Here is a 56,385-nt window from a genome sequence, read left to right on the forward strand (position 1 = left end):
TCGAAAGACGAGTGACCACGGAGCAAGTCTAGTGAGCCGTGGTCACCCGTCTTCGACCGCGTCAGTTGAGAGCGGGAAGGTTCGCCGGGACGACGCCACCCGCGTAGAGGTCGGCCGCCAGCTCCTGCAGGGCCGTCAGAGCCACCCGCTGCGGAAGCGGGCCGTACGAGATGCGTGCGACGCCGAGCTTCTCGTACTCGGACGCGGCGAGGGCGCCGGGGATCCCGATGACGCTCACCTTGCGCTCGCCGATGCCCTCGACGAGCTGGCGGGTCACGTTCATGTCGAGGATGCCGGGGACGAAGACCGCCGTCGCGCCGGCATCGAGGTAGGCGCGACCACGCTGGATCGCATCGGCGATGCTCTCCTGCACGGGGCGACCACCGGCGCGGACGAACGCATCGGTGCGGGCGTTGAGAGCGAAGGAGACGCCCTCCGACTGTGCGGCCTTCACGATCGCCTCCACCGCTGCGACGGACTCGTCGAGCGGCTTGAGGCGATCCTCGACGTTCGCACCGACGACGCCGACTCCGATCGCGAGGCGGGTGGTCTCTCCCGCATCCCCGTACCCGTCGTCGAGGTCTGCCGTGACGGGCACCTGGACGGCGGCCGCGATGCGACCCACCATGTCGATCATGATGTCGCGAGGCGTCGAGCCGTCCTCGTAGCCGAACGATGCGGCGATCCCGTGTCCGGCCGTCGCGATCGCCTTCGTCTCGGGCAGAGCGGCGACCGCTCGTGCGGAGACGACGTCCCACACGTTGACGACACGGAGGATCTCCGGTGCGTCGTAGAGTCCGACGAGGGTCTGGGCTTTGGCTGCAGTGATCATGACTCCACGCTAACGCGGGATGGCTTCGGCAGGGCCGGTTCGCCCGCACCCGCGCCTAGGCTGGAACCATGCCTCAGCGCCGATCGCACGTCGCCCCGTCCGCCGCGCAGACCGAATTGGCATCGGCGCTCGCTGCTCTGCGCGAGTCGATGGATGCGCCCCTCGACTTCCCCGACGACGTCATCGCCGAGGCGGAGGCCGCGACCGCCGTGGTCCCGGAGCTCGATCTTCGCGAGATCCCCTTCGCCACGCTCGATCCGGAGGGCTCCCGAGACCTCGACCAGGCCTTCCACCTCGAGCGCGCCGGAACGGGGTACACCGTCCGGTATGCGATCGCCGACGTCCCGGGGTTCGTCGTCCCCGGTGGAGCCGTGGACGTCGAGGCGCGCCGGCGAGGACAGACCCTGTACGCCGCCGACGGCACGATCCCGCTCCACCCGCGCGTGTTGAGCGAGGATCGCGCCTCGCTGCTCCCCGACGTCGACCGTCCGGCGCTCGTCTGGATCTTCGAGCTCGACTCCGCGGGCATCGTCTCGGACTTCCGTCTGCAACGCGCCCTGATCCGCTCGCGCGCGCAGCTCGACTACGGGACCACCCAGGATGCGCTCGACCGCGGAGAGGACGGGCCCGCCGCGCTGCTGCCCGAGATCGGTGCTCTGCGGCTCGAGCAGGAGCGACTGCGCGGCGGGGCGAGCCTGAACCTGCCGGACGAGGAGGTGGTGCGCGGAGACGACGGCACCTACGCGATCGAACGTCGACGCCCGCTTCCCGTCGAGGAATGGAACGCCCAGCTCTCGCTCATGACGGGGATGGCCGCTGCCACGCTGATGCTCGACGCCGGAGTGGGCATCCTGCGGACGATGCCGGAACCGGATGGAGCGGCCTTCGACACGTTCCGACACCAGACCGAAGCTCTCGGCCGCCCGTGGACCTCCGGCGCGTACGGGGACTATCTCCGGGCCCTGGACCGTACCGACCCGTTGACCCTCCCGGTGCTGGAAGCCGCGTCATCGCTGTTCCGTGGCGCCGGGTATCTGGTGTTCGACGGCCAGGCGCCGGACGATGCCGTGCAGGCGGCGATCGGCGCCCCTTACGCGCACGCGACCGCTCCCCTGCGCCGCCTGGTCGATCGCTGGGTCCTCGCGCTCTGCCTCGCGGTGTCGAACGGCGAGCCGATACCCGCGTGGATCCGTTCCTCGCTCGCACAGCTTCCCGCACTGATGCAGGAGTCGGGACAACGGGCGTCGCGGCTGAACGCGGCGACGATCAACAGCGTGGAAGCCGCGCTCCTCACGCCTCTGATCGGCTCGACGGTCGATGCCACCGTGATCGAGCTGCGCGGAGAGCGCGCTGCCGTCCAACTCACCGAGCCGGTGGTCACGGCGACCGCGCCGATTCCCTCAGAGGCACGACCGGGCGACGTCGTCCGGCTTCGCATCATCAGTGCCGATATCGGCACGGGAGAGGTCGAGTTCGCTCTCTGAGCACCCCGGCGACGAGGCCGCGGAGTCTCGCTTTCGTCGTTACATGATCACCGACCTGCTCGACGACCTGCGCGACGCGACAGACGCACTCGAGCGACAGATCGTGGCGGGTCTGCTCTTCGAGCGGATCGCAGAGCTGATGCTCGTGGATGCCGGTCGGTGGACTGCCACCGGCAAATGGCTGCCCCGACGGCTGCGTGATCTGAGCGACAGTCGCGCCGAGAGGTTGAGCGCTCCGCTGCTCGCCGGTGATCTCACTGCCTTCGCCGATCGCGTCGAAGACGAACTGAGGCGAGCGGGCGGCCGCGTGCAGGCGGGGTTCGTCCGCTGACGTCAGCGCCCGGGAGCCGCCACGGTCGTCATGACCAGCAGCTGAGGATCGCTCAGGTCCAGGCTCACGACGATGGAGGCGAACTCCGAGAGCGACTCCGCGTGCGTGCCCCCGCAGAGGATCACGGCCTCTCCTTCCGGGAGATCGCAGTGCCAGCGCCGCCGATCGACGATCGTGGGCCCTTCCGTCACGATGCTGCTCACAGCACCTGAGGCGACCCATGCCGCGAGCTGCTCATTGATCCGTCGCTCGCGCTCGGACAGGGTCGTGGCGAAGGTCTCGGTATCGAAGCCGGCCCGGCGCAGGCTCTTCCCGAGCCGGTACTCGTCGACAGCGCCATCTTCGTGGATGCGGCTGGACTGGTTGGCGCGACCCTCGAAGTCGGGGTTGCCGAGAGCGTCCTCCCCCGGTTCCTTGCGCCAGAGATCGGCGAGGGCCAGATCGAGCGCCAGCGAGGCGACATGGCATGCGGTGTGCCCGCGGCTGAGTCCGGCACGACGAGCGGCGTCGACGGTAAGGTCGGCTCGAGCGCCCTCCGTGAAGGATGCCGGGGCGGCCCCCTCGATCAGGTGACCGACGAGCCAGGTCCAGCCCTCAGCACCGCGCTTGACGGGGATCGCGCTTCCCACCGCGAACTCCCCCTCGTCCGAGATCGCGGCCATGACGGCTTCGACCACTCGGACGGTGTCGTCGCCGACGGCGATACTCCCTGTGTCACCCGGCTGGTCGGGCCAGGTGTGGTCGACCGGGTGGAAGGGCGTCTCGTCGACCACGACGATCGTGCCCTCGGGCGTCTGCTCCACGCGGGCGATGACCCCGTCTCCGGTCACGGTCCCTGTCGGGAAGGTCACGATGGTGGGCGTCGACATGGTTCTCCTCGGATACGACGTCGGGGTCTCGAGATGGCGGCGCGTTCGACGCCCGCGGACCTCGGTCAGATCGGTCAGTGGGACGGCGGAATGGTGAAGCTGGCGAGCTTGTCGCCGTCGACCACGAAGATGCCGTCGGACTCGCCGTTGAAGACCCGACTCGCCCAGCCGAAGCGGATGCGCGTGGTGTCTCCCTCGGTCGTGGCCGTGAGCACGGTCATACGCGCGCCGGCACCGATCGCATCGCTGCCCGCCCATGCGCGGACCCCGTCGGAACCGGCCTTGACCGTGCCCCAGTCGCTGACGAACCCGTCGGCCGTGAAAACGGCGACGAACGCATCCGTGTCCGCGGCGTTGATCGCGTCGATCATCGCCCTGACGGGAACAGGGAGGGTGGAATCCGACATCTCGTGCTCCTCGCCGCTCAGACCGTGACGACCTGGGCGGTGCCGAGCGGCGCCTCTGGGCCCATCTCGGCGGCGATCCGGTTGGCCTCTTCGATGAGAGTGGCGACGATGTCCGCCTCCGGCACGGTCTTGATGACCTCGCCCTTCACGAAGATCTGGCCCTTGCCGTTGCCCGAAGCCACGCCGAGATCGGCCTCGCGAGCCTCACCTGGACCGTTGACGACGCAGCCCATCACCGCGACCCGCAGGGGAACGGTCATGTCCTTGAGGCCTTCGGTGACGTTCTCGGCGAGCGTGTACACGTCGACCTGTGCGCGACCGCACGAGGGGCATGAGACGATCTCGAGCTTGCGCTCGCGGAGGTTGAGCGACTGCAGGATCTGGTGGCCGACCTTGACCTCTTCCGCCGGCGGTGCGGAGAGAGATACCCGGATCGTGTCGCCGATCCCCTCGCCGAGGAGGATGCCGAAGGCGGTGGCGCTCTTGATCGTTCCCTGGAAAGCGGGTCCGGCCTCGGTCACTCCGAGGTGCAGCGGCCAGTCGCCCCGCTCCGCCAGCTGACGGTACGCCTTCACCATCACGATGGGGTCGTTGTGCTTGACCGAGATCTTGAAGTCGTGGAAGTCGTGCTCCTCGAACAGCGATGCCTCCCAGACGGCACTCTCCACGAGTGCCTCAGCGGTGGCCTTGCCGTACTTCGCCAGGATCCTGCGGTCCAGCGAGCCGGCGTTAACACCGATTCGCAGGGAGACACCGGCGGCCTTGGCGGCCTCCGCGATCTTCCCGACATTGCCGTCGAACTCGCGGATGTTGCCGGGGTTCACTCGCACCGCACCGCACCCGGCATCGATGGCCGTGTAGATGTAGCGCGGCTGGAAGTGGATGTCAGCGATCACCGGGATCTGGCTCTTCATCGCGATGATCTTCAGCGCATCGGCGTCATCCTGGTGCGGTACCGCGACACGCACGATCTCGCAACCCGACGCGGTGAGCTCGGCGATCTGCTGGAGCGTCCCGTTGATGTCCGTCGTCTTCGTGGTGGTCATCGACTGCACGCTGACGGGAGCGTCGCCGCCCACGAGAACCTTGCCCACCTTGATCTGCCGTGACTTACGGCGCGGGGCGAGGACTTCGGGGATCTTCGGCATTCCGAGGTTCACTGCTGGCACCCCTCAAGACTACGCCGCCAGGATGCATGTGGGCTGGACGGACGCACCTACCCTGGAGCCATGGCAGTCATCCTCCTCACCGGCTTCGAACCGTTCGACGGCGCAGAGCGCAATCCGTCGGCGGATGCGGTGAACGCGGTGGCGGTCGACTACGAGGGACCGCACGAGCTCGTCATCGCGACTCTTCCTGTCGCATTCGAGTCATCCGCCCAGCGGCTTCGCGCCCTCATCGCCCGACACGCACCGGACGTCGTCATCTGCACCGGGCTCGCCGGCGGAAGCGCCCACGTCGCGGTGGAGCGCATCGGCGTGAATCTGATGGACGCGCGCATCCCCGACAACGACGGCGCCCAGCCGATCGACGTTCCCAGCGAGGCGGGCGGTCCCGAAGCGCGGTTCTCGACACTTCCCGTCAAGCATCTGGTGCAGGTCATCGACGCGGCGGGCATCCCTGCCCGGTCCTCGCTGTCCGCCGGCAGCTACGTCTGCAATCACGTGTTGTACACCGTGCTGGGGGCGGTGCGCCCCGACGCCGTCGCCGGGTTCGTGCATCTTCCCTGGTCGACGGCGACCGCGCCGTCCGTCTCTCCTCATCTGAGCGAGGAGCAGCTGGCTCGCGCCGTGCGCCTGGTCGTCGATCACGCCCTCGATGCCGAGACGAAGGAGCCGGGCGGCAGCATCTGGTGACGTCATGCCGCGCGGGTCATCGCGGCCGATGTGGTAGTTTCGGCCCCATGCTCGCGAACTTCACCTGGTGGCCCGCCTTCTAGGCGGTGTGTTCGCGTTCCCACGAATTCAGACCGCCCCCGGGGCGGTCTTTTCGTTGCGCCGAGCCGGAGCACAGCACAGGAGATACTCATGACCCTCTCGCGACTCGCCGAGCTCCGCGCCGATCCGACCGCGTCCTTCGTCCTCATCGCCCGCGATGGAGCCGACACCGTCGAGCTGCTCAGCGGCGACGTGCGGGATGTCGACCTGCTCGCCGATATCCCCCTCGCCGTCGACGGCACGCCTCGTGAGGTGTTCGCGATGGTCCCCTACCGCCAGGTTCGCGAGCGCGGCTTCGTCGCCCAGGACGACGCCGCACCGCTGCGGTGCGTGGTCGTCGACGAGCACCTGCACCTTCCGACCGCCGAGCTCCTCTCCGCGCTGCCGAGTGAGCCGGTCGCCTTGCACGACGAGGGCTTCGACATCGCCGACGCAGAGTATGCGGCGATCGTCGAGAACGTCATCGCGGACGAGATCGGCCGCGGAGAGGGCGCGAACTTCGTCATCCGCAGGGACTTCACCGCGAATGTCGACGTCGATGACCGGACGGCGGCCCTGACCTGGTTCCGTGCGCTGCTCACACACGAGCGCGGTGCGTACTGGACCTTCGCGGTCTTCACCCCCGGTCACATCGCCGTCGGCGCCAGTCCCGAAGCGCATGTGGTCGCCCAGGGCGGCATCGTCACCATGAACCCGATCTCCGGAACCTTCCGTCACCCGGCGGGTGGGGCGACGAAGGAGACGCTGGTCGACTTCCTCGCCTCCACGAAGGAGACCGAGGAGCTGTTCATGGTCGTGGACGAGGAGCTCAAGATGATGAGCGCCGTCTGCTCCGACGGAGGACGGATCACCGGTCCGCACCTCAAGGAGATGTCGCGGCTCACGCACACGGAGTACATGCTCCGCGGACGCAGCACGCTCGACCCCCGCGACATCCTGCGCGAGACCATGTTCGCTCCCACGGTCACCGGCTCGCCCATGCAGAACGCCTGCGCTGTGATCCGTCGTCACGAGCAGAAGCCGCGAGGCTACTACTCGGGTGTCGCGGCGCTGTTCTCCCCGAACGCGGACGGCGGCCATGACCTGGACGCCCCCATCCTCATCCGCACCGTGTATCTCCAGGACGGCGCGCTCAGCGTGCCTGTCGGAGCCACGCTGGTCCGACACTCGGACCCCATGGGCGAGGTGTCCGAGACGCACGGTAAGGCCGCGGGTGTGCTCGGTGCCATCGGGGCGATCGACCGCGATCATGTGGCCGAGGCTCGCAGCGATGCGGACGCTCCCGGTGACGCGCACGCCCTCGCCGACGACCCGACCGTTGCCGAGCTGTTGGAATCACGAAACGCGCGCCTGGCCGAGTTCTGGCTCAACCCGCAGGGCGAGGAATTCACCGGTCCGTTCGCCGGACGCTCCGCCGTCGTCGTCGACGCGGAGGACCGCTTCACCACCATGCTCGCGCACCAGCTCCGTCATCTCGGACTCGCCGTGAAGATCGTGCCCTGGAATGACGCACAGGATGCCGACCTGGATGCCGCCGACCTGGTCGTCGCGGGCCCCGGCCCCGGTGACCCGCGGGATGCGCAGAGCGCCCGCATCGCCAGGATGCGCGACGTCGTCACCCGTCGCCTCGACTCCGGCATGCCGCTGCTCGCCGTGTGCTTGAGCCACCAGATCCTCGCCGACCGCCTCGGCATCGCCCTGACTCCTCTCGACGCACCGCACCAGGGGCTGCAGAAGTCGGTCCCGGTGTTCGGCGAAGACGCATCGATCGGCTTCTACAACACCTTCACCGCGCGTGTCGCCCCGGGCACGAGCGCGGTCGGCGACGCCGAAGTGTCCGCAGACGCGGATTCGGGCGATGTCTACGCGCTCCGAGGAGACCGTTTCGCCTCCGTGCAGGGGCATCTCGAGTCGATCCTCTCGCGAGACGGCATCCGGACGCTCGAACGCCTCGTGACCCACGCCCTCGCCTGAGGCTGACGGTCGCGGGCTGTCCGCTGCCAGCGTGTCGGCACTGTCGGCATGTCCGCCGCGGCAAGGCCGAGGTCCAACGCGCCGGGAAGAGACACCCCGAAGGAATCAGCCGAGCAGGTTCACCGGGTTGAAGAGGTCGGCGACCAGGAGCAGGGCACCCATCGCGATCAGGGCCACGGCGACCACCACGGTGAGCGGTACGAGCTTGGTCGCGTCGACGGGTGCCGGCGGGGGCCGACGGAAGAGCTTGGCCCATGCGCGCTTGATCCCGTCCCACAGCGCGACCACGATGTGGCCGCCGTCGAGCGGGAGCAGCGGGATCAGGTTGAACACGAACAGCGCGATGTTCAGCGAGCCCAGCAGCCCGAGCAGGAACGCGAAGCGGTTGAGGATCGGCGCATCGGTCGCGGCGACCTCGCCGGCGAGGCGACCGACGCCGACCACGCTCAGCGGGCCGTTCGGATCGCGTTCACCGCCGGTCACGAGGGACACGCCGACATCCCAGAGACGCACAGGGAGCGTGACGATCATCGATGCGACGCGCGCCGTGCTGTCCGCAGCCATCTCCGGCCCCGCGGTCAACGGCTGCTGCACGTATCCCATCTGCGCGCCCATGCCGACGTAGCCGACCTCCTTGACCACGGGCTTGCCTGCGTCGTCCAGGATCGGCTGGCCACTCGCATCCGTGATCGTGCGTTCCGCGGCGATCGGCGTGAGATTCAGCGACTTCTCGGCTCCGTCGCGCCGCACGACCATGTCGATCGTCTCACCCGGGGACGCCTGCACGATCGCGGTGGCCTCGGCGAAGGTCGACACCGGCTTCCCGTCGACCGACACGATCACGTCGCCCGGTCTGATGCCGGCTTCCGCTGCCGGAGACGCGGGATCATCCGGCGTGCACTCGGTCGCTGTGGAACCCGCCGGGACCACGCACTCGGTCACCGAAGCGATCGTGGTCGTCCCCTGCTGCACACCGATGCCGGACAGCAGCACGGTGAAGATCACCGTCGCGAGCACGAGATTCATGGCGGGCCCGCCGAGCATGACGACGACACGCTTCCACACCGGCAGCCGGTAGAAGACGCGGTCTTCGGCGCCTTCTGCGATGGTCTCGTCGTTGGCACTGCGAGCATCTTGGATCAAAGAGCGGAAGACGCCCGACGCCGGACCGGAGTTCTTCGATGCCGGATACATGCCCGACATCGAGATGAAGCCCCCCAGAGGCAGCAGCTTGAAACCGTACTCGGTCTCACCGATGCGCTTGGACCACAGCCGCGGGCCGAAGCCGATCATGTACTGGCCGACGCGCACGCCGAAGAGCTTCGCGGGGACGAGGTGCCCGACCTCATGCAGGCCGATCGACAGCCCGAGGCCGATCAGCATGAAGAGGATGCCGGCCAGATAGAGCAGGAATTCCACGTGCCAACGTTAGTGCCCCCAGCTAGGAATCCGCCCGGCGCTGCGGCACGACTAGGCTGTCAGCGTGAATGCCCGGCATCTGCGACTCGTGCGTGCTGCCGCCGTCTCCTCCGTGGCGACACTGCTCGCGGCGCTGTCCCACACGCTCGGGGGCGGTGCGGCTCCGCATGTGCTGCTGATCGTCGCGGTCACGAGCCTGATCACCCCGCTCGCGGCTCTCCTGGTCGGAGTCCGACAGTCACGCGCCAGGGTGGCCCTCGCCGTGTTCCTCGGGCAGGCCGCCTTCCACGTCGTGTTCCAGGTGCTGGGGTCGCCCACCGTGGCGGCGCCGATCGCCGGCGGTGGACACGCCCATCACCTCGACCTCTCCCTCCTCGCATCGCCGTCCCCTGCTGCGGCCCCCGGCGCGCTCATGCTCTCGGCGCACCTCGTCGCGGCTGTGCTGACCACGCTGCTGGTGTGGCACGGCGAGGCGATCGTCCGGGTGGTCGCGCGCTGGGTCGATGCCCTCCTCCGACGTGCGTCCGCAGTGGTGCCCGCGCTGCACCGCCGTCCGGCGCGTCTGCGCTCGATGGTCTTCTCGCCGTTCGACGCCGCGGTCTCGTCCGCTCTGCCGCGACGCGGACCCCCTGCTCTCCTGCGCGACTGATCCGTCGCACTCGAACACGCCACCCGGACACGCGTGGCATCCCTTTCGCGGAGACGCGCCATCGGCGTGCCCGCACATCGATCAGGAGATCTCATGACCCGCAACACCCGTACCCACCGTCTGCGCCTCGCCACCACCGGCCTCGTCGGCGGCCTTGCCCTTGCCGTCACCGCACCCCTCATGGCCGGAGCGCACGTCGGGGTCAGCCCCGACGAGCTCGCCGCCGGGGACCACGGCGTCCTCACGTTCTCGTTCTCGCACGGCTGTGAGAACTCGCCGACGACCGCGCTGCGCATCACGATGCCAGAGGGTCTCGCGTCCGTCTCACCGACCATGGACTCCGACTGGGACATCCAGGTCGAACGGGGCGACGACGGTCTCGTCAGCGCTGTCACCTACACCGCGGTCGCGCCCGTTCCCACGGATCTCCGCGGCGCAGTGAGCATGGGCGTCGGACTGGATGAGGACACACCGGACACTCTGGCGTTCCCCGTCGTGCAGACGTGCGTCGAGGGTGCCACCGAGTGGACGCAGCTCGCCGAGAACGGCGAAGATCCGCACAGCCTCGATGCGCCGGCGCCGGTCGTCTCGGTGACCGCTGCCGCAGCGGACGGACACGGTGAGCACGCCGGATCCGATGCCGCGGCGGAGGCCTCGAGCCCGGCCACGGCGTCCGACCCCCTGGGCGTGGCGCTCGGAGCCGGAGGGCTGCTTGCCGGCTTCGCCGGACTGGTCGTCGCGATCGTCGCCTACCGCCGTCGCGCCTGACCGTGGGAGCGGCCTCTCGTGCTCCGGGATCCGGCGCGCGAGAGGCCGCTCGCGAGGGGTTCTCACCCCGGTCATGAGATCATTGATGCGCCATGTCGATTGAACAACAACCGAGCCTGCCTCCCGTGCTCCGCCCCGCGAACCCGCCCCGGCGTGAGCTGTCCGAACTCGCCTCCCGCTTCGCCCGCACCGTCCGCGGCGATGTCGACGGCGTGGCCCTCACCGGCATCACCCTCGCCACCGCGGACCTGCGCCCCGGCGAGGCGTTCGTCGCGATCCAGGGCGTCAACCGGCACGGCGCGGACTTCGCCGCGACCGCCGCCGAGAAGGGCGCCGTCGCCGTCATCACCGACGAGGCCGGAGCGGTCATCGCGGAGTCCGCCGGCCTCCCGATCCTCGTGGTCGACGATCCTCGCGCGGTCCTCGGCGACCTCAGCGCCTGGGTCTACGGCACCGGCGCGGACGATCCGCTTCCTCTGCTGTTCGCGACGACCGGGACCAACGGGAAGACCAGCGTGTCCCACCTGCTCGAGGGCATCCTCGACCAGATCGGCGTCGTCACCGGACTCTCCTCCACTGCGGAGCGCCACATCGCCGGCGAGGTCATCGTGTCGCGCCTGACCACCCCCGAGGCCTCCGAGATGCATGCACTGCTCGCTCTCATGCGGGAGCGAGCGGTCGAGGCCGTCGCCGTCGAGGTCAGCGCGCAGGCTCTCTCCCGTCACCGCGTCGACGGCATCCTGTTCGATGTCGCCGGATTCACCAACCTCAGCCACGACCATCTCGACGACTACGCGGACATGGAGGAGTACTTCGAGGCGAAGCTGCCGCTCTTCCGTCCCGACCGCGCCAAGCGGGGCGTCATCTGCCTCGACTCGCCGTCGGGAGCGATCGTCGTCGAACGTTCCGAGATCCCCGTCGTCACGGTGGGCACTCCGTCGATCGCCGCCGACCCCGAGGCCGCCCGCGCCGCGGACTGGGTCGTCGTCATCGACGACGAGCGTGCGGCCGGAACCACGTTCACGATGACCGGTCCGGCCGGCTCCCTCACGACGACGGTCCCGGTGATCGGTCCGCACATGGCCGCCAATGCGGCTCTGGCGATCGTGATGCTCCTCGAGGGCGGCTATGCCTGGGATCGCATCACCGAGGCCCTGACCCGCGACGGCGGCATCCGCGCCTATCTGCCAGGACGCACGCAACTGGTCTCCGGCGACACGGGCCCCGCGGTCTTCGTCGACTTCGGCCACTCCCCCGACGCGTTCGAGAAGACACTCGCCGCCGTCCGCCGCGTGACTCCCGGCAAGGTGCTGATGCTGTTCGGCGCCGATGGCGACCGGGACGCGAGCAAGCGGTTCGACATGGCGCGCACAGCCGTGGAGGGCAGCGACATCCTCGTCGTCACCGACCACCACCCCCGCTTCGAGGACCCCGCATCCATCCGGGCCACTCTCATCGACGGTGCACGCCGCGCGCGACCGGACGCTGAGATCCATGAGGCCTCACCGCCGGAGAACGCCATCGTCACCGCCGTCGGCCTGGTCGGCGACGGCGACGCCATACTCTGGGCGGGACCGGGTCATCAGGACTACCGCGACATCCGCGGTGTCCGCACTCCCTACTCCGCACGCGAGCTCGCCCGTCGTGCGCTCCGCGCGGCCGGGTGGCCCGTTCCCGACTCCCGCTGGCCCGTCCCCTACCCCGACGAAGACTGATCGGGATCACCGGGGCGCACCCGCGCTCCGGTGCCGACGTGCAGGACGATGCGACGAGGATGCCCCCCGCGGTCAGGCCGCAGCGATCATCCGGTCCGCCGTCGCGCGCGCCCAGGCCTCCGCCTCGGCGAGCGTCTCGACGGTGAGCACATCGGGCGCGTCATGCGCGTCGACGACGCGGGCGATGGTGTCGACGATCCCGAGGAACGAGAGCCTGCCCTCGTGGAAGGCGTCGACAGCCTGTTCGTTCGCCGCGTTGTAGACCGCGGGGAACGTGCCGCCGGCGCGTCCGACCGACTTCGCGAGAGCGACGGACGGGAAGGCCTCGCCGTCGAGCGGTTCGAACGTCCATGAGGTCGCAGCGGACCAGTCGAGCGGTCGCCCTACGCCTCCGACGCGGTGCGGCCAGTCCAGACCGAGCGAGATGGGCAGGCGCATGTCGGGCGGTGAGGCCTGTGCGATGGTGGACCCGTCGATGAACTCCACCATCGAGTGCACGATCGACTGCGGGTGGACCACGACCTCGATGTCGTCGTAGGCGATGTCGAAGAGCAGATGCGCCTCGATCACCTCGAGCCCCTTGTTCACCAGGGTCGCGGAGTTCGTCGTGACCATGCGTCCCATGTCCCATGTCGGATGCGCGAGCGCCTCCGACGGAGTCACCTGGGTCAGCTCGCCACGGCTGCGTCCTCGGAACGGGCCGCCGGACGCGGTGACGACGAGACGGCGCACTTCGGCATGAGTGCCCGCGAGCAGAGACTGCGCGAGGGCCGAGTGCTCGGAGTCCACCGGGACGATCTGTCCGGGGGCAGCGGCGGCGAGCACCAGGTCGCCACCGACGATGAGGGATTCCTTGTTCGCGAGGGCGAGAGTGCGGCCCGCCTTCAAGGCGGCGAGCGTCGGCCCGAGTCCGATCGAGCCCGTGATGGCGTTGAGCACCACATCGGCTTCGACGTCACGGACGAGCTGCTCCGCCTCGACAGCACCGAGAGCGGTGGATTCGACCTGGAACTGCGCGGCCTGCTCCTCCAGCAACTCGGCGTTGGAACCAGCGGCGAGACCGACCAGCTCGAAGCGACGAGGATTGGCACGGATCACATCCAGTGCCTGGGTGCCGATGGAGCCGGTGGAGCCGAGGACGATGACGCGACGCATACCGCCAGCCTAGGTCACGCCCGCGGCTCCGCAGCGGCTACTGCTGAGCCTGAACCGGTGTCGTCGCGAGGATGTCGACGACGAACACAAGGCTCTCCTTCTGCAGTTCGTGTCCCTCGCTCGCGCCGTACCCGTCGGAGGGCGGCATGACGACGACGACCTGCGAGCCGACCTTCTGACCCTCGAGCGCCTTCTGGAAGCCCGCGACGACGCCCGTGGTCTGGAACTGCGTCGGAGCGGCATCGCGGCTCCAGCTGGAGTCGAACTCCTTGCCGTCGGACCACTTCACGCCCAGGTACTGCACGACCACGAGGTCGCCCGTGCCCACGGTCGCACCATCGCCCTGCTTGAGGACGGCGACCTTCGTCTCGGTCGGCGCGTCGCCGTCCGGGATCGTGACGGTCGGAGCGCCCTTGTCGTCGAGCTTCACCGTCGGCATGCCGGGCGTCGGGTCGACCGGGGTGCCCGTGGCCACCTCCGGCAGCTTCTCGACCGCCTCCGCATAGACGACCTTGTTCGTGCCGCCGTCACCGAAGACCTTGCCGGGCAGCGCGAGCACCACCTGTGTGCCGAGCGGCTGGCACTCGAGCGCGGCGATGAAGAGCGACGCACTGTTCTGGTCGAGGAGGACGGAGGCCTCGCCGCCTTCGTTCCGGGCGGAGGAGTCGACCACCTCGCCGGTCGCGGCATCCACGATCTGGAACTTCACGCCGACGAGATCGTTCGCGAGCACCTCATCGCCATCGCCCTTGGCCACGATGGTCCGTTCCACGTCAGCGAAGGCGGCATCGGCGGGGACGGTGATCTTCGCGTCGTCACCTTCGCCATCGACCGTCACCGCATCCGACGTCTCTCCGGGCTGCGCGTTCAGCAGACACCCGCTCGACGCGGACGGCGAAGGGGTGCCCGAGCTCTCGGGCGCACCGCCACCGGCACAGCCGGCCAGCAGGAGGGTCGCCGCAGCGACAGTGGACAGGACGAGGAGCGGACGCTTGCGCACAGTGAGACCTCAGGATCGCGGGCGGGAACCTCCATCCTGCCTCATACCCCTTTGCCCGCGCTGGGAGGCGCGGCGCAAGTCTTCATTCCCACGCCGGCATGGATCCGGGAGTAATCTGCTCTGATGACCTCTGAGCAGTCCGTCGAGCCCGAAGCCTCGTCAGAAGAGGAATCCTCACCCGAGACGACTGCGAAGCCCCGTCACGCCGGGTTCGCCTACACCCTGGGGCGGAGCCTCATCACCCCGCTCGCTCGTCTGGTCTATCGGCCGCGGATCGAGGGGCGAGAGAACGTGCCGCTCGAAGGCCCCGTGATCTTCGCGAGCAACCACCTCTCGTTCATCGACTCGATAGCGATCCCGGTGGCCGCGCCCCGCCCCGTGCACTTCCTGGCGAAGTCGGCGTACTTCGAGGGCACCGGCTTCAAGGGCTGGATGAGCAAGACCTTCTTCGAGTCGATCGGCGCGATCCCCGTGCGCCGGGGAGCGGGACAGGCCGCGCTCGATGCCCTCGACCTCCAGCGCCAGCTCCTCGATGAGGGCCTGGCCGTCGCCCTGTACCCCGAGGGCACCCGCTCCACCGACGGTCGTCTGTACAAGGGCCGCACGGGAGTCGCGTTCCTCGCGTTGCAGACGGGCGCTCCGGTGGTCCCGGTCGGACTCATCGGCACCGACAAGGTGATGCCGGTCGGAGCGAAGATGCCGACGCTCAAGGAGCGCATCACGGTGCGCTTCGGCGAGCCGCTCGACCTCTCGCCGCACGGCCCGGCCACCAGCGGGCGCGCTCGGCGCCTCGCGACCGACCAGATCATGGCCGCGATCCACGGCCTCTCCGGCCAGGAGCTCGCGGGTGCGTACAACGAGGCTCCCGCGCAGGGAACCATCGAGAAGATCAAGCAGGCTCTTCCGCACGAGCGTCGCTGACCGTCCCGTCGTCGCGATCGCGGCGCGGCTCAGGAGAGAGCGCTGACCCTCGCCTCGTGACGCACGGGGAAGTTCATCGAGTTCGCGATGAAACACCATTCGTTCGCCTGGGTGTGGGCGCGTTCCGCAGCCTCGATCATCGACTCCTCGGCGACGACGACCTCAGGATGCAGCATCACCTCGACGAACGATCCTCCGCCCGCTCCGTCCTCGCGCATCATTCCTGTCGCCCGGTCGCGATAGGACACCACCACGACGCCGGCCGTGACACACGCGTGGAGGTAAGACAGCAGGTGACACTCGGAGAGCGACGCGAGCAGCAGGTCCTCCGGATTCCAGCGTGACGCGTCGCCGCGGAAGGGCTTGTCCGCGGAGGCGAGGAGATCGGGCTTGCCCTCGATCTCGATCGTCACATCGCGTCGGTAGTCGCGGTATCCCGTTGTCCCGGTACCGGTGTTGCCGGTCCAGGTCGATGTGAGCGCATAGCGGTGTTCGCCGAGAGTGCGAGGACTGGTCTCTGCCATGCGACCAGTCTGTCAGGCTCGTCCGACGCGACGCGAGCAGCCTCGCACGCCGAGCTAGAGTTGACGGGTGCTGGAGACTCTCACCGTTCAGGATTCCGTGGAACTCGCCGTCGTCGAGCGGAGCGGATTCGTCGAATCCCGCCACGCCGGCGCGGCCGTCGTCCTCTCCCCCGACGGAGACATCGTCGCCCTCCACGGCAACGCCGACGCCCTGATCCTGCCGCGTTCGAGCCTCAAGCCGCTGCAGGCGATCGCCTGCGTCACGGCGGGCGCCGTCCTCGAGGGCGAACAGCTCGCGCTCTCGACGGCGAGCCATGTCGGCACCGATCGGCATGCGTCCGTGGTGCGCGACATCCTCACAGAGGGCGGACTGACAGAGGACGACCTGGGTTGCCCCGCGTCGTGGCCGAGCGACTCCTCGACGCGCGATGAGCTCGTGCGCGAGCACGGTGAGCCCACGCGCGTGCGCATGAACTGCTCGGGCAAGCACGCCGCGATGCTCCGCGCCTGTGTCGCGACCGGCTGGCCCACCGACGGCTACCTCGACCCCGCCCACCCGTTGCAGCAGCACATCAGGGACGTCGTCGAGCGCCTCACGGGTGAGAAGATCGCGCACACCGCGATCGACGGGTGCGGCGCGCCCGTACATGCGACGACCCTGACCGGTCTCGCACGCGCGATCCATCGGATCGGAACGGCGTCCGACCGCTCGCCGTTCGCCCTGCATCGCGTCGCCGGTTCCCTGGTTCGCGCTGTACGGGAGAACCCGTGGACGATCGAGGGCCCGGGTCGCCCTGACACGATCGCGACGGAGAAGCTGGGCGTGTTCACGAAGCACGGCGCCGAGGGCGTCATGGTCATGGTCTCCCCGAACGGGACGACGGTGGCTCTGAAGATGCTCGACGGCGCGACTCGTGCCTCGACGATCGTGGCCGCCACCCTCCTGGCGCGCGCGGGCGGTCTGACCGATGCGGATGTGGCCGCCCTCGGCGAGGCTCTCCCCCTCACTGTGCTCGGCGGCGGCGCCGACGTCGGTGCCATCCGCCCTGGCGCGGGCATCTGACCGGGAGCCCCACCTCCGACCTCCCAGAGCTCCTCACGGCGACAGCTCGGCCACGTGCACTCTTCGTGGCAGCTCAGCCCCGATCACGGACCACGCTCGACCCGCATGCGGACGGGCGTACGGGGGCAACTCGCGGGCGCCGATCAACTGGCGGAGATCAGCCGGACGCTCGCAGCGGATGAGGACCTCGCCCAGGGATCGCACCCGTTGCCATAGTGTCCAGTTCCGCTGCCAAGCCTCCGCATCGCCCACCACGACGCACGGCCGATCCGTCTCCGCCGGCTCCGCCCCCGGTTCCCTCACCTCGCAGTCCGGATGCGCGCGACGCAGACGGGCGATGACCTCCTGGGCCCCGGCGGTGACGATCGCTGTGAGCGCGGACGTCGGCCGCCACACCGCTGCCGTCTGGTCCGCGGGCCGATGGGACTCCGTTTCGTCGGCCCACGCCAGCTGAACCTCCTGATCGCCGATCCTCGCGCGCCCCGGAGCACGATCACGAAGGAATCCGGACGGCTCGCCTCCTGCCGCCAGATGCTCCAGCTTCGTCGACATACGCAGCAGCGCGCGACGCGGCAGGAGATCGAGCATACGTCCCCAGGCGCCGCTCGCCCTGGCCGCGGTCACCACGAAGGTCGTGCCGTGGGCCGTGCGAAGCACCTGCTCCCAGCGCTGGACGAGCTGATGGCCGTACTCCGGCGGCAGGCTCCCCACCAGCACATCGACATCGTCGCAGAGAACCACGGTCGGAGGTCGCCGGCTGCCGTCCGCCCATGCGGAGAGCAGATCCCACGCCTCCTCGGCATCGCCGGACATCCATGAGGTGTCATCGCACTGGGCTGCCACAGTCCTCAGCAGTGTGGTTCGGCCGGAACCGGGCCCGCCCAGAACCGCGATCCCCCGTTCGCGCCCGCATTGCAGGAGAACCGGAGGTTGCGCCTGCCGGTCGGGGTCGTCAGCGCGTCCGATGACCACGGTGTCGGACCCCACGCCGGCCTCGCCGAGGAGCTCACCGAGTGGGAGAAGCGAGGGCAACGACGGCAGCCAGGGACTGGACGGCTGACCTCCTGCCGCCCATCGCTTCGCCACCTCTCGGAGGTCGGATGCCTCCGTCAGGGCGACCCGCAGAGCGAGGGCCTCCTGGTCCGTCGGTCTCCGCACCAGAGCGAGCCCCCGTGATCCCGGGTCCCCGGGGAGCGCTGCTGCCGCCTCGCTGCCGAGCATCAGCCGGCTGTCGGCAGCGTCGCTCACGCGGAGGCTGATGCGAAGGGGGCAGTTCGCCGCCAGGGCATCTCTGACCACACCGGAAGCTCGCTGCGTGCCGAGGATCAGATGCATGCCGAGCGCACGGCCACGGGCGGCGATATCGGTGAAGACCGCGCCCAGGTCGGCGTGCTCCGCGAGCAGCGCTGCGAACTCGTCGACGACGATCACCAGCCTCGGTATCGAGACCTCCCGCACATCGCGAGCCCCCGCCGCCGCGAGCAGTGCCTCCCGTCGGCGGAGCTCCGCCGTGAGGCTGGAGACGCCACGTCGTGCCCCCGCGTCATCGAGATCCGTGATGACGGCGACGACATGCCGAAGTGCACGCAGCGGCTCGAACGCGGTGCCGCCCTTGAAGTCCGCGAGGACGAAGGTCACCCGGTCCGGCCCGTGTACCGAGGCCATCGCGGCGACCCAGCTCACGAGCAGTTCACTCTTCCCCGTCCCCGTCATGCCGGTCACGAGCGCGTGAGGACCGTCGTCGACGATGTCGACCACGATGCTCCCCCGCTCGCCCCGGCCGATCGCCGCCGCCAGCCCTTCCACCTCGTGCGGTTGTTCGAGTTCGCGAAGCGCCACCGAATCGGGAGGCGCGCCTGCCTCGTCACCCCGGTGCGCGATCTCGCTGGACAGCACTTCGGCCTGCCTCGAAGAGAGGAACTCGACGGCGACGGCTGTCATCCCGCTCGCCGTACGCAGCGTTGCGAGCCCCGGCTCCACGATGTCGATCACCGCCGTGACACCCTCCGGCACCTCCTCACCGGGAGCGGCTGTGCAGATCAGCGCGTCCGCGTCCGGTCTCTCCCCGGCGCAGGGCCCGACCCCCAGCCGGAACGCCCTGCGACGAGTCCGTCGTGCATGGGGCAGGCCGCCGAGTCCCCAGCCGACGAGATCGACCTCGAGGAGGTCGACGCCACCTGTCGGAACGAGCGAGAACTGCGCGGACCCGAAGCGTAGACACAGCTGCAGGATCAGAGCTCGCGCGGCGGCGGCCGTCAGCGGACCCGCTCCTCTGAGACAGATCCCTCCCCCCAGCGGCACGACGACGGGCGCGGCGTCGATGACACGGCATCGTTCGCGGAAGGCTCGTCCGCGCTCATCTTCGCCCCGGTGCAACGGACCTCGCTCGTTGTCGGGCCCGAGCCGACGACGACCCAGGTCTCCTCATCGACGGGTTGCGTTCCTCGAAGCGGGGATCGCACGATGCAGGTCGCGGTGTCAGGGCGGCGCTGCCACAGCGCCCTGCGCTCCTCGCTGTGACGGCGGACCAGCTCGGCCTCCGCCGTGCCCCACCCCTCCTCGATCTTCTGCTCTCCGCGTCGCCGCTCCCGACGCCGGAGGCGAGCCGCGTCCACCAGCGATGCCCCGATCATCAGGGGCCCCAGTGCCGCGAAGCACAGAGCCAGGAGCGAGCCCGAGATCGACCACAGCACCACGCCGGCGGCGATCGGCACGATAGCGGCCAGGAACGGCACAGGAGCGCGGTGATGTGGTGCCTGCGCGGACGGCAAGGCGATCGGGAGGGAATCCATGCCCTCGAGTCGATCGCATCGCAGGCCGTGGGCGAGCAGTCTCCACAGCCTCAGGACACTATTGAGCGGTGTCCTCGATCGGGGAGGAGGAGTCGTCCTCAGACGTTACCTGGACGATGATGAGCGTCACGTTGTCGCGACCGCCGTTCTCCAGGGCCGCCGCGAGCATCGCATCGACGGCCGCCCCCGGGTCGTCGTGCTCGCGGAGGAAGTGCTGGATCCCGTAGTCGGTGAGCTCCTTGGTGAGCCCGTCGGAGCAGACGACGAACCGGTCACCGGGTCGCACGTCGATGGAGACGTAGTCCGGCGCCGTGAGTTCGCTCGCTCCCACCGCGCGGGTGATGACGTTGCTGTAGGGGTGCCCTTCGGCTTCCTCCGGGCTGAGCTTGCCTGCCGTGATCAGTTCCTGCACGACCGAGTGATCCGTCGTGATCTGCACCAGCTTGTCATCCCGAAGGAGGTAGACGCGGGAATCGCCGATGTTCAAGGCGATCCACTGGGCCTCGTCGCCCTCGGTATCGAGGTAGACGCCCGTGAGCGTGGTGCCCGTGCCCTCGTCGGTGGTCTCGGGGTGGTCGGCGATGTCGCCGACAGCCAGCTCGAGTGCGCTCTCGATCGACGGGCGATCGACCTTCCCCGACGAGACGATGGCCTGGAGGCGCGACACCGTGCTCTGACTCGCGATCTCGCCACCGGCATGGCCGCCCATGCCGTCTGCGACGATGAACAGCGGATAGTCGGCCAAGAAGGCGTCCTGGTTCGTCTCGCGACGGCGCCCCTGATCGGTGATACCGGACCAGGAGAGCAGCAGCGTGCGCTGCGCAACCGTGATCCGTTGCGTCTTCGTCTCAGCCACGTGCTGCCTCCGATGGGCCTGCGGCGGGTCGGACGGTCGCAGGATACTCACAACACATCGTAGTAGAAGTCACGTACACCGCGATCACGCTCGTGCGTCCGGAGCCGCCGACGAAGGCAGCGAGCCCGCGAGAACTGAGCCGAGAAGCAAGATGTGACCGGGCGTGCCTGCGCGGTACGGGGACGAAAGCATATCGTCCACGTTAGCGGGCGCTGCGGGTGGAGAACCAGCCGGAACAGCACAGAGCCCCCGACAGGAGTCGAGGGCTCTGTGCCAGACGATGCCATCTCGTCAGATGATCACGCCGGCGGCTGTGTGGGATCCGTGGGCGGAGTGGTGGGCGAAGCCGGCGGTGCGGCGGGCGGAGCCGTCGGGGGCGCAGGCGGCGCGGGCGGGGTGGACGGTGCCGCGGGCGGAGCCGACGGTGCCGCGGGCGGAGCCGACGGTGCCGCGGGCGGAGTGGCCGGAGGGACCGGTGCGCCGGTTGCCGGTGCAGCAGGCGGCGCGTAACCGGGCTGTGCAGGCGGCGCGTAACCGGGCTGTGCAGGCGGCGCGTAACCGGGCTGTGCCGGCGGGGCGTAGCCCTGCGGGCCGGGCTGAGCGTAGCCCTGGGGCGAACCGTAACCAGCGTTGGGAGCTGCAGCCGATGCCTGAGCGGGGATGCCGTCCCAGACCGTCCGGTCTCCGAGCAGGCCGTTCGCTGCCCAGGACGCGGGCTGGATGGCCGGGTTCCACCGCGACTTGTCGAAGGCGTTGATACCGAGCCACACCGGCGGCAGGAAGAAGTAGAGCACGACCCAGACGGCGTCCTTCTGCAACTTCAGACCGACGCGCCATGCGGCGATCAGGTCGATGACGCGACCGGCGATGCCGACGAGCGGGAGGATCAGGAACCAGCCGAGGAACGGGATGATCGCCCCGACGATGCCGGCGCCCATGAGGTACAGGACGAGCCAGGGGCTCAGATCACCGAGCTTGTAGAAGATCATGGTGCTGTAGACCGGCACCCAGGCGCGCCACTTGCCCTGCACGCCTGCCTTCTCGAAGATCGTCATGTAGAACCACGAGTAGAGCGCGTAGATGGCGAGTGGCAGGATCGTGTAGACCAGGATCAACGCGACGACCGCGCCGCCTGACAGGCCGTCATAGCCGTAGTAGTCGTTCATGGTTCCCTCCAGAAGTTCATGATGGGTCATCATGCGCTGAACACACTAGCGCTTCCCGGGGTTTCCGCGCATGTCCCTTACGCCGTCGGGCGCGTTCGGGGGAATCTCTCCCGCGGAACGCGATCGCCCACGGTGAGCCGGTCACTCCTCGACGACCAGCTCCCAGACACCGTCGTCCTCACCGTCCCGGAAGACCAGCCCCCGCCTGTCCGCCCACGCACGGAAGCCCCGAGCGGACGTGACGCGCGGTCGCTCCTCGGCGATCGCACGCACGAGCAAGCCCTTGGACTTCTTGTTGAAGTGATTGAGGGCTCTCCCCTGTTCCGTCACGACACGGACGTACGCAGAAGCGACCGAATCGGGCACGGGGCCCAACGCGGCATAGGCCTCGCTCCGCAAGTCGAGGATGAACGCGGGTGCGGCTTCCGCCACAGCAGCGGATGTCGCGGTGGCCCAGTGGCGTCGAAGGGCAGGAAGCCCGGGAACCGACGTCCCCGCCGCGAGCCGGTACATGGGCACCTGATCCAGAGCACCGACAGGACCGAAGGGCGCACTGTGGATCAAGACATGCTCACCGAGCCATCTGCGGGAGGCTGATGACAAGGATCGGGGATCGAGAGCATCGAACAGCACCCCCGTATAGCGATCGATCGCCGGCATCGTGGGCGCTGAGCGCAGCATCCGATTGTGCGCGATGTCGCCGCTCTGACGCTCACTCAACTTGAGCACCCGACGGGCAGTCTCCTCATCGGAGGCGAGCTCGATCAGCGCATCGATGACGGCTGTGCGATGCGCCGACAGAGACGGCAGCTCGAGCGACTCGAGATCGAGTGGCGAACCGTCGCCACCCTCGCGCTTGGTCTCGGACGGCGGGAGCAGGATCTTCATGAAACCTCGGTGGATACAGACGCGTCCGCCTCGGGACCCTTGAGGGTGCCGAGGCGGACGCGTGGAACAGATGCGGCTAGGCGATGAGAGCCGCGTTGCCGGCGACGATCGTCAGGGTCTCGCCCTCCATGGAGAGGAACCCGTCCTGAGCGTTGGCCAGCACCTTGGTGCCATCCGACTGGGTGATGCGAACCTGGCCCTCGGCGAGGATGGCCAGCACCGGCTCGTGGCCGGACATGAAGCCGATCTCACCCTCGACGGTCTTGGCGACCACGAGGCTCGCCTCTCCCGTCCAGACCTCCGCATCAGCGGAGACGAGGCTGACATGCAGCGCCATGGTCAGCCGTTCTCCTTCTGGATCTTCGCCCACTGCTCTTCCACGTCGGAGATGCCACCGACGTTGAAGAAGGCCTGCTCGGCCACGTGGTCGAAGTCACCGCGGGTGATCGCGTCGAACGACTCGATGGTCTCCTTCAGCGGGACGGTCGAACCCTCGACGCCCGTGAACTTCTTGGCCATGTAGGTGTTCTGCGAGAGGAACTGCTGGATGCGGCGCGCACGCGACACGACGATCTTGTCTTCCTCGGAGAGCTCGTCGACACCGAGGATGGCGATGATCTCCTGCAGCTCCTTGTTCTTCTGGAGGATCTGCTTGACGGTCGTCGCGACGCGGTAGTGGTCCTCGCCCAAGTAGCGGGGGTCCATGATGCGCGACGTCGAGGTCAGCGGGTCGATGGCCGGGTACAGACCCTTCGAGGCGATCTCACGAGAGAGCTCGGTCGTCGCGTCGAGGTGGGCGAACGTGGTCGCCGGAGCCGGGTCGGTGTAGTCATCGGCGGGCACGTAGATCGCCTGCAGCGAGGTGATCGAGTGGCCGCGCGTCGAGGTGATGCGCTCCTGGAGCACACCCATCTCGTCGGCGAGGTTCGGCTGGTAACCCACGGCGGAGGGCATGCGGCCCAGCAGCGTGGAGACCTCGGAACCGGCCTGCGTGAAGCGGAAGATGTTGTCGATGAAGAGCAGCACGTCCTGCTTCTGCACGTCACGGAAGTACTCCGCCATCGTCAGAGCCGACAGGGCGACGCGCAGACGCGTCCCCGGCGGCTCGTCCATCTGGCCGAAGACGAGGGCGGTCTTGTCGAAGACACCCGCCTCTTCCATCTCGTGGATCAGGTCGTTGCCCTCACGGGTACGCTCACCGACACCGGCGAACACCGACACACCACCGTGGTCCTGCGCGACGCGCTGGATCATCTCCTGGATCAGGACGGTCTTGCCGACACCGGCACCACCGAACAGACCGATCTTTCCACCCAGCACGTACGGGGTCAGGAGGTCGATCGACTTGATGCCGGTCTCGAACATCTGAGTCTTGGACTCGAGCTGGTCGAAGTTCGGCGCCTTGCGGTGGATGGGCCAGCGCTCGGTGACCTCGATCGTCTCACCGGGCTCGAGGTTCAGCACCTCGCCGATGACGTTGAACACCTTGCCCTTGGTGACGTCGCCGACGGGGACCGAGATGGCCTCGCCGGTGTCGCTGACTTCCTGTCCGCGGACGATGCCGTCGGTGGGGTTCAGCGCGATGGCGCGGACGAGGTCGTCGCCCAGGTGCTGAGCGACCTCGAGAGTGATCTCGGTGGACTCTTCGCCCATCGCGATGGTGGTCTTCAGCGCGTTGTAGATGTCGGGGATCGAGTCGTGCGGGAACTCGATGTCGACAACCGGACCGTTGACGCGTGCGACGCGCCCGACGACCGCGGTCGCCGGCTGGTCAGCCGGAGCGGTGAGGGTCATTTTCGTCTCTTTCCTGATGGTCTATTTGCTCGCGAGAGCGTCGGCCCCGCCGACGATCTCGGCGATCTGCTGCGTGATCTCCGCCTGACGCGCGTTGTTGCGCAGACGGGTGTAGTCGGTGATGAGCTTGTCGGCGTTGTCGCTGGCCGACTTCATCGCCTTCTGCGTCGCTGCCTGCTTGGCGGCGGACGACTGCAGGAGAGCGTTGAAGACGCGGCTCTGGATGTACACCGGCAGGATCGCGTCGAGAACAGTCTCGGCGTCCGGCTCGAACTCGTACAGCGGGTAAACGGTGTTACCGGCTTCCGACTCATCGGCTTCCGTGATCTCCAGCGGGAGCAGACGCACGGACTCCGGCGACTGCGTCATCATGCTGACGAAACGGTTGTACACGAGGTGGATCTCATCGACGCCGCCGTCCTGTCCTCCACGGGAGAACGCTTCGAGCAGTGTCGCCGAGATCTCCTCGGCGGTGTGGAACGACGGGGTGTCGGTGTCGCCGGTCCACTCCGCGGCCGCAGCGATCCGTCGGAACTGGAAGTATCCGACGGCCTTGCGGCCGATGAGGTAGAACACCGGCTCCTTGCCCTGCTCGCGCATGAGCTCTGCCACCTCGAGACCCTCACGGAGGATCTGCGAGTTGAAGGCTCCGGCGAGACCGCGGTCCGAGGAGAAGATCACGACCGCGGAGCGGGTGATGTTCTCGGACTCGCGGGTCAGCGGGTGATCCACGTTCGAGTGCGTCGCGACGGCCGACACGGCCCTCGTCACGGCTCGCGCGAAGGGGGTGGACGCCTTGACGCGTGCCATCGCCTTCTGGATGCGCGAAGCCGCGATGAGTTCCATCGCCTTCGTGATCTTCTTGGTCGTCTGAGCAGAAGAGATCTTCTGCTTGTAGACCCGGAGTTGAGCGCCCATATCTCAGTACCTCACGCGATTACGCGCGACGACCCTTGACGATCTTCTCCTGGTTGACGTCCTCAGCCTCGGCTGCGGCGTGCTCCTCGTGACCGGGGGCGCCGATCGCGTGGCCCTTGCCACCCTGGAACTCCAGGACGAAGGCGTCCGTCTGCTTCTCGAGCTCTGCGACCGTGGCGTCATCGAGGACGTTGGTCTCACGCAGCGTGTCGAGAACCTTGGTGTTGCGACGCAGGTAGTCGAGCAGTTCGCGCTCGAACCGGAGCACGTCCTCGACCTCGACCGTGTCGAGCTTGCCGTTCGTTCCGGCCCAGATCGAGACGACCTGCTCCTCGACGGGGTACGGCGAGTACTGCGGCTGCTTGAGCAGCTCGGTCAGACGCGCACCGCGGGACAGCTGACGACGCGAAGCCGCGTCGAGGTCGGATGCGAACATCGCGAAGGCCTCGAGGGAGCGGTACTGCGCGAGCTCCAGCTTCAACGTTCCGGAGACCTTCTTGATCGACTTCACCTGCGCGTCGCCACCGACTCGCGACACCGAGATACCCACGTCGACCGCCGGACGCTGGTTGGCGTTGAAGAGGTCGGACTGCAGGAAGATCTGGCCGTCGGTGATCGAGATCACGTTGGTCGGGATGTACGCGGAGACGTCGTTCGCCTTGGTCTCGATGATCGGGAGTCCCGTCATGGAACCGGCACCCAGCTCGTCCGACAGCTTCGCGCAACGCTCCAGCAGACGGGAGTGCAGGTAGAAGACGTCACCCGGGTATGCCTCGCGGCCCGGCGGACGACGCAGGAGGAGCGACACGGCACGGTAGGCCTCAGCCTGCTTCGACAGGTCGTCGAAGATGATGAGGACGTGCTTGCCGCCGTACATCCAGTGCTGGCCGATGGCTGAACCGGTGTACGGAGCCAGGTACTTGAAGCCGGCAGGGTCGGACGCGGGAGCGGCCACGATCGTGGTGTACTCCAGAGCGCCGGCCTCTTCGAGCGCGCCCTTCACCGAGGCGATGGTCGAGCCCTTCTGGCCGATCGCGACGTAGATGCAACGGACCTGCTTGTTGACGTCGCCGGACTCCCAGTTGGCCTTCTGGTTGATGATCGTGTCGATCGCGATGGCGGTCTTGCCGGTCTGGCGGTCACCGATGATCAGCTGACGCTGACCACGGCCGACCGGGATCATCGCGTCGATCGCCTTGATTCCGGTCTGCATCGGCTCGTGCACCGACTTGCGCTGCATGACGCCGGGCGCCTGGAGCTCGAGAGCGCGGACGCTCTCGGTCTCGATCGCGCCGAGTCCGTCGATCGGGTTGCCGAGCGGGTCGACCACGCGGCCGAGGTAACCGTCACCGACGGGGACCGAGAGGACCTCACCCGTGCGGGTTACCTCCTGGCCGGCCTCGATGCCGGTGAACTCGCCGAGGACGACGACACCGATCTCGTGCTCGTTCAGGCTCTGCGCGAGACCCTTGGTGCCGTCGGCGAAGACGACGAGCTCGTTCGCCATGACGCCGGGCAGTCCCTCGACGTGAGCGATGCCGTCCGCAGCGTCGACGACGGTGCCGACCTCGGTCGCACCGGCCGCGGTGGGCTCGTATGCGGCGGCGAAGTCCTTCAGCGCGTCACGGATGACGTCGGGGCTGATCGATAGTTCTGCCATTGTCTTCCCTTTGTATCTGGGTGCGCGGTTCCCCGCGCGAAGTCGTGTTAGCCCGCGAGCTTCTGGCGAAGGTCGGCGAGTCGTGCGGAGATGCTGCCGTCGATGACGTCATCGGCGATCTGCACACGCAGACCTCCGACCACGGCAGGGTCGATGACGACGTTGAGCGATACCTGACCGTCATAGCGACGCGAGAGCGACTCGCTCAGACGGTCACGCTGCGCATCGCTGAGGGCGGTGGCGGTGTACACGGTGGCGACGACGCGGCCGCGCTGGTTCGAGACGATGTTCATCGCCCTGTCCAGCAGACGACGAACGCGGCGCTCACGCGGCTGGCGTACCAGCGACGTGATGACCAGAGTCGCTGCGGTGCTGGTGGAGCCTTCGGCCAGGAGACGCTCGACGAGCGTGCTCTTGGCGTCTTCTCCCCCGACGCGGCTTCCCAGAGCGAGTTCCAGCTCAGGGTTGGCTGCGATCACCCGGGAGAACCCGAAGAGCTCGCCCTCGATGTCCGTGTCCGGCTCGGCGACCGCTGCGGCGCGGATCGCGAGCTCCTCGATACCGTCGACGAGCTCATCCGCGTTGGACCAGCGTTCTGCGACCACGGTCGACAGAACGTCCTTGGCGCCTGCGGAGAACCCGCCGAACACCGCGGCGACGACATTCTGTCGTGCCGCGGCGGGAGCGGAAGGATCAGCAAGCGCGCCGCTCAGCTGGGACGAGTCGCTCACGGCCCGGGCGGCGGCGAACAGCTCCCGCGCCGTGTCGAGAGTGATGTCCTTCGCTGCGGCAAGCGTCTTGATGGATGCCGCGAGTGCCTGAGTGGTCGCGCTGCCCATTACTGAGCCGCCTTCTCGGATGCCTCGAGCTCGGCGAGGAAGCGATCGACGACAGCGGTCGCGCGTGCGTCGTCGGAGAGCGTCTCGCCGACCACGCCACCGGCGAGGTCGAGGGCGAGCGATCCGACCTCGCTGCGGAGCGAGACGAGAGCGGTCTGACGCTCCGCCTCGATCTGCGTGTGCGCGGTGGCGGTGATGCGTGCGGCCTCGGTGGTCGCGGCGTCCTTCGCCTCGGCGACGATCTTCTTGCCGTCCTCACGGGCGGCCTCGCGGATCTCGCCGGCCTCGGTGCGCGCCTCAGCGAGCTGACGCGTGTACTCCTCGAGTGCCGCCTCCGCCTGCTTCTGCGCCTCGTCGGCCTTGGCGATGTTGCCCTCGATCGCGGCGGACCGCTCATCGAGCATCTTCGTCAGCTTGGGAAGGGCGACCTTCCACACGACGATCAAGATGATGAGGAACCACAGACCCGACCAGATGATGTCGTACCACGCGGGGATCAGCGGGTTGTTCGCCGCCTCACCCTCAGCCGCGAGGTTCGTGACAAGAGCGTTCAGCATCCTGTCTCCTTCAGAAGTCGGTTCGGATTACGGGAAGGGGATGAATCCGACGGCGATGCCGACGAATGCAAGCGCCTCGGTGAAGGCGATACCGATCCACATGAGGACCTGGAGACGGCCGGCCAGCTCGGGCTGACGAGCGACGCCCTCGATGGTCTTGCCGACGACGATACCCACGCCGATGGCCGGGCCGATGGCAGCGAGGCCGTAGCCGATCACCGCGAGGTTGCCGTTGATTTCAGCGAGAACCGTAGTTGCGTCCACGGGGTTTTTCCTTTCGTTGGGTGGGAAGGCTGATGCCTGCCCGCTCAGTGTCTAGTGGGCTTAGTGCTCTTCTGCGACCGCGAGCTGGATGTAGACCGCGGTGAGGACGGTGAAGACGTACGCCTGGAGGACGGCGACCAGAATCTCGAAGAGAGTGAAGGCGCCGCCGAAGGCGAGGGTTCCGACACCGAGCGCGGCCCAGCCGCCGCCTGCGGTGAAGAAGAAGAACTGGGTCGCTGCGAAGCAGAGGACCAGGATCATGTGGCCGACCACGAGGTTCATCAGCAGTCGCAGGGTGAGCGTCACCGGGCGGATGATGAAGGTCGAGATGAGCTCGATCGGGGTGACGATGAAGTACACCGGCCACGGGACACCGGCGGGGAAGAGCGAGTTCTTGAAGAAGTTCTTCGGGCTCTTCTTGATGCCGGCGTAGATGAACGTGACATAGCTGACCACGGCGAGCGTGAGCGGCACCGCGATGATGGCCGTTCCCGGCATGTTCAGGAACGGGATGATGCCGGTGATGTTCATGAACAGCGTCATGAAGAAGATCGTCATCAGGATCGGGAGGAACCGATCGCCGTCCTTGCGGCCGAGCAGGTCGTGGGCGATGCCGCCGCGCACGAAGCCCATGCCCATCTCCACCAGGCTCTGGAACCGGCCGGGGACGACCTTCATGCGGCGGGTACCGAGCCAGAGGATGAGGACCACGGCGATCACGGAGAGCAACTGGATCAGGTGGATCCGGTTCACCGGGATGGGGCCTACGTTGAAGAGGATCTCCGGAAAGAACTCATCGATCGAAGGGCCGTGGAACTCGCCGTCGGTGGCAAGTCGGGGGGTCAGGGTCGCAGCGATATTAAACAGCGCGGGCTCCAGCTTCGGGGCACCGGTCAGAACCGGGGCGACGATGGTCGGTGTGCTTCACAGCGCAAGCGCTCGCGGGCGAGCGGCGGGCACGTCTCAACACTATCAGAATCTGAGGGTCCCCTAAGACCGCTGGCCGCCCTCGACGGGGCCGCCGTCGATGTGATTGGCGTTGCCGGGGGCGCGATCTTCGGGAACCTCGGTCGGCAGCGTGGTGTCGCTGACGTGCGGCAGACGCATCTGCGTGAGCACCACGACGTCGATGACGAGCGACATCAGCACACCGGCCACGATCGAGAGGAAGAACACCATCGGCTGCAGCCAGGGCTGACCGGCGAGCAGGATCATCACCACGACGAAGACGCCCAGCTTGAGCAGCCAGCCGCCGAGCACGATCGCGAAGAACAGCTGCACGTAGAGCGGGTCTCCGAACCAGCGATTCGCGATGAGGATGCTGAGGCCGGTGATGCCGAGGAACACGGCCGCCAGCACGACGCCGAGCAGACCGCTGATGAGACCCTCGCCCTGGGCGACGAGGAAACCGACGCCGCCTGCGACGATCGCGAGCACGACGGTGGCGATCGCCGACCAGATCAGGGTCCGACGCAGGATCGGGGTGCTGGAAACGGGGCTCGGGCTCATCAGGACTCCACGGGTGTCGGATCGGGTTCGGCATCCGCAGCACTGCGGCGGGTGGGGCTCAAGGTGACGACGAGGCAGGCGGCGATGCCCAGGACGCCGAAGCCGACGCCGGGCAGGTACTGGCCTGGCCAGTCCTCCCGTGCGCCCACGTACATCATCAGGACCGCCAGGGAGACGACAGCCGTCCAGGCGTAGAAGATCAGCACGGCGTCGCGGTCCCGGTGGCCGAGATCGAGCATGCGGTGATGCAGGTGCTTGCGGTCGGGCGAGAAGGGCGAGCGTCCCGCGCTCATCCGCCGGAGCACCGCGAGGCCGAAGTCCAGCAGCGGCAGCAGCACCACGAGCAACGGGAGCAGGATCGGCAGGAACGCACCGACCAGCTGCGACCGGCCGAGACGCTCGGGGTCGAGGGCCGACGGGTCCATCTGGCCGGTGATCGCGATCGCGGACGTGGCCATGAGGAGGCCGATCACCAGTGCTCCCGAGTCGCCCATGAAGATCTTGGCCGGGCTCCAGTTCAAGGGCAGGAACCCGAGGCACGCACCGATGAGGACCGCCGCAAGGAACGTCGAGAGGTTGAAGTAGCTGGAGGCCCCGGAGTCGCGCGTGAAGATGTATGAGTAGGCGAAGAAGACGCCGTTGGAGATCAGGCACACACCGGCCACGAGGCCGTCGAGGCCGTCGATGAAGTTCACCGCGTTCATCACGATGACGATCGCGAACATCGTGATGGTGATGCTCAGCCAGCTGGACACGACGATGAGGTCGCCGAACGGCAGCGAGAGGATCTGCAGTCCGCCGCCGACCGTGATGACGCCGGCGGCGAGGAACTGCGCGCCCAGCTTGATCATCCAGTCGATGTCCCAGAGGTCGTCGACCACGCCGATGATCGCGATCAGAAGCGAGGCGCCGAGGATCGACCACATCGTCTGCGGGGGGATCCAGATGCTCTGGAAGAAGGGGTTCATCGCAGAGAAGCCGAAGGCCGCGGCGATGGCGAGGAAGATCGCGACGCCGCCCAGCCGGGGCTTGGGCGTGGTGTGCACGTCACGGTCGCGGATGGCGGGGTAGAGCTTGAACCGGAGGCTCACCTTCAACACCGCCCAGGTCAGCGCGAACGTGATCAGGGCGGTGAGGATGATCGTGAAGAGATACTGCTTCACGAATCCCCGTCCTGCTCCTGCGGGTGGTCGTGCCCGGTGTGCGCGTGCTCGGCGTGCTCCTGCCCGTCGTCCTCGGGCTCGAGCAGATCGCCGAGCACCTCATGCAGCTGCTCTCGCGTGACCGCGCCGTCACGGAGGATCCGCACCACGCCCTGGTCGGAGTCGGCGCCTCGACGCACCAGCGACGTCGCATCGACGATGGTGGACGCGATGCCGTCCTTGCTCAGTCCGTCCGCGAGGTACACCGCGACGCTGTCGCCGAGCATCTTCTCAGCGTCGTACGCGGAGATGGCAGCCGACTCCCCTGTGAGGTTCGCGCTGGAGACCGCCAGTGGTCCCGTCTCCGCGAGCAGTTCGAGGGCGACGCGGCCCTCCGGCATGCGCACCGCGACCGTGCCGAGGGTCTCCCCCAGGTCCCACACCAGCGACGGCTGCGCCGGCAGCACGATCGTGAGTCCCCCGGGCCAGAACGCCTCGACCAGACGCTCCACGGGCTCGGGAACCGACTCTGCGAGGGCGGCGAGGGTCTCCTTGGTGCCGATGAGAACGGGCGGCGGCTGGTCGCGGCCGCGCCCCTTCGCGTCGAGGAGCCTCTGCACCGCGGCCGGGGAGAAGGCGTCGGCGGCGACACCGTACACCGTGTCTGTGGGGATGACGATGAGGTCGCCTCGGCCGATCGCCTGGCGCGCATTGCGCATACCGGCGAGAAGCTGCGACTCGTCGCTGCAGTCGAAGATGGTTGACATGACGGTTCGATTCTATGCGGCGCGGCCGATGAGCACGCTCGGAGGTTGCTGATCAGGGGCGGAGCGCGGTCGTGGCGCGATCCCGCAGCGTCAGGTCGCGATGCGTCGCCGCCGCACGCCAGCCGTCGACGGTGAGGATCTCCCTGATCGATTCGCCCTGCAGCTCGCCGTGCTCGATGACGAGAAGCCCGCCGGGGCGCAGCAGGCCGAGCGCGCGTCCGCTGAGCACGCGAACGATGTCGAGACCGTCCTCTCCGCCGTACAGCGCCATGGCCGGGTCGAAGAGTCGCACCTCCGGGTCGCGAGGTACGGCCGCGTCAGGGACGTACGGCGGGTTCGAGATGACCACGGACGCCGCGCCGTCGAGCTCGGGGAACGCGTCTCGCAGATCGGAGAGGACCAGCGTCAGGTTCTCCACTCCCTCCACGTTGCGAGTCGCCCACGCGTGGGCGTCTTCGGACAGTTCGGCGGCGAAGATCCGGGCGTGCGGGACCTCCGTGGCCATCGCGAGGGCGATGGCCCCGCTTCCGGTGCCGAGGTCGATGCCGATCGGGGCGGGTTCCGCGGAGTTCACCAGCGCGTCGATCGCGTATTGCACGACGGTCTCGGTCTCCGGACGCGGCACGAAGACGCCGGGGCCGACGGCGAGTTCGAGGTGACGGAAGGGAGCGGTCCCGGTGATGTGCTGGAGGGGCTCGCGTGCGGCTCGACGGGCGACGACCGAGTCCAGCGCCACCGCATCGGCATCGTCGACACGGTCGCCGCGGACGATGGCGGCCTGCACCTCGCCGCGCCGCCTGCCGAGGACGTGCCCGGCGAGGAGCTCGGCATCGACCAGAGGATCGGGGACGCCGACGTCGGTCAGACGCTGGGCCGCCGCGCGGACGACCGCAGCAAGAGAGTTGTCGGACATGACTTCCAGCGTAGGGTGCGGGCGACCGTCACAAAGCCTCACCCATAGACCCCCTCCCCTAGGCTGGTCCCGCAGCGACCCCCGCACAGGAAGGCTCACCATGCCCGGCATCCACTCCGACATCACGACCGCTTTCGGCAACACCCCGCTCGTCCGGCTGAACCGGGTGACCGAGGGTCTCGGTGCGACCGTCCTCGCCAAGCTCGAGTACTACAACCCCGCCTCGAGCGTGAAGGATCGCATCGGCATCGCCATGATCAATGCCGCCGAGGCGTCGGGTGAGCTGCAGCCTGGCGGCACGATCGTGGAATCGACGAGCGGCAACACCGGTATCGCCCTCGCCATGGTCGGCGCGGCGCGCGGGTACCGTGTCATCCTCACGATGCCGGCCTCCATGTCGAAGGAGCGCCGCGTGCTGCTGAAGGCGTTCGGGGCACAGATCGTGCTCACCGACCCCACCAAGGGCATGAGCGGCGCGATCGAGGAGACCAAGCGCATCGTCGAGGAGACCCCTGGCGCGATCTGGATCCGCCAGTTCGAGAACGCCGCCAACCCGCAGATCCACCGCGAGACCACGGCGCAGGAGATCCTCCGCGACACGGACGGCGCCGTCGACATCCTGGTGGCAGGCGTCGGCACCGGAGGGACCGTCACCGGAACCGGACAGGCTCTCAAAGCCGCGAAGCCGGGCGTCCAGGTGATCGCCGTCGAGCCCAAGGACTCCCCCGTGCTGACCGAGGGACACCCCGGGCCGCACAAGATCCAGGGCATCGGCCCGAACTTCGTCCCGGACGTGCTCGACCGCGAGGTGCTGGACGAGATCCTCACCGCGGAGTTCGACGAGTCGATCCGCGTCGCCCGCGAGCTCGCCGCGAAGGAAGGTCTGCTCGTCGGCATGTCTTCCGGCGCAGCCGTCGCCGCCGCGCTGAAGGTGGCCGCCCGCCCCGAGAACGCCGGCAAGACGATCGTGGTCGTGATCCCGGACACCGGTGAGCGTTACCTGTCCACCGCACTGTTCGAGGATCTGCGCGAAGACTGAGGCCGTCGATGGGAATGATCGGGCGGATGCGCGAGGACATCGCCGCAGCTCGCCTCCGGGACCCGGCCGCGCGCAGCGCCGTCGAGGTCGCACTGCTGTACCCCGGGCTGCACGCGATCTGGGCGCACCGCGTATCCCACGCGCTCTGGCGGCGCCGGCTGCGTCTGCTCGCCCGAGCCGGGTCACAGGTCTCACGCTGGCTCACCGGGATCGAGATCCATCCCGGTGCACGCATCGGTCGCCGGTTCTTCATCGACCACGGGATGGGTGTCGTGATCGGCGAGACCGCCGTCGTGGGCGATGACGTGATGCTCTATCACGGTGTCACGCTCGGAGGACGCACACGCACCTCGGGCAAGCGGCATCCCACCCTCGAGAACGGCGTCGCCGTCGGAGCGGGGGCCAAGATCCTCGGACCCGTCACGATCGGCGCGGGGTCAGTGGTCGGCGCGAACGCGGTCGTGACCCGAGACGCCCCGGCGGACAGCATCCTCGTCGGCATTCCGGCGAAACCGCGTCACCGCACGGCCGGTGAGGACACCAGAGCGCTCCTCACCGCCCCGGACCACTACGCGATCTGACTCGCGTGCGCTAGCGGCGTTCTCCCTTGACCGACTCGACCTTCTTGCGGAGGAAGATCAGCGGGAGCAGCACACTTCCGAGGGCCGTGATCAACCACACGATGACCGAACCCAGCAACCATCCGGTGAGGTCGGTGATGCGCAGACCACCGATCGGGAGCAGCACGACGATGATCAGCGAGATCAGCGTCGACACGATGCCGATGCCGCCCATGAGCACGGGTGCGTAGCGATTGGCGATCTTCATGACCCACGGCGAGAGCACGCTCTGCAGGATCGCGAAGATCAGGATGCAGATGACGAATCCCCACCACTTGTCCCACTCGATCTCGAAGCCGTCGAGCAGCAGGTCGGCGGCGATCAGGCCGAGGCCGGCGGACACCAGGTAGAGCAGGCCGCGGAAGAGGAATGTGATCACGGGCTGAGCATAGCGCCCCGGCTCCAGGAGAGCGGGGAGTGCGCTGTCCGCACTCCCCGCCGTCCGGTCACTGGGCCACGAAGAACGGGACCGCTCCGCTCAGGATGCCGACGCCGAGCATCACGAGCGAGACGATGGTCGCGCGCCACAGGACCTTGCGGTGGTGATCGCCCAGGTTCACGCTCGCGAGGGACACGAGCAGCAGGATCGCCGGCACGAGCGGACTCTGCAGGTGCACGGGCTGACCGGTGATCGACGCCCTCGCCATCTCCACGGGATCGATGCCGAAGTTGGCAGCGCTCTGGGCGAGCACCGGGAGGATGCCGAAGTAGAACGCGTCGTTCGACATGAAGAACGTGAACGGGATCGACAGGAGTCCGGTGATCGGTGCGAGGAACGGGCCGAGAGCAGGAGGAAGCACGTTCGTGATCCACGCGGCCATCGCGTCGACCATTCCGGTGCCGGTGAGCACGCCCACCAGGACACCGGCCGCGATCACCATGGAGACGACGCCCACGATGCTCGGTGCGTGCGCGACGATCTCGGAGGCCTGCTCCTTGATGCCCCGGAAGTTGATGACGAGGGCGAGCCCGGCCCCCACCATGAACACGTACGGCAGCGGCAGGATGTCGAGCACCAGCAGCACCATCACCGCGAGTGTGAGGGCGAGGTTGAACCAGATGAGCTTCGGTCGGAGCGTGGGGCGGGCGGGGTCCAGCATCGTGTCCGCCATGGCCGTGTCCGCGGGGTCGACGCTCGCAGCGGAGACCGGAGCATGGCCGCCGGCGACGACCACGAGGTTGCCGGTACGCAGCGACGCGCGCGCTCCGGGCTTCGGCTCCGCACCGCGGAAGATCTTCGGCACGGTCGACAGCGATCCGCCGTCGGCGCCGACGAGCAGGCCCTCCGAGTCCAGGCGCCCGAGGCGGCGACGCTCCTGCAGTCCGAGGATCCACGCGAACCCGAGAGTCACGACGATACCGGCGCCGAGCGCGGGCAGCATCGGCACGAAGATGTCTGTCGGCTGCACTCCGAGCGCTGTCGCGGCGCGCACGGTCGGCCCGCCCCAGGGAACGATGTTCAGCGTGCCGTTCATGAGGCCGGCGACGCACGTCAGCACCACGGGGCTCATCCCGAGCCGGAGGTAGATGGGGAGCATCGCCGACGTCGTGATGATGAAGGTCGTTGAACCGTCGCCGTCCAGGGAGACCGCGCCGGCGAGGATCGCGGTTCCGAGCACCACCTTCGCCGGGTCGTCTCCGAGCAGCCGCGTGATGAGGCGGATGAGTGGATCGAACAGCCCCACGTCGATCATGATGCCGAAGAACATGATCGCGAACATCAGCAGCGCCGCGGTCGGCGCCATCTTGCCGATCGAATCGAGGATCATGTCGCCGAGGCCGAGACCTGCGCCGGCGAAGAGCCCGAACGCGGTCGGAACCAGGATCAGCGCCACCATGGGAGTGAGACGCTTGGTCATGATGAGCGTCATGAACGCGAGGACCATCGTGAACCCGAGCAGCACGAGCACCCACTCCGGCGGCACGAACGCCACATCGTAGGTCGGCGCCTCTTCGGCGGCCGCGAACAGACCGGTGAGTGCGTCTGACATGCGTTGACTCCTTCGTCGTGTCTCCGTCTGCGTCGACGGATCCCGACGAGAATAGGCAATCCGCGCGCCGAGGGAGCGGTATGTCGCATTCCCTGTCGTTGTGCGCGTAGCGTGGGTTCTGCGCATATTGCGCGAGCGCAGCATGGAGAGAATCACGGTGCCGAGGATGACGTCGACCAGACCGCGGTTCGCCACGCGCGCCCTGCTCCTGCAGCTTGCGACGGTGACCCTCGTCGTCGCCCTGTGCACCGGGGTGTATCTCCTCCTCGCCGTGCAGCAGCTGCGTGCCGAGGCGGAGTCGACGGCGCTGGGAATCGCCCGCACCCTCGCAGAGGATCCGCAGGTGCGCGCAGAGGTCACTCGCATCTCCCTCCAGGAGGGCACACCCGACGCGGCAGAATTGCGCGAAGGCGACCTGCAGCGCATCGCATCCGATGTCACCGCGCGCACTGGCGCACTGTTCGTGGTGCTCACCGATGACAACGGCATCCGTCTCGCGCATCCCACCCCCGCACGGATCGGCGAAGAGGTCAGCACGCCATACGAAGAGGTGCTCGCCGGCGCCGAGATCGTCGACTGGCAGACCGGGACACTCGGCGAGTCCGCACGCGCGAAGGTTCCCGTCCGGGACGAGACCGGCACCCCGGTGGGCGAGGTCAGTGTGGGGTTCGAGCGTGCGGGTGTCTTCGACGACCTGCCGCCCCTGCTCGCCGTGATCGGGGGTACGGCTGCGGGCGCCCTCGCTCTGGCTGTGCTCGCATCCCTCCTGCTCCGCAGACGATGGGAGCGTCTGACCCTCGGCGTGCAGCCGGAAGAGCTGGTCGCGCTCGTGCAGAACCAGACGGCCGTGCTGGACGGGGTCGACGACGGCGTCATCGCCATAGACACACGCGGCATCGTCCGGGTCAGCAACGCCGCCGCCGATCGGCTGCTCGACCTCGACGACCCGGTCGGACGTCCCGTCGACGACCTCGGTCTCCTCCCGGCCGTCCTGGACACCCTCACGGGTACCGGCGCCCGCACGAGCGCCCTCGTCGGAGACCGGATGCTGTATCTCGACTCGCGGAGCGTGGTGCGCGAGGGGCAGCAGCTCGGCACCGTGCTCATCGTGCGCGACCGCACGGACCTGGTCGCCTTGGCCGAGCGCCTGGAGACGGTCAGGACGATGACCGCCGCGTTGCGCGTGCAGAGACACGAGTTCGCCAACCGCATGCACGTGGCCGCCGGACTCATCGATGCCGGCCGGGTCACAGATGCCAGGGCGTTCCTCGGCGAGCTCGTGGAGCGGGGTCCTGTGGCGTTCCCGGTCGTGGGGCTGGACCTCCTGCGGGACCCCTTTCTGCACTCGTTCCTGGGCGCCAAAGCCGTCGAAGCCGGAGAACGCGGCGTCGCCCTGCGCATCGCGGACGACACCCACCTGCTCGGCACGGTGATCGCTCCCGAAGACGTCGCCGCAGTCCTCGGCAACCTCGTGGACAACGCCGTGACCGCCGCGGTCTCGGGAGAGCGGACTCCGCGCTGGGTCGAGGTGGCGGTCCTTGACGACGACGATGCACTGGTGTTCACCGTCTCCGACTCCGGCCCCGGACTCGGAGACGTCGATCCTTTCGCCCCGCGGACGCGGGACCAGAAGACCACCGACACCGTGCACGGGCATGGGATCGGACTTCCGCTGTCGACGGAGATCGCCCGTCGGAACGGGGGCGACCTCTGGGTCATCGACCCCGGCGGTATCGACAGCCGCGGTGTCGAAGGCGGCGCTGTCTTCGCCGCGCGCATCAACGGAGCAGTCGACCGCAGCTCCCCCGATCCTGAGGAGAACACATGACCGTCCCCCTGCGCGTACTCATCCTGGACGACGACTTCCGCGTCGCCCAGCTTCATCAGGGCATCGTCGAGGAGCACGCAGGAGTCGGCGTCGCCGAGACCGTGCGATCGCTCGCCGAAGCCCGCGACAGCATGCGTGCTTCCCGACCGGACCTGCTCATCGCCGACGTGTTCCTTCCCGACGGGGACGGCATCGCGCTCGTCCGCGAGTCCGGCATCGACGCGATCCTGATCTCCGCCGCCGACGACGCTCCGACGGTACGCAGAGCACTGCGGTCGGGAGCTGTCGGCTATCTCGTGAAGCCCTTCGAGCGACGGGCTCTGTCAGGACTCCTGGATCGCTACGTGCGATATCGCAACCTCCTCGACGGTGATCGCACCCTCCGCCAGGAAGACGTCGACCGCGCCCTCGCCATCCTGCACGGTGCGGGCGAACCGGTGTCCGTCTCGCGGTCGGCGACGGAGCAGCTCGTGCTCGCCGCACTCGGCGACGGAGAGCGTTCGGCAGCGGAGATCGGGGAACGCGTCGGAATCTCGCGCGCGACCGCGCAACGGCATCTCGCAGCTCTCGCGGCGAGAGCCGTCGTCGACGTGCGCCTCAACTACGGATCGACGGGCCGCCCCGAACACCGCTACGCCGCACGCGTCTGACGTCAGCGGATGGACGGCTCAGGAATCGGAGCCGACGGCTGCGAGGCGTGCTTCCTCGTCGGCGGCGATCGCGCTCTCGATGATCGGGTCGAGCGCGCCGTCCATGACCTGATCGAGGTTGTACGCCTTGAATCCGGTCCGGTGATCCGCGATCCGGTTCTCCGGGAAGTTGTAGGTGCGGATGCGCTCCGAACGGTCCATGCCCCGGATCTGCGACTTGCGCGCGTCGGAGGCGGCTGCGTCGAGCTCCTCCTGCTGCTTGGCCAGCATTCGGGCGCGCAGCACGCGCATCGCGGCCTCGCGGTTCTGCAGCTGCGACTTCTCGTTCTGCATCGACACGACGATGCCGGTGGGCACGTGTGTGATCCGCACCGCGGAGTCCGTGGTGTTGACGGACTGACCGCCGGGCCCCGAGGAGCGGAACACATCGATCTTGAGGTCGTTCTGGTCGATGTGGATCTCCTCCGGCTCATCGACCTCGGGGAAGACCAGCACACCGGTCGTCGAGGTGTGGATGCGGCCCTGCGACTCCGTCGCCGGCACCCGCTGCACACGGTGCACCCCTCCCTCGTACTTCAGGTGCGCCCAGACGCCCTGCGCCGGATCGGAGGAGGAACCCTTGATCGCGACCTGCACGTCCTTGTACCCACCGAGGTCTGACTCGTTGCGCTCGAGCATCTCGGTCTTCCAGCCCTTGGATGCGGCGTACTGGATGTACATGCGCAGGAGGTCGGCGGCGAACAGCGCGGACTCCGCGCCGCCCTCCCCTGCCTTGATCTCCATGATCACGTCGCGGGCATCGTCGGGGTCACGCGGGATCAGCAGACGCCGCAGACGCTCCTGAGCGCCCTGCAGCTCTTCTTCCATCGCAGGGATCTCCGCCGCGATGGACTCGTCCTCCCTGGCGAACTCCCGCGCCGTCGCCAGGTCGTCGGTCGCCGCGACCCAGGCCTCGTAGGCGGAGACGATGCGCGAGAGTTCCGCGTATCGACGGTTGACGCGCTTCGCGCGTGCCGCGTCGGCGTGCACCGCAGGGTCGGAGAGCTCCTCCTGCACCCGGCGATGCTCGTCGATCAGAGTCTGGACGGACTCGAACACGGGTCGGCCGCTCAGCGGATGTTGTTGTCGTGTCCGTGAGCGCCCGAGGGCAGCGTCGGGATCGACTTCTGCATCTGCACGAGGAACTCGACGTTCGAGTTGGTCTCCTTGAGCTTGCCAAGCACGACCTCGAGCGCCTGCTGCGGGTCGAGTCCGGCGAGGGCGCGACGGAGCTTCCACGTGATCTTGACCTCGTCGGCCGAGAGCAGCATCTCCTCGCGGCGGGTGCTGGACGCGTTCACGTCCACGGCCGGGAAGATCCGCTTGTCGGCGAGCTGACGCGACAGGCGCAGTTCGCTGTTGCCGGTGCCCTTGAACTCCTCGAAGATGACCTCGTCCATCTTGGAGCCGGTCTCGACGAGCGCGGTGGCGAGGATCGTCAGGGATCCGCCGTTCTCGATGTTGCGGGCTGCACCGAAGAAGCGCTTCGGCGGGTAGAGCGCGGACGCGTCGACGCCGCCGGTGAGGACGCGGCCGGACGCCGGGGCGGCCAGGTTGTACGCGCGTCCGAGGCGGGTGATCGAGTCGAGGAGCACGACCACGTCGCGGCCCAGCTCGACGAGACGCTTGGCCCGCTCGATCGCGAGCTCGGCGACGGTGGTGTGGTCTTCGGCGGGGCGGTCGAAGGTCGAGGCGATGACCTCGCCCTTCACGGTGCGCTCCATGTCGGTGACCTCTTCGGGGCGCTCGTCGACGAGCACGACCATGAGGTGGACCTCGGGATTGTTCTGCGCGATCGCGTTGGCGATCTGCTGGAGGACGATCGTCTTGCCGGCCTTCGGCGGCGCGACGATCAGGCCGCGCTGACCCTTGCCGATCGGCGCCACGAGGTCGATGATGCGCTGCGTCAGCTTCTCCGGAGCGGTCTCCAGACGCAGACGCTCCTGCGGGTAGAGCGGGGTGAGCTTGCCGAACTCCACGCGGGTGGCCGCGTCGTCGACCGACAGGCCGTTGATCGAATCGACCTTGACCAGGGCGTTGTACTTCTGGCGCCCCTGCTGCTCGCCCTCGCGCGGCTGCTTGATGGAGCCGACGACCGCGTCGCCCTTGCGGAGGTTGTACTTCTTCACCTGGCCGAGCGAGACGTAGACATCGCTGGGACCGGCGAGGTAGCCGGTGGTGCGCACGAAAGCGTAGTTGTCGAGCACGTCGAGGATGCCGGCGATCGGGATCAGGACGTCGTCCTCGGTGATCTCGGTCTCGAACTCGTCGGCCGGTGCACCGTTGCGGCGCTTGTTGCGCTGACGGTTGCGGTTGTTGCCACCGGACTGCTCGTCGTCGGCGGCGGGCTGCGTCTGCTGCTGCTCCTGGGCCGCGCCGTTCTGACCGCGTCCGCGGTTGCGGCTGCGGCTGCGGTTGCGTCCACGACCGCCCTGCTCCTCGCCGCTGTCCCCGGAGTCGGAGTCGGCGTTCTGCGGAGCCTCAGCGGGTGCCGATTCGGCAGCGGACTCCGCTGCCGGCTCAGCGGGCGCCTCGGCGTCGGCTGCGGACTTCTGCGCACCGCGGCGTCCGCGTCCCGTGCTCTTGGGCGCGGCCTCGGCGGGAGCCTCGGCGCCAGCGGAGTCGGAGGCCTCGGCGGGCGCCGTCTCCGCGGCAGGAGCCTCGGCATCGGCCTTCTTCGCACGGCTGCGACTCGGACGCTTCGCCTTCGGTGCAGCCTCGGTGGTCTCTGCAGTGGCGGACGCTGCTGCGGTGGCGGACGCTTCCGCGGGCACGGACGCTTCCGGAGCGGCGTCCGACTTCGCGGCCTTCTCCGCCTTCGCGGCATCGGCCTTCTCCGCCTTCTCGGCCTTCGCAGCCGCGGTCGCGGTGCTGGCACGGCGAGGCGCACGCTTGCGCGCCGGTGCTGCTTCGCCCGTCGGCTCCGCGGATGTCGCCGGTGCTTCCGAAGCGGGCGCAGACTGTTCGTTCTGGGTCTCGGAGAGGTTCTCCACGAGTACTCCCTTATATGTCATGGGGAATGAGCGTTGAACGCGCACAACGGGTGCTGCGCGCGATCGCACGGGCTGACGCTCGGCGCCAGCCAGCCTCGGCAGGCGGCTCAGGAATGAACTCTGCCACAGGGGTTTGCGTGCGGGTCTTGCAAGAGTTGCAATGGGGCCAGATTCACGCAGTTACGTGGAGCCCTCCGCTCGAGACCCCACTGTACCACCACGCACGTCGACTGCGAGCAGGAGAGCCTCCCACGGGGTGTCGGTGACGCGTTCGGCGAGCTCGACCGCGTCCTGACGACTTCCGGGGCCGTCCGCGAGGACCAGCACACTGGGGCCTGCGCCGGAGACCACCGCGGCGAAACCGGCAGCGCGCAGCGCCTGCACCAGACGCTGCGTCTCCGGCATCGCTCCGGCACGGTAGTCCTGGTGGAGGCGGTCGGCAGTCGCATCCAGGAGCAGCTCCGGGCTCTGCATCAACGCGGCGATCAGCAGCGCGGAGCGGGAGACGTTGAACACGGCGTCGGCAGTGGAGACCTGCGGCGGCTGGAGCGACCGCGCCTGCGAGGTCGACATCGTGTACGTGGGGACCAGCACCAGAGGCGAGACTCCCCTGTGCACGAGGAGCTTCTTGTGCTGCGGTCCCCGCTCCGACATCCATGCGATCGTCAGGCCACCGAAGAGCGCCGGCGCCACGTTGTCCGGGTGGCCTTCGAGCTCGGTCGCCAGCCGGAGGAGATCCGTGTCATCGATCTCCACATCACCCTCGAGCAATCCCTTCGCGGCGAGCACGCCCGCAGCCACGGCGGCACCGGATGAGCCGAGGCCCCTGCCGTGCGGCACGGCGTTCTCCGCGATGATCCGCAGACCGGGAACAGGGCGTCCCGCGTCGGCGAACACATAGGCGATGGTGCGGACGATCAGGTTCGACTCATCACGAGGGATCTCGGCCGCTCCGGATCCCGAGACCTCGATCTCGAGCTCGCCGGCCGGCAGGGCCGTGACCAGAAGCGTGTCGTAGATGCTGAGCGCGAGGCCCAGTGTGTCGAAGCCGGGGCCGAGGTTCGCGCTCGTCGCCGGCACCCGCACCTCGACGGTGCGTCCTTCGACGGCTCCGCCCTCCGCGGGGACGACGGGCGCTGTCATCGTCACTCGCCTTCCACCCGGAGCACCGAGACCACGCGTGCGACGACCTCGCTGTCCGCGAGAGCGTCGACGGTGGCACTCAGGGCCTGCTCCGTCGCGCGGTGCGTTCCGATGATCAGACGGGCAGTGGGCTCGTCCTCGCCTTCCACGGTCTGCACGACGGTGGCGACCGAGACATCGCCGTCGCTGAGGATGCTCGCGACCGTCGCGAGCACACCTGGCGCGTCCGCGACCTCGAGCGTGATCTGGTACCGGGTGGTGACGTGACCGATCGGCACGACGGGCAGGTTGGCGCGAGTGGACTCTCCCACCCCGACCCCGCCTGCGATGTGACGACGGGCCGCGGAGACCACGTCGCCGAGCACGGCCGACGCGGTCTGCACGCCACCGGCACCGGCACCGTAGAACATCAGGGAGCCCGCAGCCTCCGCCTCGACGAAGACCGCGTTGTTCGCACCGTGCACGGAGGCGAGGGGGTGCGATGCCGGGACGAGGGCCGGGTACACGCGCACCGAGATCGACTCGGCACCGTTGGCCTCGATCCGCTCGCACACGGCCAGCAGTTTGATCACGAAGCCTGCAGCTCTGGCCTCTTCGATCATCGATGCCGTGATCGAGGTGATGCCCTCGCGGTAGACGGCTTCGAGCGGCACGGCCGTGTGGAATGCCAGGCTCGCGAGGATCGCCGCCTTCTGCGCCGCATCGTAACCCTCGACGTCCGCCGTCGGGTCGGCCTCGGCATAGCCCAGCCGCTGCGCATCGGCGAGCACGTCGGCGAAGTCGGCGCCCTCGGTCTCCATCCGGTCGAGGATGTAGTTCGTCGTGCCGTTCACGATGCCCATGATGCGCACCACGCGGTCGCCGGCGAGCGAATCGCGCAGGGGACGGATGATCGGGATCGCCCCCGCCGCGGCGGCCTCGTAGTAGACGGAGGCGCCCACCCGGTCAGCGGCCTCGAAGAGCTCGGGCCCATGAGTGGCCAGGAGAGCCTTGTTCGCGGTGACCACGTCGGCCCCGGAGCCGATGGCCTGCAGGATGTTCGTGCGGGCCGGCTCGATGCCGCCGATGAGCTCGATCACGATGTCGGCGCCCAGGATGAGCGACTCGGCGTCGGTCGTGAAGAGCTCCTTGGGCAGGTCGACGTCGCGTGGCGCGTCGAGGTTGCGCACCGCGATCCCGGCGAGTTCCAGTTCGGCGCCCGCGCGGTCGGCGAGTTCGTCGCCGTGGCGCAGCAGGAGGGCCGCGACCTGAGAGCCGACCGCTCCGGCACCCAGCAGCGCCACACGAAGTCGTCGGTATTCAGTCATGGTTGCTCCTTCGGAGGTGGGTCATTGGTCTCCCTCGGGGGCGTGCGCCCCGTCGATGCCCGCGTCGCGGGCCAGCACGTCGTCGATGGTCTCGCCGCGGACGATGACCGCGGAACGTCCATCGCGTACGGCGACGACCGGCGGACGCGGGACGTGGTTGTAGTTGCTGGCGAGCGAGACGCAGTAGGCGCCGGTCGCCGGCACGGCGAGCAGGTCCCCGGGCACGAGGTCGTCCGGAAGGTACTCGTGATCGACGACGATGTCGCCCGACTCGCAGTGCTTGCCGACCACGCGGCTGAGGCGCGGCTCGCCCGCTCCGACCCGTGAGGCGATCCGCGCCGAGTACTGGGCGCCGTACAGCGCCGGACGTGCGTTGTCGCTCATCCCGCCGTCGACGCTGATGTAGCGGCGGACGGCTCCGGTGTCGATCGTCACGTCCTTGGTGGTGCCGACCTCGTAGATCGTGACACCGGCCGTGCCGACGATGGCGCGGCCGGGTTCGAAGGACAGGGCGGGAATGGAGATGCCCCGGGCGGCGCAGTCGTCGGCGACCGCGGTGATGACGGCACCGGCAAGGTCTTCGATGGGTGTCGGGTCGTCCACACGCGTGTACGCGATGCCGAAGCCGCCGCCGAGGTTGAGCTGGGGCACGGGGCCGTCCTCGAGCAGGGCTGCATGCAGGTCGAGCACGCGCGACGCGGATTCGCGGAAGCCTGCGACGCCGAAGATCTGCGAGCCGATGTGGCAGTGCAGTCCGGCGAACACCAGGCCGGGGATCTCCCGGATCCGGACCACGGCCCGCTCGGCGTCCGGCAGGGGGAACCCGAACTTCTGGTCCTCGTGGGCGGTGGCGAGGAAGTCGTGGGTCTCGGCATGGACGCCGCTGATCACACGCACGAGCACGCGCTGCGTCGCGCCGGTACGCGCCGTGATCGCTGCGAGGCGTTCGATCTCGATGGCACTGTCCACGATGATCGTGCCGACCCCGACCTCGACCGCGCGTTCCAGCTCGGCGACCGACTTGTTGTTGCCGTGGAAGCCGATGGAAGCGGGAGCGACCCCCGCGGCGAGGGCCACGGCCAGCTCTCCCCCGGTGCACACGTCGACGCGCAGTCCCTCGTCGACGACCCAGCGCGCCACGGTCGTGCACAAGAACGCCTTGCCCGCGTAGTACACCTGCGCCGTGGTGCCGTTCTCGGCCGCTGCCCTGTCGAACGCCAGGCGGAATCTGCGCGCACGCCCGCGAACCTCGTCTTCATCGAGCACGAGGAGCGGAGTGCCGTAGGTGCGGGCCAGGTCCGTGGCGCTGACGCCGGCGATGTCGAGCACGCCGTCGTCGTCTCGTACTGCTGAGGCCGGCCAGACGCCGTCGGCGAGATCGTTCGCGTCCTCGGGGACGGCGAGCCATTCCGGGGCGAGCGAATCGGCAGGGAGAAGCACTGATCACCAATCGTGGGAAGGATCTCGGGCAGGGCGCGCACATCGAGGTTGACCCGATTCTAGGGCACCCACCCCGTCGCCTTGATCACGGTGACTCGCCGCGTCAAGCCCCTGCAGCACTCCGCAGGTGCCTCCTAAGGTGGGGGCGTGACGAACAGCGAGACAGCACACCACGACGCGGAGTCCTCCGCGAAGCCGAAACCCGGACTTATCGCGCGCATCACGACGCCGGCCATCGCGTGGGCACTCTCCCGGCGACCAGTCAGGGCCGCACTGCTCTACTCCGAGCGACGGGGTCCGATGCTGGCCGACAGCGTCACGTATCGCGCTCTGTTCAGTGTGTTCGCGGGCGTGCTGCTGGGCTTCTCGATCGCCGCGCTCTGGCTCGCCGGCAACCCCGACGCGTGGCGCGCCATCATCCAGGCAGTGCAGTCCGCCGTCCCCGGCCTGATCGGGAAAGACGGCGCGATCAATCCCGAGGATCTGAAGGCCCCCGCATCGCTCTCCGTCGCGGGCATCATCTCGCTCGTCGCCCTCGTCGGAGCCGCTCTGGGAGCGATCGGCTCTCTCCGCACCGCCGTGCGGGTGATCGCCGGGACCGTCCAGGACGACATCCTCTGGGTGTGGGTGATCCTGCGCAACCTCGCCCTGGCGCTCGGGATCGGACTCGCCTTCGTCGCCTCCGCCGCGCTCACCTTCGTCGGTCAGCTCGGAGTCGAGTGGATCGCCGACCTCCTCGGCCTGCCCGCCGACTCCGCCGCGGTCGCCTGGACCGTTCGGCTGCTCTCGCTGCTCGTGGTGTTCGCTCTCGACGCCGTGCTCATCATCGGTGTGTTCCGCGTGCTCTCGGGCGTGCGTCCCGCCGCCGGTTCCCTGTGGCCCGGTGCCCTGATCGGCGCCCTCGGTCTGCTGGTACTCCAGGAGCTGTCCGGTCTGTTCGTGGGCGGCGCGACCAGCAACCCGCTGCTCGCCTCGTTCGCGTCCCTCCTGGCGCTGCTGATCTGGCTGAACTTCTCGACCCAGGTGATGCTGTTCGCCTGCGCCTACATCGTGACCGCCGAGGAGGAGAGGTCCGATCGCGTTCATGCGAGGTTCGCCGCGACCACGTTCCCCCAGCGGCGGCTCCAGCGAGCCGAGGCCGAAGTGCAGATCGCGACGGCCGAGCTGCGGGCGGCACAGAAGGCTGCGGCCTCCGACGCGGGGTCCTGATCGGCGTCGGTTGACCCCACCCTCGTTGTGACCCGATCGGGTAACCTGGTCACAAAGAAAGGGGCTTCATGGAGCCACGTCGCACGAGCATCACCCTCCCCGGCACCACCGTCTCGGTCCTGGAATGGCGCCCCTCATCCGAAGCCGGCCTTCCCGTCCTGCTTCTGCATGGCGGTGGCGCCGACAACGCCCAGCTCTCGTGGGGAGAGGTCGGCCCTGCGCTCGCCAGCGCCGGACATCGCGTGATCGCCCCCGACCATCCCGGTTTCGGCCGCAGTCCCCGTCCCGGCTGGTCCCTCACCCAGGAACACCTCGTGCGATACGTGGGCGACCTCGTCGACGAACTCGGCCTCGTCGACTACGCCATCGCCGGCCTGTCGCTCGGCGGTGGCATGACGCTCGGCCACCTCCTCGATCGGCCGAGCCACGCGAAGTCCGCCATCCTGCTGGGGTGCTACGGATTGATGCCGCGCCTGGCCGACGGGCTCTCCGGCCGGATGACGCACTTCGGCACGTTCCTGCTGCTGCGCACAGGACTGCTGGCGGCCACCACCCGGTCCTACGCGCGCAACGCGCCCGCGATGGAACGAGGCCTGGCCACGCTCGTGCGGAATCCTCAGGCGCGCACTCCCGATCTCGTGAAAGCGGTGCTCGACGAAGCGTCCACCGGCACGGGCCTGACGAGCTTCGCGGAGTGGCAGCGCGATCAGGTGCTCTGGAATCGACTGCGCACCGTGTACACGCCTCGACTCCCGTCCATCACGACCCCCACACTTCTCGTGCACGGCGATCGCGACACCGGGGTGCCGCTCCCCCATGCCGAAGCCGCCGCGGAAGTGTTGCCCGTCGGATCCCTGACGGTCGCCGCTGGAGCAGGGCACTGGGTGCAACGCGACCGCCCCGACCTCGTCGTCCCGGCGATGCTCGACCATCTGGAGGGACACCGCGATGCCCAGGCCCCGCGTCCCTGATCGCCGCGAGCGGATCCTCGATGCTGCCGAGGAGCTCGTGCTCGCCAACGGTTTCGACGCCATGAGCGTCGCCTCGATCGCCGAACGCGCCGGCATCGGCAAGGGCGCGGTCTACCTGGAGCTCGCCGGCAAGAAGGAGATCCTCGATGCGCTGCTGCAGCGCGGCACGACCCGGATGAACGACCGCGTGCGTCGTGAGCTGGGCGACCGGCCGCGCCTCAGCTCCGCGTACCGCGCGTCCGCGCGCGCTCTGAGCGAGGACGCGCTGATGACGGCGGCCTTCCTCGACGACCGGGGCATCCTCGGTGCGCACGTGGCGGATATCACAGACGGCCGATACCGTGACCGGCAGAGGCGCGTCAACGAATGGCTGCGGGGGCTGCAGAGCCGAGGCGAGATCGTGGACGACGTGGATGTCGAGGCCCTCGCCCTCGCACTCTCCAGTGCATCGATCGGACTGCTCTCCGCATCCCGGTTGCTCGGCCCGTTCGAACCGACATTGCTCGAACGCGCCATCGACACGATCGGCCGCATGGCCGAGTCCTTCGAGAGGAACTGATCATGCATGTCGCGACCTTCGGCGATCCGGCCGGCCGGCCGCTGCTCCTCCTGCACGGCGGCGGAGTGGCCGGGTGGATGTGGGAGCCCGTCCGCACCCACATCGACAGCGGCGTGCGGGCGATCGTCCCCGACCTCCCCGGCCACGGACGCAGCACGGATGCGACCTACGACTCCCACGCGGTCACGGTCGCCGCGCTCGCCGGCGTGCTGCAGAAGGTCGGCCGACCGGCGACCGTCGTCGGATTCTCCCTCGGCGCACAGCTCACCGTGCAGCTCGCCGCAGACTTTCCCGAACTGGTGCGGAACGTCGTCGTCATCAGCGCCCAGGCCATGCCGATGCGGATGACCCGCCCCACTCTCGCGCTTCTCGGAGCGACCGCCGGTCTCGCGTCGAAGGAGTGGTTCGCCCGGCTGCAGGCACGGCAGCTGTTCATCCCAGACGAGCTCCTGGCCGACTATGTGCGCACATCCGCCGCGATCTCGCGCGAGACGCTCCTGCGCTCCGTCGAGGAGAATCTCCGTTTCACGCCTCCTGCCAGCTGGCGGACCTACACCGGAGCCGCGTCGATCCTGGTCGGCGCCGGGGAGAAGTCGCTCATGAAGCGCTCGGCAGCGCTCCTGCACGATTCACTGCCGCACAGCACCCTCGAGGCCGTCGATGGCTGCGGGCACGGCATTCCCCTGCAACGACCCGCCTGGCTCGCCCGCCGCATCGAAGCGATGCTCAGCGCCAGCGACTCCCCGTGAACCGAGACCGCTGCCCGTCAGCTCGGGCAGCTGCCCTTGCTCTGAAGAGCCTTGTCGGTGACGATCGCGCCGTTCACGTCGACGTCGATCACGGCCGCCTCGTCGACGATCTCGATCCCTGTGAGCGTGAGTCCTGAGGGCAGCTGATCGGCGATGCACACCCGTTGGGGCTGCGTGAGTCCCTCCCCGAGGGCGCCGAGGGTGGAACCGACCCGGTCGAGGTCGACGTCGAGTCCGCCGATGCTGACGCCGACCGGCGTGAGCTCGAGGTCACCGTCGATGGTGCCGGGTGTGAGGGTGAGGGAGAGCGGCACCGCGGCTCCGAGCACGCTGATCGAACCGCTCACCGTGGCATTCGGCGCCGTGAACTCCACCGAGTCGACCGGCAAATCGGTGCCGGCCAGGAGCGTCGTGAACTGCTCCTGGTCGACGCGGACCGTGCCGGAAGCGCCGCCGAGGTCGCCCCCGCGCAGCGGAACACCGGTCGCCGTGACATCCGCGGCGCCCGTGATCCCGTCCAGCGTCACGGAATCGGTCGAGAGATGCAGGGTGTCGAGGGTGCCACCGATCAGCTGGGGCAGCAGGAGTCCCTGCGTCTCGACGTCGAGCTGCTGGTCGGCAGGGAGGTCGAGCTTCTCGACGACGATCGACCGTACGACGCCAGGCAGCACGGCGCGTGCGATGAGCTCCGCCGCGACGACCAGGAGCGCGAGCACGACGACCGCGACGAGAAGCACCCACGGCCACCGCCGCCGCTTCTGCTGCGGGGCGTCTGCACCCTCATCGGATGCCGAACCCGGGATCACGAGGGTCGGGTGCTCCGTCGCCGCGTCCGGGTAGGGCCGGGTGTGGTTGTCGTCGCTCATGCCTGCCATCCTGCCCCACGGCGACGCACGCCTGCCTGCACTACATGCGCTCCGGCGCCGAGACCCCGAGCAGGTCGAGTCCGTTGCGCAGAACCTGACCGGTGGCGTCGTTGAGCCACAGACGGGTGCGATGCACGCTCTCGATGGGGTCGTCGCTCAGCGGGATGACGCGGCAGTTGTCGTACCAGCGGTGGTACAGACCGGCGAGTTCCTCGAGGTAGCGGGCGACCCGATGCGGCTCGCGCACCTCGGCGGCGAATGCCACGATCCGCGGGAACTCCTGCAGCGCTCCGAGCAGCGCGCTCTCGGTCTCGTGGGTGAGAGTCTCGGGCGCGAACTCGGAGCGGTCGACGCCGGACGCGACTGCGTTGCGTGCCACGTTATGCGTGCGGGCATGCGCGTACTGCACGTAGAACACGGGGTTGTCGTTCGTGCGCTTCTGGAGAAGCTCGGGATCGAGGGCGAGCGGCGAGTCCGCAGGAGAGCGCTCCAGCGAGTAGCGCAGCGCGTCGGTGCCGAGCCACTCGCGCAGATCGTCCATCTCGATGATGTTGCCCGCGCGCTTGCTGAGACGGGCACCGCCGATCGAGACGAGCTGCCCGATGAGCACCTCGACGTTCTTCTCGGGGTCCTCCCCCGCCGCGCCGGCGATCGCCTTGAGGCGGTGCACGTAGCCGTGGTGGTCGGCGCCGAGCAGGTAGATCTTGTCCTGGAAGCCGCGGTCGCCCTTGTTCAGGTAGTAGGCCGCATCGGCGGCGAAGTACGTGTACTCGCCGTTCGAGCGACGGATCACGCGGTCCTTGTCGTCACCGAAGTCGGTGGTGCGCACCCAGACGGCGCCCTCCTGGTCGAAGACATGCCCCTGCTCGCGCAGGCGATCGACGGCCTGGTCGACCAGACTCACACCCTGATCGTTCTTGGCGTGCAGGGTGCGCTCGGAGAACCAGACGTCGAAGTCGACGTTGAACTTCGACAGCGACTGCTTCTGCTCTTCGAGCTGGTAGGCGTAGGCGAGCTCGCGGGCGACGTCGACCTGTTCGTCGGCCGGCAGTTCGAGCAGGTCGGGACGCGCAGCGAGCACGCGCGCCGCGAGGTCGCCGATGTAGCTTCCCGCGTAGCCGCCCTCCGGGGTCGGCTCTCCCTTCGCCGCGGCGAGGACGGAACTCGCGAAGCGGTCCATCTGCGCACCCGCGTCGTTGATGTAGTACTCCCTGGCGACGGTGGCACCCGACGCGGCGAGCACCCGGGCGATCGCATCGCCGAGAGCGGCCCAGCGCGTGTGTCCGATGTGGAGGGGTCCGGTCGGGTTCGCGCTCACGAACTCGATGTTGATGCTCTGGCCCACCTGCGAGTCGTTCGACCCGTACGCGTCCCCTGCGTCGACGATGACCTTCGCCAGCGCACCGGCGGCTGCAGCGTCGAGGCGGATGTTGATGAATCCGGGGCCCGCGACCTCGGCGCTCGCGATGCCGTCGACGCCGGCGAGACCGTCGGCGATCTGCTGAGCCAGCTCACGCGGGTTCGTGCCGAGCGGCTTGGCCAGGCGCATGGCGATGTTCGACGACCAGTCGCCGTGGTCGCGGTTGCGGGGGCGCTCGAGCACGATGTCTGATGCGGAGAGCTCCAGGGGCTCGCCGGGGCGTCGTTCCTCCGCGATGGGTGCGAGGACGGCGAGGAGGGCTGCGGCGAGGGTTTCGGGGTTCATAGCCCCCTCAGTTTACGGGGCAGGACGACGCCGGCCGACGGCACGGACCGGGAGGAATTCGCGTTCGCTCTCCCGTGATCTACTCTCATCACATGAAGCCAGCCGCCGCCCGCCGCCGCCGGGGTGTCGCCGCGATCACCGCCGGCCTGATCGTGGCGGTCGCAGCCGTGGCTATCGGCGTCTGGCGCCCGTGGGTTCCCGCCCCTCTCGCCGCCCCGATCAGCGCGGCCGCAGCGGGCGAATCGGACGCATCGGCGGTCATCGCGCCGGCACCGCTCGTCCTCCCGGAGAACCCCACTGTCCTGGTGTTCGGCGACTCCTGGACGTACGGCTCGGCGGCCGCCCTCCCCACGCAGGGCTACGCCTATCTCCTCGCCGATCTCCTCGGCGGCCGGACCATCGTGGACGGCGTCCGCGGGAGCGGATACCTCAAGCCCGGTATCGACGGACCGACGTTCGGAGAGCGCATCGCCGCACTCGACCCGTCGCTGTCGCCCGACCTCGTGATCATGCAGGGCTCGATCAACGACCGTGCCCAGGGTGCCGCCGGATACCGCGAGGCCGTGAACGCCGCGTGGGACGCGATGGCCGCCCTCTACCCGAAGGCCACGATCGTGGTGCTCGGCCCGGCCCCGCACGAGCTTCCCGTCGGTGCGACCACGGCCCGCATCGACACCGACCTCGCGGAGCTCGCCGCAGCGCGCGGCTGGTGGTACATCTCCCCCATCGCCCAGGCCTGGATCACCGCGCAGAACTATCTCGACGTGATCGACGTGGAGGTCGGCCGCAAGCATCCGTCCACGGATGGACACCGATACCTGGCCGAGAAGCTGGCCGCCGCCCTCGACGAGCTGCGCGCCGCGCCCATGACGGAGGCCGGTGGGTCGGAGACCACCCCCGACGAGTGATATTGTCGATCGGTACGCCTCCGTAGCTCAGTGGATAGAGCGCCGGTTTCCGGTACCGTAGGTCGCAGGTTCGACTCCTGTCGGGGGCACACATCAGCAGAAGGCCGCTCTTCGGAGCGGCCTTCTCTCGTTTCGCCTCGACTGGCGGTTCGCGCTCAGCTGCGAAACCGCCCGGGATCAGCGGCTGCCGAACGTCCGCGGCGGCCGAACGTGCGCAGGCCCCGCGGATCTTCCCAGGCCTTCCGGATAGGCTGTTGCCGTGCCCCTCCTCTCGATCGCCGGTTCGACGCGTGCCCCGCACCGTCTGCGTTCGGCGACGCCCATGAGGGAGTGGATGCGGATCATCATGCACCCGGGCACGAACGGGTGGACCAGCGTCTGGGGCACTCTCTCGCACGGCGAGATCGCCGGCTGCCCGCCGCCACGGAACTAGACCACGCCTCGAACGGGGCTGTGGTCTTCTGCGCCATTCACCCCTTCTCTCGCGTGAGGTCTTTCCGTGTCCCCGAATCCTTCCCCTGCCCGCTTCTCCCTCGCCCCGCACGCCCTGTGGCAAGGCATCCGTTCCAACGCACGCAGCGACGTGCTCGGGGGTTCGCTTCTGCTCGCGGCCACGTTCGCCGCGTTGATCCTCGCCAACAGTCCCGCCGCGCCCTGGTACGAGTCCGTGCGCGACTTCACCTTCGGCGTCCCCGAGCTGCATCTCGAGCTCAGCATCGGCGCGTGGGCGTCGGACGGACTCCTGGCGATCTTCTTCTTCGTCGTCGGGTTGGAGCTGAAGGAGGAGTTCGTCGCGGGACGCCTGCGCGATCCTCGCCGCGCCGCCCTCCCCATCGCCGCGGCCGTGGGTGGAGTGGTGGTGCCCGCGCTGATCTTCGTGCTCATCAACGCCGCGAGCGGTGCGGATGCGCTGCGTGGCTGGGCGATACCCACCGCGACCGACATCGCGTTCGCGGTGGCCGTGATCGCTGTCGTCGGCAAGTTCCTGCCGCCCGCGCTGCGTGTGTTCCTGCTGACCCTCGCCATCATCGACGACCTCATCGCGATCACCATCATCGCGACCTTCTACACCGAGAGCATCAGCTTCCCGTGGCTGATCCTCGCGCTGCTGCCCCTGGCAGGATTCGCCGCCCTGGTGACGAAGGGCGTGCGCGCATGGTGGCTCCTCCTGCCCCTCGCCATCGCGGTGTGGGTGTGCATCCACGCGTCCGGCGTCCACGCGACGGTCGCCGGCGTGCTGCTCGGCTTCGTCGTGCCTGTCACCGCGACGGAGCGCGCCCGGGTGCGCACGGGCACCGACGCGGACGGCCGTCCGATGTACGACGGCATGGCCGCGCACCTCGCCGACCGGTGGGGCATCGTGGCTACGTTGTTCGCGGTGCCTGTGTTCGCGTTCTTCGCCGCCGGCGTCACGGTCGGCGGATGGGACGGACTCGCATCGGCGTTCACCGACCCGATCACGATCGGCATCGTCGTGGGACTGGTCGCCGGCAAGCCGGTCGGCATCCTCGTCACGACCTTCCTGCTGAGCCGGATCCCCGCTCTGCGTCTCGACGAGACGCTCCGCTGGCCCGACCTGACCGGCATGGCGTTCCTCGCGGGAATCGGCTTCACCGTGTCGCTGCTGGTCGGCGAGCTCGCCTACGGGTCGAGCTCGGTCGCGGACGAGCACGTGAAGATCGGCGTGCTGGTCGGGTCGTTCGTCGCAGCCCTCCTCGGCGGGATTATCCTGGCGCGGCGCAATGCGCTGGCCCGAGCGGCGCGTCGGGTCGAGTGACCCTCACCGACCTTCCGGTGAGACCGTGGCCTCCGGATGGGCGTCGCTCAACAGGCTTCCATCCGGCGGTCGACGGTCCCAGGACGGGCGACGGATCGCGTAGAACACGAGGGGTGGTGCGCCCAGCACCACGATGACAGCGCCGACGACCCACGGATAGGCCGCGGGAGGGAAGGCGGTGAATCCCTCGGGCGGGATGAAGGCGAGCAGGAATGCCGCAAGACACGCGACGAAGCCGATGCCGGCGACCAGCGGCAGCGCAGCGACGCGGTACGCGCGGTGCACCGTCGGCTCCTTGCGACGCAGCACGATCGCCGACGCGAACATGAGCATGTACATGATCAGGTACAGCGCGGCCGCCATGTCGATCAGTGCGACGAACGCGGCACTCACGTTCGGGACCACGATGAAGATCGCAGCGAGGATCGTCACGATCGTGCCCTGGAGCATCAGGATCCCGGACTGGACCCCAGCCTTGTTGCGCTTCTGCAGCATCGGTGGAAGCAGGCCCGTCTCGGCGGCGGCGAGCACACCCTTCGAAGGCCCAGCGACCCAGGTGATCACGGAGGCGAGCGCGCCGGCGGCGATCAGCGCCGAGACGGCTGCCGTCGCCCATCCCATGCCCCAGTGATCGAAGTACACACCGAAGGCGAGCATGATGCCGTTCGTGAGCCCCAGTTCCTTCGACGGGACGGCGACCGAGATCGCCAACGTCGGAAGGATGAACACGAGCAGGATCAGACCGGCGGCGAGGAACACCGAGCGGGGATACCCCTTGCCCGGGTCCTTCATCTGGTTCACGTGGACCGCGTTGACCTCCATCCCGGCGTACGCAAGCACATTCGACACGATCAGGACGATGGACGCCAGGCCGGTGAAAGGAGGGATGATCGCCGATGCTTCGAGCGGGACCTGGCTCTTCTCGCCGCTGAACACCCAGATCGCACCGAACACGATGAGCAGCGCGGCCGGCAGGAGCGTGCCGAGGATGCCGCCCCAGGAGCCGAGCTTGGCGAAGAGGTTGCCACCGCGGAGGGTGACGAAAGTCGAACCCCAGTAGAACACGATGATCACGACCGCCGTGAAGAAGCCTGAACTCGACAACGACGGATCCATGAACACGAACGCGAGGGCACCCGCGATGAAAGCGAGCTGCGTGGGGAACCACACCACGTTCTGGATCCACTGCAGCCACACCGCGGTGAATCCCCACCTGTTCCCGAGCGCCTCCCGCACCCAGACGTAGATGCCGCCCTTCCATCCGGTGGCGAGCTCTGCGGCGACCAGCGCCGTCGGCACCAGGAACACGATCGCGGGGATCAGATACAGCATGATGCTGCCGAGGCCGTACGTCGCCATCGCCGGAAGCGAGCGCAGACTGGCGACGACGACCAGGGTGAGCAGGGCGAGCTGGCCGACCCCGAGGATGGCGACAGCCGGCCGCGACACCTGCGTGGCTGCCGACGTGCGCGCGGCTG

The 56,385-nt window shown here is 68.5% G+C and carries 56 protein-coding genes and 1 tRNA gene (2 of these 57 only partly in view); 21 read left to right on the forward strand and 36 right to left on the reverse strand.

Going from position 1 to position 56,385, the window contains the following annotated elements:
- Together MOX01_RS12520 and MOX01_RS12525 are read right to left on the reverse strand one after the other, a co-directional pair.
- Positions 1-19, reverse strand: the 5' end (the start) of a protein-coding gene (locus MOX01_RS12520; RefSeq protein WP_046748262.1) for a proline--tRNA ligase. It extends 1,742 nt beyond the left edge of the window; the window shows 19 of its 1,761 coding nt (coding positions 1-19); the start codon lies at positions 17-19; its stop codon lies off the left edge, out of view.
- Between the two features lie 42 nt (positions 20-61).
- Positions 62-832, reverse strand: a complete 771-nt coding sequence (locus MOX01_RS12525; protein WP_058631275.1) for an isocitrate lyase/PEP mutase family protein — start codon at positions 830-832, stop codon at positions 62-64.
- A 68-nt stretch (positions 833-900) separates the two neighbouring features.
- Here MOX01_RS12525 and MOX01_RS12530 point away from each other — a divergent pair, with 68 nt between their 5' ends.
- Both MOX01_RS12530 and MOX01_RS12535 read left to right on the forward strand, forming a co-directional pair.
- Positions 901-2,316, forward strand: a complete 1,416-nt coding sequence (locus MOX01_RS12530; protein ID WP_061016566.1) for an RNB domain-containing ribonuclease — start codon at positions 901-903, stop codon at positions 2,314-2,316.
- Between the two features lie 43 nt (positions 2,317-2,359).
- Positions 2,360-2,647: a hypothetical protein gene (locus MOX01_RS12535; RefSeq protein ID WP_141369963.1), complete on the forward strand. Its 288-nt coding sequence runs from the start codon at positions 2,360-2,362 to the stop codon at positions 2,645-2,647.
- Positions 2,648-2,649: 2 nt separating this feature from the next.
- On the opposite strand, the gene MOX01_RS12540 is transcribed toward MOX01_RS12535, so the two are convergent.
- The 3 genes from MOX01_RS12540 to ispG all read right to left on the reverse strand — a co-directional run bounded on the left by MOX01_RS12540 (position 2,650) and on the right by ispG (position 5,071).
- Entirely contained in the window at positions 2,650-3,516 is an 867-nt protein-coding gene (locus MOX01_RS12540) for an alanyl-tRNA editing protein (RefSeq protein ID WP_058631278.1), read from the reverse strand.
- A 74-nt stretch (positions 3,517-3,590) separates the two neighbouring features.
- Positions 3,591-3,923 (reverse strand): nuclear transport factor 2 family protein, encoded by a 333-nt coding sequence (locus MOX01_RS12545; protein ID WP_061016570.1) that lies wholly within the window; start codon positions 3,921-3,923, stop codon positions 3,591-3,593.
- 17 nt (positions 3,924-3,940) lie between these two features.
- A complete protein-coding gene (gene ispG / locus MOX01_RS12550; protein ID WP_045265366.1) occupies positions 3,941-5,071 on the reverse strand; it encodes a flavodoxin-dependent (E)-4-hydroxy-3-methylbut-2-enyl-diphosphate synthase in 1,131 nt (376 codons plus the stop codon).
- Positions 5,072-5,152: 81 nt separating this feature from the next.
- Here ispG and MOX01_RS12555 point away from each other — a divergent pair, with 81 nt between their 5' ends.
- Together MOX01_RS12555 and MOX01_RS12560 are read left to right on the forward strand one after the other, a co-directional pair.
- The gene (locus tag MOX01_RS12555) at positions 5,153-5,779 is read left to right on the forward strand and encodes a pyroglutamyl-peptidase I (RefSeq protein ID WP_141369965.1); all 627 of its coding nucleotides are present in this window, start codon (positions 5,153-5,155) and stop codon (positions 5,777-5,779) included.
- A 171-nt stretch (positions 5,780-5,950) separates the two neighbouring features.
- On the forward strand, positions 5,951-7,834 hold the full coding sequence (locus MOX01_RS12560) for a chorismate-binding protein (RefSeq protein WP_113681553.1): 1,884 nt from the start codon (positions 5,951-5,953) through the stop codon (positions 7,832-7,834).
- Between the two features lie 105 nt (positions 7,835-7,939).
- On the opposite strand, the gene MOX01_RS12565 is transcribed toward MOX01_RS12560, so the two are convergent.
- Positions 7,940-9,253, reverse strand: coding sequence for a M50 family metallopeptidase (locus tag MOX01_RS12565; protein ID WP_113681552.1), 1,314 nt, complete (start codon positions 9,251-9,253; stop codon positions 7,940-7,942).
- A 64-nt stretch (positions 9,254-9,317) separates the two neighbouring features.
- Here MOX01_RS12565 and MOX01_RS12570 point away from each other — a divergent pair, with 64 nt between their 5' ends.
- The 3 genes from MOX01_RS12570 to MOX01_RS12580 all read left to right on the forward strand — a co-directional run bounded on the left by MOX01_RS12570 (position 9,318) and on the right by MOX01_RS12580 (position 12,385).
- On the forward strand, positions 9,318-9,902 hold the full coding sequence (locus tag MOX01_RS12570) for a hypothetical protein (protein ID WP_141369967.1): 585 nt from the start codon (positions 9,318-9,320) through the stop codon (positions 9,900-9,902).
- A gap of 93 nt (positions 9,903-9,995) precedes the next feature.
- Positions 9,996-10,670: a YcnI family copper-binding membrane protein gene (locus MOX01_RS12575; protein ID WP_058631282.1), complete on the forward strand. Its 675-nt coding sequence runs from the start codon at positions 9,996-9,998 to the stop codon at positions 10,668-10,670.
- 92 nt (positions 10,671-10,762) lie between these two features.
- Positions 10,763-12,385, forward strand: a complete 1,623-nt coding sequence (locus tag MOX01_RS12580) for a Mur ligase family protein (protein ID WP_174799783.1) — start codon at positions 10,763-10,765, stop codon at positions 12,383-12,385.
- 72 nt (positions 12,386-12,457) lie between these two features.
- Here the strand turns inward: MOX01_RS12580 and dxr are convergent, their stop codons facing one another.
- Both dxr and MOX01_RS12590 read right to left on the reverse strand, forming a co-directional pair.
- Positions 12,458-13,540, reverse strand: a complete 1,083-nt coding sequence (gene dxr, locus MOX01_RS12585) for a 1-deoxy-D-xylulose-5-phosphate reductoisomerase (RefSeq protein ID WP_141369971.1) — start codon at positions 13,538-13,540, stop codon at positions 12,458-12,460.
- Positions 13,541-13,577: 37 nt separating this feature from the next.
- Positions 13,578-14,540, reverse strand: coding sequence for an FKBP-type peptidyl-prolyl cis-trans isomerase (locus MOX01_RS12590; protein WP_141369973.1), 963 nt, complete (start codon positions 14,538-14,540; stop codon positions 13,578-13,580).
- Between the two features lie 123 nt (positions 14,541-14,663).
- On the opposite strand from MOX01_RS12590, the gene MOX01_RS12595 reads away from it, so the two are divergent.
- Positions 14,664-15,461: a lysophospholipid acyltransferase family protein gene (locus MOX01_RS12595; protein WP_046748251.1), complete on the forward strand. Its 798-nt coding sequence runs from the start codon at positions 14,664-14,666 to the stop codon at positions 15,459-15,461.
- Between the two features lie 29 nt (positions 15,462-15,490).
- On the opposite strand, the gene MOX01_RS12600 is transcribed toward MOX01_RS12595, so the two are convergent.
- Positions 15,491-15,985, reverse strand: coding sequence for an OsmC family protein (locus MOX01_RS12600; RefSeq protein WP_058631286.1), 495 nt, complete (start codon positions 15,983-15,985; stop codon positions 15,491-15,493).
- 67 nt (positions 15,986-16,052) lie between these two features.
- Between MOX01_RS12600 and MOX01_RS12605 the strand changes: the two genes are divergently transcribed.
- Positions 16,053-17,048, forward strand: coding sequence for an asparaginase (locus MOX01_RS12605; protein WP_141369975.1), 996 nt, complete (start codon positions 16,053-16,055; stop codon positions 17,046-17,048).
- Positions 17,049-17,081: 33 nt separating this feature from the next.
- Here MOX01_RS12605 and MOX01_RS12610 read toward each other — a convergent pair whose 3' ends face one another.
- The 17 genes from MOX01_RS12610 to prmC form a co-directional block, all read right to left on the reverse strand.
- Entirely contained in the window at positions 17,082-19,349 is a 2,268-nt protein-coding gene (locus MOX01_RS12610; RefSeq protein ID WP_141369977.1) for an FtsK/SpoIIIE domain-containing protein, read from the reverse strand.
- Entirely contained in the window at positions 19,304-19,840 is a 537-nt protein-coding gene (locus tag MOX01_RS12615) for a hypothetical protein (RefSeq protein ID WP_141369979.1), read from the reverse strand. The genes MOX01_RS12610 and MOX01_RS12615 overlap by 46 nt, the downstream gene beginning before the upstream one ends.
- Positions 19,841-19,898: 58 nt before the next feature.
- Positions 19,899-20,696, reverse strand: coding sequence for a PP2C family protein-serine/threonine phosphatase (locus tag MOX01_RS12620; RefSeq protein ID WP_046748247.1), 798 nt, complete (start codon positions 20,694-20,696; stop codon positions 19,899-19,901).
- A gap of 299 nt (positions 20,697-20,995) precedes the next feature.
- Positions 20,996-21,862, reverse strand: coding sequence for a DUF5684 domain-containing protein (locus tag MOX01_RS12630; protein WP_174799779.1), 867 nt, complete (start codon positions 21,860-21,862; stop codon positions 20,996-20,998).
- 141 nt (positions 21,863-22,003) lie between these two features.
- Positions 22,004-22,750 (reverse strand): YaaA family protein, encoded by a 747-nt coding sequence (locus tag MOX01_RS12635; protein ID WP_141369983.1) that lies wholly within the window; start codon positions 22,748-22,750, stop codon positions 22,004-22,006.
- A 76-nt stretch (positions 22,751-22,826) separates the two neighbouring features.
- A complete protein-coding gene (locus tag MOX01_RS12640) occupies positions 22,827-23,087 on the reverse strand; it encodes a F0F1 ATP synthase subunit epsilon (protein WP_141369985.1) in 261 nt (86 codons plus the stop codon).
- Between the two features lie 2 nt (positions 23,088-23,089).
- Positions 23,090-24,544 carry a F0F1 ATP synthase subunit beta gene (atpD, locus tag MOX01_RS12645; RefSeq protein WP_058631290.1) on the reverse strand — a complete coding sequence of 485 codons (1,455 nt, stop codon included), beginning with the start codon at positions 24,542-24,544 and terminating at the stop codon, positions 23,090-23,092.
- A 21-nt stretch (positions 24,545-24,565) separates the two neighbouring features.
- Positions 24,566-25,462, reverse strand: a complete 897-nt coding sequence (locus MOX01_RS12650) for a F0F1 ATP synthase subunit gamma (RefSeq protein ID WP_046748243.1) — start codon at positions 25,460-25,462, stop codon at positions 24,566-24,568.
- A gap of 19 nt (positions 25,463-25,481) precedes the next feature.
- Positions 25,482-27,122, reverse strand: a complete 1,641-nt coding sequence (atpA, locus tag MOX01_RS12655) for a F0F1 ATP synthase subunit alpha (RefSeq protein WP_046748242.1) — start codon at positions 27,120-27,122, stop codon at positions 25,482-25,484.
- A 47-nt stretch (positions 27,123-27,169) separates the two neighbouring features.
- A complete protein-coding gene (locus MOX01_RS12660; protein ID WP_113681610.1) occupies positions 27,170-27,961 on the reverse strand; it encodes a F0F1 ATP synthase subunit delta in 792 nt (263 codons plus the stop codon).
- A complete protein-coding gene (locus MOX01_RS12665; RefSeq protein WP_058631293.1) occupies positions 27,961-28,518 on the reverse strand; it encodes a F0F1 ATP synthase subunit B in 558 nt (185 codons plus the stop codon). The genes MOX01_RS12660 and MOX01_RS12665 overlap by 1 nt, the downstream gene beginning before the upstream one ends.
- 27 nt (positions 28,519-28,545) lie before the next feature.
- Positions 28,546-28,782: an ATP synthase F0 subunit C gene (gene atpE / locus MOX01_RS12670; protein WP_028502887.1), complete on the reverse strand. Its 237-nt coding sequence runs from the start codon at positions 28,780-28,782 to the stop codon at positions 28,546-28,548.
- A gap of 60 nt (positions 28,783-28,842) precedes the next feature.
- Complete coding sequence (gene atpB, locus MOX01_RS12675; protein ID WP_484994038.1) at positions 28,843-29,649, reverse strand: F0F1 ATP synthase subunit A; 807 nt, start codon at positions 29,647-29,649, stop codon at positions 28,843-28,845.
- 123 nt (positions 29,650-29,772) lie between these two features.
- Positions 29,773-30,291 carry a Cg1360 family ATP-synthase-associated protein gene (locus tag MOX01_RS12680; RefSeq protein WP_113681609.1) on the reverse strand — a complete coding sequence of 173 codons (519 nt, stop codon included), beginning with the start codon at positions 30,289-30,291 and terminating at the stop codon, positions 29,773-29,775.
- Positions 30,291-31,454: an MraY family glycosyltransferase gene (locus MOX01_RS12685; RefSeq protein ID WP_046748237.1), complete on the reverse strand. Its 1,164-nt coding sequence runs from the start codon at positions 31,452-31,454 to the stop codon at positions 30,291-30,293. The genes MOX01_RS12680 and MOX01_RS12685 overlap by 1 nt, the downstream gene beginning before the upstream one ends.
- Complete coding sequence (locus tag MOX01_RS12690; protein ID WP_058631295.1) at positions 31,451-32,200, reverse strand: L-threonylcarbamoyladenylate synthase; 750 nt, start codon at positions 32,198-32,200, stop codon at positions 31,451-31,453. The genes MOX01_RS12685 and MOX01_RS12690 overlap by 4 nt, the downstream gene beginning before the upstream one ends.
- A 52-nt stretch (positions 32,201-32,252) precedes the next feature.
- Positions 32,253-33,113 (reverse strand): peptide chain release factor N(5)-glutamine methyltransferase, encoded by an 861-nt coding sequence (gene prmC, locus MOX01_RS12695; RefSeq protein WP_141369987.1) that lies wholly within the window; start codon positions 33,111-33,113, stop codon positions 32,253-32,255.
- A gap of 100 nt (positions 33,114-33,213) precedes the next feature.
- On the opposite strand from prmC, the gene cysK reads away from it, so the two are divergent.
- Entirely contained in the window at positions 33,214-34,152 is a 939-nt protein-coding gene (gene cysK / locus MOX01_RS12700) for a cysteine synthase A (RefSeq protein WP_113681606.1), read from the forward strand.
- 8 nt (positions 34,153-34,160) lie between these two features.
- The gene (gene epsC, locus MOX01_RS12705; protein ID WP_046748233.1) at positions 34,161-34,733 is read left to right on the forward strand and encodes a serine O-acetyltransferase EpsC; all 573 of its coding nucleotides are present in this window, start codon (positions 34,161-34,163) and stop codon (positions 34,731-34,733) included.
- Between the two features lie 10 nt (positions 34,734-34,743).
- Here epsC and MOX01_RS12710 read toward each other — a convergent pair whose 3' ends face one another.
- Both MOX01_RS12710 and MOX01_RS12715 read right to left on the reverse strand, forming a co-directional pair.
- Positions 34,744-35,151, reverse strand: a complete 408-nt coding sequence (locus MOX01_RS12710; protein ID WP_046748232.1) for a phage holin family protein — start codon at positions 35,149-35,151, stop codon at positions 34,744-34,746.
- 67 nt (positions 35,152-35,218) lie between these two features.
- On the reverse strand, positions 35,219-36,763 hold the full coding sequence (locus MOX01_RS12715) for a CitMHS family transporter (RefSeq protein ID WP_141369989.1): 1,545 nt from the start codon (positions 36,761-36,763) through the stop codon (positions 35,219-35,221).
- A gap of 166 nt (positions 36,764-36,929) precedes the next feature.
- Between MOX01_RS12715 and MOX01_RS12720 the strand changes: the two genes are divergently transcribed.
- Both MOX01_RS12720 and MOX01_RS12725 read left to right on the forward strand, forming a co-directional pair.
- Complete coding sequence (locus MOX01_RS12720; RefSeq protein ID WP_230977874.1) at positions 36,930-38,591, forward strand: sensor histidine kinase; 1,662 nt, start codon at positions 36,930-36,932, stop codon at positions 38,589-38,591.
- The gene (locus tag MOX01_RS12725; RefSeq protein WP_046748230.1) at positions 38,588-39,241 is read left to right on the forward strand and encodes a response regulator; all 654 of its coding nucleotides are present in this window, start codon (positions 38,588-38,590) and stop codon (positions 39,239-39,241) included. The genes MOX01_RS12720 and MOX01_RS12725 overlap by 4 nt, the downstream gene beginning before the upstream one ends.
- A gap of 18 nt (positions 39,242-39,259) precedes the next feature.
- On the opposite strand, the gene prfA is transcribed toward MOX01_RS12725, so the two are convergent.
- The 5 genes from prfA to lysA all read right to left on the reverse strand — a co-directional run bounded on the left by prfA (position 39,260) and on the right by lysA (position 46,163).
- Positions 39,260-40,339 (reverse strand): peptide chain release factor 1, encoded by a 1,080-nt coding sequence (gene prfA, locus MOX01_RS12730; RefSeq protein WP_141369991.1) that lies wholly within the window; start codon positions 40,337-40,339, stop codon positions 39,260-39,262.
- A gap of 11 nt (positions 40,340-40,350) precedes the next feature.
- Positions 40,351-42,273, reverse strand: a complete 1,923-nt coding sequence (gene rho, locus MOX01_RS12735; RefSeq protein ID WP_218028591.1) for a transcription termination factor Rho — start codon at positions 42,271-42,273, stop codon at positions 40,351-40,353.
- 180 nt (positions 42,274-42,453) lie between these two features.
- Positions 42,454-43,416: a homoserine kinase gene (thrB, locus tag MOX01_RS12740; RefSeq protein ID WP_046748227.1), complete on the reverse strand. Its 963-nt coding sequence runs from the start codon at positions 43,414-43,416 to the stop codon at positions 42,454-42,456.
- A 2-nt stretch (positions 43,417-43,418) separates the two neighbouring features.
- Complete coding sequence (locus MOX01_RS12745) at positions 43,419-44,723, reverse strand: homoserine dehydrogenase (RefSeq protein WP_046748226.1); 1,305 nt, start codon at positions 44,721-44,723, stop codon at positions 43,419-43,421.
- Positions 44,724-44,744: 21 nt separating this feature from the next.
- Positions 44,745-46,163 (reverse strand): diaminopimelate decarboxylase, encoded by a 1,419-nt coding sequence (gene lysA / locus MOX01_RS12750; RefSeq protein ID WP_141369995.1) that lies wholly within the window; start codon positions 46,161-46,163, stop codon positions 44,745-44,747.
- A 147-nt stretch (positions 46,164-46,310) separates the two neighbouring features.
- Between lysA and MOX01_RS12755 the strand changes: the two genes are divergently transcribed.
- The 4 genes from MOX01_RS12755 to MOX01_RS12770 all read left to right on the forward strand — a co-directional run bounded on the left by MOX01_RS12755 (position 46,311) and on the right by MOX01_RS12770 (position 49,651).
- Positions 46,311-47,372 carry a YihY/virulence factor BrkB family protein gene (locus MOX01_RS12755; protein WP_082682558.1) on the forward strand — a complete coding sequence of 354 codons (1,062 nt, stop codon included), beginning with the start codon at positions 46,311-46,313 and terminating at the stop codon, positions 47,370-47,372.
- 68 nt (positions 47,373-47,440) lie between these two features.
- Complete coding sequence (locus tag MOX01_RS12760) at positions 47,441-48,343, forward strand: alpha/beta fold hydrolase (protein WP_141369996.1); 903 nt, start codon at positions 47,441-47,443, stop codon at positions 48,341-48,343.
- Positions 48,321-48,902, forward strand: coding sequence for a TetR/AcrR family transcriptional regulator (locus MOX01_RS12765; protein WP_141369998.1), 582 nt, complete (start codon positions 48,321-48,323; stop codon positions 48,900-48,902). Before MOX01_RS12760 ends, MOX01_RS12765 begins: the two co-directional genes overlap by 23 nt.
- A gap of 2 nt (positions 48,903-48,904) precedes the next feature.
- Complete coding sequence (locus MOX01_RS12770; protein ID WP_141370000.1) at positions 48,905-49,651, forward strand: alpha/beta fold hydrolase; 747 nt, start codon at positions 48,905-48,907, stop codon at positions 49,649-49,651.
- Between the two features lie 17 nt (positions 49,652-49,668).
- Here the strand turns inward: MOX01_RS12770 and MOX01_RS12775 are convergent, their stop codons facing one another.
- Both MOX01_RS12775 and argS read right to left on the reverse strand, forming a co-directional pair.
- Complete coding sequence (locus tag MOX01_RS12775; protein ID WP_141370002.1) at positions 49,669-50,517, reverse strand: LmeA family phospholipid-binding protein; 849 nt, start codon at positions 50,515-50,517, stop codon at positions 49,669-49,671.
- Positions 50,518-50,557: 40 nt separating this feature from the next.
- Entirely contained in the window at positions 50,558-52,222 is a 1,665-nt protein-coding gene (gene argS / locus MOX01_RS12780; RefSeq protein ID WP_046748220.1) for an arginine--tRNA ligase, read from the reverse strand.
- Positions 52,223-52,314: 92 nt separating this feature from the next.
- Between argS and MOX01_RS12785 the strand changes: the two genes are divergently transcribed.
- From MOX01_RS12785 to nhaA, 4 genes are all read left to right on the forward strand, one after another.
- Positions 52,315-53,130, forward strand: coding sequence for an SGNH/GDSL hydrolase family protein (locus MOX01_RS12785; protein ID WP_141370004.1), 816 nt, complete (start codon positions 52,315-52,317; stop codon positions 53,128-53,130).
- 16 nt (positions 53,131-53,146) lie between these two features.
- Positions 53,147-53,219: transfer RNA gene (locus tag MOX01_RS12790), tRNA-Arg, on the forward strand.
- A 170-nt stretch (positions 53,220-53,389) separates the two neighbouring features.
- Positions 53,390-53,563: a hypothetical protein gene (locus MOX01_RS19215; RefSeq protein WP_164734097.1), complete on the forward strand. Its 174-nt coding sequence runs from the start codon at positions 53,390-53,392 to the stop codon at positions 53,561-53,563.
- A gap of 66 nt (positions 53,564-53,629) precedes the next feature.
- Positions 53,630-54,907, forward strand: coding sequence for a Na+/H+ antiporter NhaA (gene nhaA, locus MOX01_RS12795; protein ID WP_141370006.1), 1,278 nt, complete (start codon positions 53,630-53,632; stop codon positions 54,905-54,907).
- Positions 54,908-54,910: 3 nt separating this feature from the next.
- Here nhaA and gadC read toward each other — a convergent pair whose 3' ends face one another.
- Positions 54,911-56,385 carry the 3' portion of a glutamate/gamma-aminobutyrate antiporter GadC gene (gene gadC, locus MOX01_RS12800; protein ID WP_141370008.1) on the reverse strand. The gene runs 64 nt beyond the window's last position, so only the last 1,475 of its 1,539 coding nucleotides appear in the window; its start codon lies off the right edge, out of view — the gene reads right to left on this strand; it ends in the stop codon at positions 54,911-54,913.

Origin of the sequence: Microbacterium oxydans (genome assembly GCF_006540085.1) — a bacterium.
GTDB lineage: Bacteria > Actinomycetota > Actinomycetes > Actinomycetales > Microbacteriaceae > Microbacterium > Microbacterium oxydans.

Coding starts and splice junctions, on each gene's coding strand:
- MOX01_RS12525 (WP_058631275.1), bottom strand. CDS start 832: ATGATCACTGCAGCCAAAGCCCAGACCCTCGTCGGACTCTACGACGCA.
- MOX01_RS12530 (WP_061016566.1), top strand. CDS start 901: ATGCCTCAGCGCCGATCGCACGTCGCCCCGTCCGCCGCGCAGACCGAA.
- MOX01_RS12535 (WP_141369963.1), top strand. CDS start 2,360: ATGATCACCGACCTGCTCGACGACCTGCGCGACGCGACAGACGCACTC.
- MOX01_RS12540 (WP_058631278.1), bottom strand. CDS start 3,516: ATGTCGACGCCCACCATCGTGACCTTCCCGACAGGGACCGTGACCGGA.
- MOX01_RS12545 (WP_061016570.1), bottom strand. CDS start 3,923: ATGTCGGATTCCACCCTCCCTGTTCCCGTCAGGGCGATGATCGACGCG.
- ispG (WP_045265366.1), bottom strand. CDS start 5,071: ATGCCGAAGATCCCCGAAGTCCTCGCCCCGCGCCGTAAGTCACGGCAG.
- MOX01_RS12555 (WP_141369965.1), top strand. CDS start 5,153: ATGGCAGTCATCCTCCTCACCGGCTTCGAACCGTTCGACGGCGCAGAG.
- MOX01_RS12560 (WP_113681553.1), top strand. CDS start 5,951: ATGACCCTCTCGCGACTCGCCGAGCTCCGCGCCGATCCGACCGCGTCC.
- MOX01_RS12575 (WP_058631282.1), top strand. CDS start 9,996: ATGACCCGCAACACCCGTACCCACCGTCTGCGCCTCGCCACCACCGGC.
- MOX01_RS12580 (WP_174799783.1), top strand. CDS start 10,763: ATGTCGATTGAACAACAACCGAGCCTGCCTCCCGTGCTCCGCCCCGCG.
- dxr (WP_141369971.1), bottom strand. CDS start 13,540: ATGCGTCGCGTCATCGTCCTCGGCTCCACCGGCTCCATCGGCACCCAG.
- MOX01_RS12595 (WP_046748251.1), top strand. CDS start 14,664: ATGACCTCTGAGCAGTCCGTCGAGCCCGAAGCCTCGTCAGAAGAGGAA.
- MOX01_RS12600 (WP_058631286.1), bottom strand. CDS start 15,985: ATGGCAGAGACCAGTCCTCGCACTCTCGGCGAACACCGCTATGCGCTC.
- MOX01_RS12615 (WP_141369979.1), bottom strand. CDS start 19,840: ATGGATTCCCTCCCGATCGCCTTGCCGTCCGCGCAGGCACCACATCAC.
- MOX01_RS12630 (WP_174799779.1), bottom strand. CDS start 21,862: ATGAACGACTACTACGGCTATGACGGCCTGTCAGGCGGCGCGGTCGTC.
- MOX01_RS12635 (WP_141369983.1), bottom strand. CDS start 22,750: ATGAAGATCCTGCTCCCGCCGTCCGAGACCAAGCGCGAGGGTGGCGAC.
- MOX01_RS12640 (WP_141369985.1), bottom strand. CDS start 23,087: ATGGCGCTGCATGTCAGCCTCGTCTCCGCTGATGCGGAGGTCTGGACG.
- atpD (WP_058631290.1), bottom strand. CDS start 24,544: ATGACCCTCACCGCTCCGGCTGACCAGCCGGCGACCGCGGTCGTCGGG.
- MOX01_RS12650 (WP_046748243.1), bottom strand. CDS start 25,462: ATGGGCGCTCAACTCCGGGTCTACAAGCAGAAGATCTCTTCTGCTCAG.
- atpA (WP_046748242.1), bottom strand. CDS start 27,122: ATGGCAGAACTATCGATCAGCCCCGACGTCATCCGTGACGCGCTGAAG.
- MOX01_RS12660 (WP_113681610.1), bottom strand. CDS start 27,961: ATGGGCAGCGCGACCACTCAGGCACTCGCGGCATCCATCAAGACGCTT.
- MOX01_RS12665 (WP_058631293.1), bottom strand. CDS start 28,518: ATGCTGAACGCTCTTGTCACGAACCTCGCGGCTGAGGGTGAGGCGGCG.
- MOX01_RS12680 (WP_113681609.1), bottom strand. CDS start 30,291: ATGAGCCCGAGCCCCGTTTCCAGCACCCCGATCCTGCGTCGGACCCTG.
- MOX01_RS12690 (WP_058631295.1), bottom strand. CDS start 32,200: ATGTCAACCATCTTCGACTGCAGCGACGAGTCGCAGCTTCTCGCCGGT.
- prmC (WP_141369987.1), bottom strand. CDS start 33,113: ATGTCCGACAACTCTCTTGCTGCGGTCGTCCGCGCGGCGGCCCAGCGT.
- cysK (WP_113681606.1), top strand. CDS start 33,214: ATGCCCGGCATCCACTCCGACATCACGACCGCTTTCGGCAACACCCCG.
- epsC (WP_046748233.1), top strand. CDS start 34,161: ATGGGAATGATCGGGCGGATGCGCGAGGACATCGCCGCAGCTCGCCTC.
- MOX01_RS12715 (WP_141369989.1), bottom strand. CDS start 36,763: ATGTCAGACGCACTCACCGGTCTGTTCGCGGCCGCCGAAGAGGCGCCG.
- MOX01_RS12720 (WP_230977874.1), top strand. CDS start 36,930: ATGACGTCGACCAGACCGCGGTTCGCCACGCGCGCCCTGCTCCTGCAG.
- MOX01_RS12725 (WP_046748230.1), top strand. CDS start 38,588: ATGACCGTCCCCCTGCGCGTACTCATCCTGGACGACGACTTCCGCGTC.
- thrB (WP_046748227.1), bottom strand. CDS start 43,416: ATGACAGCGCCCGTCGTCCCCGCGGAGGGCGGAGCCGTCGAAGGACGC.
- MOX01_RS12745 (WP_046748226.1), bottom strand. CDS start 44,723: ATGACTGAATACCGACGACTTCGTGTGGCGCTGCTGGGTGCCGGAGCG.
- MOX01_RS12760 (WP_141369996.1), top strand. CDS start 47,441: ATGGAGCCACGTCGCACGAGCATCACCCTCCCCGGCACCACCGTCTCG.
- MOX01_RS12765 (WP_141369998.1), top strand. CDS start 48,321: ATGCCCAGGCCCCGCGTCCCTGATCGCCGCGAGCGGATCCTCGATGCT.
- MOX01_RS12770 (WP_141370000.1), top strand. CDS start 48,905: ATGCATGTCGCGACCTTCGGCGATCCGGCCGGCCGGCCGCTGCTCCTC.
- MOX01_RS12775 (WP_141370002.1), bottom strand. CDS start 50,517: ATGAGCGACGACAACCACACCCGGCCCTACCCGGACGCGGCGACGGAG.
- argS (WP_046748220.1), bottom strand. CDS start 52,222: ATGAACCCCGAAACCCTCGCCGCAGCCCTCCTCGCCGTCCTCGCACCC.
- MOX01_RS12785 (WP_141370004.1), top strand. CDS start 52,315: ATGAAGCCAGCCGCCGCCCGCCGCCGCCGGGGTGTCGCCGCGATCACC.